The 57,671-nt window shown below is 37.7% G+C and carries 34 protein-coding genes (2 of these 34 cut by a window edge); 11 read left to right on the top strand and 23 right to left on the bottom strand.

Annotated elements, in window-relative coordinates:
- The 3 genes in view from tamL to ACSBFT_RS22530 are tightly spaced (at most 5 nt apart) and all read right to left on the bottom strand, a layout consistent with a single transcriptional unit that may run on beyond the window.
- Positions 1 to 1,754, bottom strand: partial view of a translocation and assembly module lipoprotein TamL gene (gene tamL / locus ACSBFT_RS22540; protein WP_489602534.1) — the 5' portion only. It extends 556 nt beyond the left edge of the window; only the first 1,754 of its 2,310 coding nucleotides appear in the window; it begins with the start codon at positions 1,752 to 1,754; the stop codon falls past the left edge of the window.
- Positions 1,755 to 6,656, bottom strand: a complete 4,902-nt coding sequence (locus ACSBFT_RS22535) for a translocation/assembly module TamB domain-containing protein (RefSeq protein WP_489602533.1) — start codon at positions 6,654 to 6,656, stop codon at positions 1,755 to 1,757.
- Between the two features lie 5 nt (positions 6,657 to 6,661).
- The gene (locus ACSBFT_RS22530) at positions 6,662 to 7,375 is read right to left on the bottom strand and encodes a hypothetical protein (protein ID WP_489602532.1); all 714 of its coding nucleotides are present in this window, start codon (positions 7,373 to 7,375) and stop codon (positions 6,662 to 6,664) included.
- 152 nt (positions 7,376 to 7,527) lie between these two features.
- On the opposite strand from ACSBFT_RS22530, the gene ACSBFT_RS22525 reads away from it, so the two are divergent.
- Positions 7,528 to 8,097 carry a uracil-DNA glycosylase family protein gene (locus ACSBFT_RS22525; RefSeq protein ID WP_489602531.1) on the top strand — a complete coding sequence of 190 codons (570 nt, stop codon included), beginning with the start codon at positions 7,528 to 7,530 and terminating at the stop codon, positions 8,095 to 8,097.
- Here the strand turns inward: ACSBFT_RS22525 and ACSBFT_RS22520 are convergent.
- From ACSBFT_RS22520 to ACSBFT_RS22505, 4 genes are all read right to left on the bottom strand, one after another.
- Complete coding sequence (locus tag ACSBFT_RS22520) at positions 8,094 to 8,933, bottom strand: VOC family protein (RefSeq protein WP_489602530.1); 840 nt, start codon at positions 8,931 to 8,933, stop codon at positions 8,094 to 8,096. The genes ACSBFT_RS22525 and ACSBFT_RS22520 overlap by 4 nt on opposite strands.
- Before the next feature lie 5 nt (positions 8,934 to 8,938).
- Complete coding sequence (locus tag ACSBFT_RS22515) at positions 8,939 to 9,358, bottom strand: SRPBCC domain-containing protein (RefSeq protein WP_489602529.1); 420 nt, start codon at positions 9,356 to 9,358, stop codon at positions 8,939 to 8,941.
- Positions 9,359 to 9,498: 140 nt separating this feature from the next.
- Positions 9,499 to 10,419, bottom strand: coding sequence for a mechanosensitive ion channel family protein (locus ACSBFT_RS22510; protein ID WP_489602528.1), 921 nt, complete (start codon positions 10,417 to 10,419; stop codon positions 9,499 to 9,501).
- Positions 10,420 to 10,566: 147 nt separating this feature from the next.
- On the bottom strand, positions 10,567 to 11,397 hold the full coding sequence (locus ACSBFT_RS22505) for a ceramidase domain-containing protein (protein ID WP_489602527.1): 831 nt from the start codon (positions 11,395 to 11,397) through the stop codon (positions 10,567 to 10,569).
- A gap of 127 nt (positions 11,398 to 11,524) precedes the next feature.
- Here ACSBFT_RS22505 and ACSBFT_RS22500 point away from each other — a divergent pair, with 127 nt between their 5' ends.
- Positions 11,525 to 13,144, top strand: a complete 1,620-nt coding sequence (locus ACSBFT_RS22500) for a sulfatase family protein (RefSeq protein ID WP_489602526.1) — start codon at positions 11,525 to 11,527, stop codon at positions 13,142 to 13,144.
- Positions 13,145 to 13,234: 90 nt separating this feature from the next.
- Here ACSBFT_RS22500 and ACSBFT_RS22495 read toward each other — a convergent pair whose 3' ends face one another.
- The 3 genes from ACSBFT_RS22495 to ACSBFT_RS22485 all read right to left on the bottom strand — a co-directional run bounded on the left by ACSBFT_RS22495 (position 13,235) and on the right by ACSBFT_RS22485 (position 14,667).
- Positions 13,235 to 13,603, bottom strand: coding sequence for a helix-turn-helix domain-containing protein (locus tag ACSBFT_RS22495; protein ID WP_489602525.1), 369 nt, complete (start codon positions 13,601 to 13,603; stop codon positions 13,235 to 13,237).
- 11 nt (positions 13,604 to 13,614) lie between these two features.
- Positions 13,615 to 13,911 carry a type II toxin-antitoxin system HigB family toxin gene (locus tag ACSBFT_RS22490; RefSeq protein ID WP_489602524.1) on the bottom strand — a complete coding sequence of 99 codons (297 nt, stop codon included), beginning with the start codon at positions 13,909 to 13,911 and terminating at the stop codon, positions 13,615 to 13,617.
- Between the two features lie 309 nt (positions 13,912 to 14,220).
- Positions 14,221 to 14,667, bottom strand: a complete 447-nt coding sequence (locus tag ACSBFT_RS22485) for a hypothetical protein (RefSeq protein ID WP_489602523.1) — start codon at positions 14,665 to 14,667, stop codon at positions 14,221 to 14,223.
- A 158-nt stretch (positions 14,668 to 14,825) separates the two neighbouring features.
- Between ACSBFT_RS22485 and ACSBFT_RS22480 the strand changes: the two genes are divergently transcribed.
- Genes ACSBFT_RS22480 through rfbC form a run of 5 tightly spaced genes read left to right on the top strand, consistent with a single transcriptional unit; the run spans position 14,826 to position 19,132 of the window.
- Complete coding sequence (locus ACSBFT_RS22480) at positions 14,826 to 15,809, top strand: glycosyltransferase family 2 protein (RefSeq protein WP_489602522.1); 984 nt, start codon at positions 14,826 to 14,828, stop codon at positions 15,807 to 15,809.
- Positions 15,806 to 16,579: a glucose-1-phosphate cytidylyltransferase gene (rfbF, locus tag ACSBFT_RS22475; RefSeq protein ID WP_489602521.1), complete on the top strand. Its 774-nt coding sequence runs from the start codon at positions 15,806 to 15,808 to the stop codon at positions 16,577 to 16,579. The genes ACSBFT_RS22480 and rfbF overlap by 4 nt, the downstream gene beginning before the upstream one ends.
- Positions 16,570 to 17,517: an NAD-dependent epimerase/dehydratase family protein gene (locus ACSBFT_RS22470; RefSeq protein ID WP_489602520.1), complete on the top strand. Its 948-nt coding sequence runs from the start codon at positions 16,570 to 16,572 to the stop codon at positions 17,515 to 17,517. The genes rfbF and ACSBFT_RS22470 overlap by 10 nt, the downstream gene beginning before the upstream one ends.
- Entirely contained in the window at positions 17,517 to 18,599 is a 1,083-nt protein-coding gene (gene rfbG, locus ACSBFT_RS22465) for a CDP-glucose 4,6-dehydratase (RefSeq protein WP_489602519.1), read from the top strand. The genes ACSBFT_RS22470 and rfbG overlap by 1 nt, the downstream gene beginning before the upstream one ends.
- Positions 18,596 to 19,132, top strand: coding sequence for a dTDP-4-dehydrorhamnose 3,5-epimerase (gene rfbC, locus ACSBFT_RS22460; RefSeq protein WP_489602518.1), 537 nt, complete (start codon positions 18,596 to 18,598; stop codon positions 19,130 to 19,132). Before rfbG ends, rfbC begins: the two co-directional genes overlap by 4 nt.
- On the opposite strand, the gene ACSBFT_RS22455 is transcribed toward rfbC, so the two are convergent.
- Genes ACSBFT_RS22455 through ACSBFT_RS22440 form a run of 4 tightly spaced genes read right to left on the bottom strand, consistent with a single transcriptional unit; the run spans position 19,116 to position 34,886 of the window.
- Positions 19,116 to 19,649: an NADPH-dependent FMN reductase gene (locus tag ACSBFT_RS22455; protein ID WP_489602517.1), complete on the bottom strand. Its 534-nt coding sequence runs from the start codon at positions 19,647 to 19,649 to the stop codon at positions 19,116 to 19,118. The two genes, rfbC and ACSBFT_RS22455, sit on opposite strands and share 17 nt — an antisense overlap.
- A gap of 8 nt (positions 19,650 to 19,657) precedes the next feature.
- Positions 19,658 to 19,879 (bottom strand): hypothetical protein, encoded by a 222-nt coding sequence (locus ACSBFT_RS22450; RefSeq protein WP_463048017.1) that lies wholly within the window; start codon positions 19,877 to 19,879, stop codon positions 19,658 to 19,660.
- Between the two features lies 1 nt (position 19,880).
- Positions 19,881 to 22,100: a SulP family inorganic anion transporter gene (locus ACSBFT_RS22445; protein WP_489602516.1), complete on the bottom strand. Its 2,220-nt coding sequence runs from the start codon at positions 22,098 to 22,100 to the stop codon at positions 19,881 to 19,883.
- Positions 22,101 to 22,148: 48 nt separating this feature from the next.
- Entirely contained in the window at positions 22,149 to 34,886 is a 12,738-nt protein-coding gene (locus tag ACSBFT_RS22440; protein ID WP_489602515.1) for a DUF8696 domain-containing protein, read from the bottom strand.
- An 892-nt stretch (positions 34,887 to 35,778) separates the two neighbouring features.
- On the opposite strand from ACSBFT_RS22440, the gene ACSBFT_RS22435 reads away from it, so the two are divergent.
- Both ACSBFT_RS22435 and ACSBFT_RS22430 read left to right on the top strand, forming a co-directional pair.
- Positions 35,779 to 36,963 carry a mechanosensitive ion channel gene (locus ACSBFT_RS22435; RefSeq protein WP_489602514.1) on the top strand — a complete coding sequence of 395 codons (1,185 nt, stop codon included), beginning with the start codon at positions 35,779 to 35,781 and terminating at the stop codon, positions 36,961 to 36,963.
- A gap of 256 nt (positions 36,964 to 37,219) precedes the next feature.
- Positions 37,220 to 37,738, top strand: a complete 519-nt coding sequence (locus ACSBFT_RS22430; protein WP_489602513.1) for a DUF4199 domain-containing protein — start codon at positions 37,220 to 37,222, stop codon at positions 37,736 to 37,738.
- On the opposite strand, the gene ACSBFT_RS22425 is transcribed toward ACSBFT_RS22430, so the two are convergent.
- From ACSBFT_RS22425 to ACSBFT_RS22385, 9 genes are all read right to left on the bottom strand, one after another.
- A complete protein-coding gene (locus tag ACSBFT_RS22425) occupies positions 37,735 to 39,867 on the bottom strand; it encodes a c-type cytochrome domain-containing protein (RefSeq protein WP_489602512.1) in 2,133 nt (710 codons plus the stop codon). The genes ACSBFT_RS22430 and ACSBFT_RS22425 overlap by 4 nt on opposite strands.
- A 20-nt stretch (positions 39,868 to 39,887) precedes the next feature.
- A complete protein-coding gene (locus ACSBFT_RS22420; RefSeq protein WP_489602511.1) occupies positions 39,888 to 41,342 on the bottom strand; it encodes a DUF1501 domain-containing protein in 1,455 nt (484 codons plus the stop codon).
- A 3-nt stretch (positions 41,343 to 41,345) separates the two neighbouring features.
- Entirely contained in the window at positions 41,346 to 43,658 is a 2,313-nt protein-coding gene (locus tag ACSBFT_RS22415; protein ID WP_489602510.1) for a PSD1 and planctomycete cytochrome C domain-containing protein, read from the bottom strand.
- A gap of 840 nt (positions 43,659 to 44,498) precedes the next feature.
- Positions 44,499 to 45,989 (bottom strand): sulfatase family protein, encoded by a 1,491-nt coding sequence (locus ACSBFT_RS22410; protein ID WP_489602509.1) that lies wholly within the window; start codon positions 45,987 to 45,989, stop codon positions 44,499 to 44,501.
- Positions 45,990 to 45,993: 4 nt separating this feature from the next.
- Positions 45,994 to 47,787: an arylsulfatase gene (locus tag ACSBFT_RS22405; protein WP_489602508.1), complete on the bottom strand. Its 1,794-nt coding sequence runs from the start codon at positions 47,785 to 47,787 to the stop codon at positions 45,994 to 45,996.
- 13 nt (positions 47,788 to 47,800) lie between these two features.
- Positions 47,801 to 49,258, bottom strand: a complete 1,458-nt coding sequence (locus ACSBFT_RS22400; RefSeq protein ID WP_489602507.1) for a RagB/SusD family nutrient uptake outer membrane protein — start codon at positions 49,256 to 49,258, stop codon at positions 47,801 to 47,803.
- Between the two features lie 36 nt (positions 49,259 to 49,294).
- On the bottom strand, positions 49,295 to 52,705 hold the full coding sequence (locus tag ACSBFT_RS22395; RefSeq protein WP_489602506.1) for a SusC/RagA family TonB-linked outer membrane protein: 3,411 nt from the start codon (positions 52,703 to 52,705) through the stop codon (positions 49,295 to 49,297).
- A gap of 193 nt (positions 52,706 to 52,898) precedes the next feature.
- Entirely contained in the window at positions 52,899 to 53,984 is a 1,086-nt protein-coding gene (locus ACSBFT_RS22390) for a FecR family protein (protein ID WP_489602505.1), read from the bottom strand.
- Positions 53,985 to 54,066: 82 nt separating this feature from the next.
- Entirely contained in the window at positions 54,067 to 54,675 is a 609-nt protein-coding gene (locus ACSBFT_RS22385) for an RNA polymerase sigma factor (RefSeq protein WP_463048718.1), read from the bottom strand.
- Positions 54,676 to 55,203: 528 nt separating this feature from the next.
- Here ACSBFT_RS22385 and ACSBFT_RS22380 point away from each other — a divergent pair.
- Positions 55,204 to 56,664, top strand: a complete 1,461-nt coding sequence (locus ACSBFT_RS22380; RefSeq protein ID WP_489602504.1) for an SGNH/GDSL hydrolase family protein — start codon at positions 55,204 to 55,206, stop codon at positions 56,662 to 56,664.
- Positions 56,665 to 56,679: 15 nt separating this feature from the next.
- Positions 56,680 to 57,671, top strand: partial view of a sialate O-acetylesterase gene (locus ACSBFT_RS22375; RefSeq protein WP_489602503.1) — the 5' portion only. Its footprint extends 508 nt past the window's final position; 992 of the gene's 1,500 nt are visible here — the first part of the coding sequence; it begins with the start codon at positions 56,680 to 56,682; its stop codon lies beyond the right edge, outside the window.

Below are 57,671 nucleotides of genomic sequence, written 5' to 3'. Positions count from 1 at the left end.
TTACCTTCAAAATCAAATTTGGCAAATTGCTCATAAGGTACGCCTAAAAGCTGTTGATATCCTCCATCACCCTCTTCTGGCTTTTTAGCAATTAAGGAAGCCACATTACCCGAAACATCAAATCCAAAACTAAAAGAAACCCTATTTCTGGAATTTTGAAGTAATGTAGGTGTATAACCGAGCTGATATTGCAAACCCAGCAAGAGTTTGTTTTCCAAAATCTGAAAATACCTTTCTAAATCACTGAGGTTTTGACTGATAAAGATTTGATTGATAAAATTATCTGAAAAATTACTGGCTTTAATTAAGCTAAAGTAAACGGGTGTAAGTGTATGCTCATATTCTGCATTTTTCCTCCAGAAATAAGAAAAGGCAGCATTAGAACTGGCCAATGTATAAAAGTCCTTCCTTCTGAGAATCTCGTAAGAGATATTAATATTGGTCTTAGGCACACCTGATGAGACCTTGGTTCTTTGCTTCACAAAAGGTATCAAGAAACGTGGAAATGTAAGGTCACCAGATAGACTTAATCTACGGTAATTATTACCGTATTCTATTTGACCAAACTGAAGGTCAATACCTCCATTCAGCTCAAACTTTAGAATTTCTGCTCCGTGAAAAACATTTCTATTTTGCCATGAAACATTAGCTTCAGAACCATAGAGACCATTACTTTTGGTTAAACCACTGAGCTGTCCTTTAATGGATTTCTTTTTTATGGGTGTCAAAAGATAATTAACATCTAAATACATGGAATCAGCAGCCCTATAGGGTTCATACCTGTTTCTTATGTACTGAAAATTCTTAAGATTCGATAGTCTGTTCAAACTGGCCTCCTGTTTTGACCGACTATAAAGCTCCCCTGGTCTGAAAATAATGGATTCGGTAAACACTTTAGGCTTATAAGACTTATCATCCTCAGCGATGGCAAGTCCGCTTCTTTCTAAGTTATTAAATGAGGTTTTGGTTTCATTTCCTCCTTGTTTAGAAGAGCTCAGCACATTAATTTCTCTGATGTAATATTTATCTAATGCAGCATTGCTGTATTCCGGGGAGAGTTTGGTTTTAATGTTTAATTTATTTGAGTTTAAGTTAGTATCAACCTCCAACACAAACTGACTAGGGCTCATGTAGAAATATCCCTTTTCCTGATAGAAATTACTAATTCGTTCTCTTTCAGCTATCAGTTCATTCAAATTATAAGGATTTCCAACTTTCAATACCGTACCTGCTCTAAGCCCAAGCGTATCTCTACCAAAAATCTGAAAATCTGCGGTATCTAAACCAACTTCTTGGATAAAGTACTGTGGTGCCAAATCCACTTGATACTTTATTTTGGTTTTATATTTTTTCGTGACCGATTCGCTGGTAGCCGTACTTTTAAAGTAACCGTTATTTTCTGCTACATTAACCAGATTTGCACGGTTTATTTTGGGATAGCCCTCCTCATAAAACACTGGCTTCTGACCTACTTTGTTTTGCAAGAAATTTCTAATTCCCTTGGGCTTTTTAGGCTCACCAATATTATAGTATAGCCAAACTTTATAAGGAAAACCCAAGACCATACTATTGGTTCTAGGAGCAAGAGCCTCTTCCATATCCGCCACTAGATTGGCCTGATTTTTCTTGGACGTTTCTCCCGCTACTTTTACCGATCCGCCGCCATAAATTGTTCTTCCTTCCGGTAGCTTTTTTGACAAACTGCATCCGCTCAGAAAAACTATCAGGGCAATATATAATCCTAAATTCCTCATTTACTCTTTTACCCCCTTTTTGAACAAATCCTTAACTTTTTCATACTCCGCTTGTAAAACAAAACTCACTCCAGTTTCTAAGACAAAACCTTCCAGAACGGTCTGAAACTGACTAGTTCTATACACTTTTACGGCATAACGCCCGTCCGCGGTTATGTTGTATCCAATTTCAATATTATCTAAAAGTTCCGCTGAATTCTGATCAATGCCTGAACTATTCTCAAGTTCAAAGTTTTTCCCTACCGATATCTTCACCCTATCGTTTAAGAAACTTTTTTTGAGTCCCACGCTAAGATCCGTTCGGTAAGAATTACTCCCACCTACACCGGTTTGTTCTGAGTTTAATCCGAAATTTAAACCTACAGAACCCAAAACGTCTCCTGCTAATACATTCAGCTGTTCTGTCAATAATTTACTCACGCTTTGACGGGCCGACTGATTCCCTAGTACGGAACCTATATCAAAATTACCATCAGAATAAAATTGATTGGTGGCCAACAGAAAGAAAACCTGCTGATTCATTTTATTGGCATCTTTCTTTAAGGAAGTAAAAACTTCAGTATTCTCTAGCACTGTTTTGGCCGTACTTTCTGCTTTATCAGACACTTTTATATCAAAAGTAATAAGTGGATTTTGAATAGTTCCATCTATTTTCAGAATCACGTCAATGGGTACCTTGCCCAAATCTTTTAAATTAAGGTCTCCCCTAGTATCTAATGAACTTACATCTGCTTTCACTTGATATACCGCTTGTAATTGAAGCGATGCTCTCATAGGATCGCCTGACCAAATGATGACACTACCCGGCTCTATCAGAAAGTTCCTTTTCAAGACCTCCACCATCGTAGTATTATAAGACCCTGAAGCAATTTCGTAAATACCAATGCAGAAAATCTCCCCTGTAGGGTAAATACCTACCGTTAAATTGGCAGATCCTTTTACCGTAAGTTTATCTCCAGTAAGCTCGTCAATAAGGATATTTAACTCTGCTTTTGGGTCTGTTTCTATGTCTAGAATAACTTCCGAATCTAATCCAGTTCCTTTTTCGAGCTTCGTGGTAGGTATGACTAAATTGCCACTCGCTAACTCTTCCTCTGTTTTGGGTGGCGATACAAAAGTCACCACACCATTTGACTCTGCTGTTTCTACCTCAGTCGGCATAATTACTGTAATATTACTTTGCTCATTCACCCTAATTTTTCCACTCAAATTTGGACTAGCTCCAATTCCTGAAACAATCAAATTGGCATTTATATTAGCCTTACCATAAAAAAGATCATTATCAGCTCTATCGGTATTGATCAGTAGGAAATTCTTAGTGTCTACCTTAAGGTCGTAAGATATTTTATCTGTATTTGACCAATCCAATTTTCCATTCACAGCCATCTTCTGATTCAAAGAATCTTTCACCACAAAATTCTCAAAATTGATTTCGTTTCCTTTGAAATAAATTTGTTGGTCTTCAATTTTCAAAGGAATTCCAAGATAATAGGGCGTAAAATTATAATTCACAAAAGACAACTTACCGTCAGCAAAAGGCTTGTCTGCATTACCTGTAATTTTCACTTTGCCTGTTACAAACCCCTTTGATTTTGTGAGCTCTCCTCCACTTAAACTTTGAATAAATTTGGCATCTACTTTGGTGATATTAGCCGTAAAATCTATAGGAACCTCATCTGTTAGGCCTATATTCCCTTTAAAATCTAATTTGCTTTCGGTGCCATCCAAACCTCCACTAAAAGTGGCATTTCTAGCATTAACTTCTTCTATATCTAGTTTTAAATCACCCCCCTTAATCCCTCCAACCTCAAAACCATTCACTGCTAATGCTCCAGTAACATTATAATCTTCCATATAATCTACCACCACTAAGTCTCCATTCAATTGCCCCTTTACTTCCTCAGATTTATATCCGGCAAAGTTGGCAAATGGATTAATGGCAATATCAACCACTTTTGCATTCAGTTGATTTTTAGTCGCATTTAAAGTTAGCCGCTCCTTATCTTTCGAGATGGTTAAACCATTGATCAGTATGCCTTCATCTCCATAATAGATGGCTGTTTTACTGATTTCATAGACCTGCTTATCCACCAAAAGTTCGTTAAGGTTAATTTTAAACAGTTCACCCTCCTTTTCTAATCGCAAACTTATCGCATGCTTTTTATTCTCCGAAAGACTATCCTTTGAGGCAAAATCAGCAATAAGAACACTATTGGACAATTCTATTTTCAGTTCATTTTTAGGCAAAATAAAGCTTCCAGAACGTAAACTTTTCAGTTTCGCTTCGCCTTCTAGTTTTTTCCCGTTACCGGTCATATCAAATTTAAAATCCTTCAGAAGAATCTCTCCATAAGTTAAATTGGAAAAGCTCATCTCGGCCTGAAGTTTCTCTTCATTCAATTTGGCACTTAGGTTTATACTTTTATCAAATGCCAATTCAGGCACAAATACTTGCCAAATAGGGTGATCTAAAACCTGTGCCGTCAACATAAAATCCTTTTTCCCTGTCAAGCTTTGTAAGCCTATAGAATCCTGCATAAAGTAACTATTGACCTCCGACATCAAAATATCAGGCAGTTCATAATAGTCAAACTGCCCCTCTAAATTCACTTTCAAAAACGGGGACTCTACTTTAGCTATATGCTTATCTTTTTCGTTCAGAAATGTTCCTGCCACATCTCCTACCGATAAGTTGCCAATGGCCAATTGCTTCACTTTGAAAGTTCCTACCAGCTCTTGAGGCAAAAGTGAAGACATATTTAAATCAAATACCCCTTCTATATCTTCCTCAAAATCTGAAAAACCAAGAGCCGCCAAATTCAGTTTAGTAATAGAAACATTACCCTCTACCGGGTATTTACCAGATCGTAAGTCTACCGTCATTTCAGTGTTCAACCTAGCATTAGGGTCTTCGGAAGAGCCTTTAAGCACTAATACGCTGTCTGCCATACTACCGTCAATTTCTACGTCTCGGTAAGTATACCCACCATAAACTAACTTATGGATTTCTCCTTTCGCTTCTATATCTTGAAATGTGGCATCGGATTTTAGAAAAATATCGGTAGAAAGTAGTCCTAAGTCAAGCTGTTCTTTAAAGAACTTATCTACAGCCAAGTCTTCCGTATGTAGATTTCCTTCATAAGAAATGAGGTTTTCATCACTCAAGTTCTTTACAATACCTTTTAGCTTCAAATCTCCAAGCGTACTCGTTAAATCGGTATCAATATTTAAAACCTTAGCATCTCCACGCACTTTCCCACGCAGCGAAAGTCGCTCTGGAATATTATAATCGGCCAACATGGTGGCGTCAGGAACCAGTAAATCCACCAAGCTAGCATGGATACTTATTTCTTTAATATTGAGGTCTGCCTTTAAAAAGTCAAGATTATCTAATCTAGCCAGATTCCCGGTAAGATTAATTTTAGTATCCTGCAAGCCTTCCATTTGGAGTGAGTTAATTTGTAGATTACTCATTCCTCCTTTTATATCTGCTTTAAACTTTATTTTCCGATTCTTTTCCTTTGCCAAAAACTTACTGGAATCCAAATTGGGCATTATCAATAGAATATCCTTAACAGCTAAAAAGCTGTTATCCAACTTTAAATCAAAATTGACTTTATTTAAATCGTTGCTCAGATCATCTATACTATTATAGCTAAGCTTTAAATCAGATTTTATCTCAGAATTTGGCGTTCGCAGGTCAAGATTTTCTACGCTAATTCCTTTATCTGAATAAACAATATTAGCCTTAAATTTCTCTAAGGCTAAGGAAGATTTATCTCTAAAATTAACATCTCTAAGATTGAGTTTGATTCCAGATTTATCATAGCTTAAATCCGAAATATCTACTTTGGTTTGTCTAAAATCTATGTGGTTATAATCAAAACCCTTGCTTAAACGAGGTGTAGTATTATCATCATAAACAATATGTGTATTAGCTACCAACAAATCTGCCAAGGTGATTTTCCAAGCTTGAGAAGCTTCTTCCGATGCAACCTCCGGTTCTATTGCAGCTTTAGATCTTAAAGCTACTTGGACCTTACTATCTTGTAAGCTTACACTTTTTATTTGAACCAAATTTTGGGTCAAATCTAATTTGTCGAACTCCAGATCGAAGTTTTTGAATATTACAGTATTATCTAAGCCGAGGTCATCGCCTATTAACTTCCAACCTACATTATTAATTCGTAAGCCATTCAAATCAATATCTAAAGGAGCAGATGCTTCTTCTATAGTACTGAGTGGCTCACCCTTAAATGTTTTTAAAACGGCATAACCGTCATTCAAATCAATATTATTGATGTGATAGATATCTGCATTAGGATCTATTTCATTGAAGCTCACTCTTACTTCATCCAACTTTCCCTTAAAGTTCACTCCTCCAAAATCGTCCTTATATGCTAAGGATAGACGATTGGCTTTTATCTGATTTAAGGAAAAAAATGGACCAGTACTCGGCTCTTCTTTATTGTAGTCCACCGCTTTTACCACTGTGGTGGTATCAGAAGAAAAAGCATCCATTAAGAATTGATAGTTGAAATCCTCATTAGGAGCATTTCGATAAACATTTACAGTAGCATCTTCTATTAAAACCTGATCTATATCTATAATGCCCCTTACCAAAGCCCACATGGAAATATCCACTCTAAATCTTTTGGTTCTTAGAAATGTGTTTTGCTGTGTGTCTTCCACATAAACATCCGCCACACTGATATAATCAGGAATTTCGTATCGGATGGCTCCAATACTAAAAGGAGTGTCTATTTTAGATTTTAGAAACTTATTAACCTCTGTGGTTACTAACTTTTGTCCGCCCTCTGTGCCAACGTACCAAAACAGCAAAAGCATCAGTGAAACACTGATGCCTATGAGCCATGCCAATACTTTTAAAGCTTTGGTCATAAAATTTATTTTACCTCGAATTCTTCGTCTGGAATATTATTAATTTTCAATTCTGTCTTAATATTCTTTGCCTTGCCAGCTTCAGTCATAATACTTTCTGAAGGAAACATGATGCCACCTACTTTATCATATTTGCTGTGTTGATAAATAAGCTTATCTCCGTTTGAGTAGGTCAAATCTTCCTGAACCAGTAAGTTTGTTTTGGTAGAAAAATAATAATTTCTCGTAAAACCACTTTTTGATAACTCTACCTGCACCGTGCTTTCGTTATTGATCGATTTGGGACCTATCACTCTAGCTCTATAACCTTTGGCCTTATAATTCATAAATGGCAAGAACTCATCAGACAATTCTAGTTCCAACTTAGACTTTTCGAAATCACTTAATTTTTGGGTTTGGAAAGAGTTTCCTCTATTAAGTCCGCCAGTAGGTATGTGCATATTCGCTGCCGTTCCGTTCAATTCATAAAGGAAGTTTCTAGAAAGTACTGTTCTAGTTCTTAATACCTTTTTGTCTTTTACAGAAACTGCCACATTAGATTCAAAGGGCACCTTGGAGTCGTCTCCCGTCTGATGAACCTCATATGATTCTATTTTACTATACAGTTCTTCGCCACCCGTGGCGTTTATGTATTTAGAGAAAAGAGAATCTACGTTTTGGGCAAAAGACCCGAGCGATATTAAAGTTAGCGTAAGTATAAAGAATGCCTGTTTTTTCATTGTTAAAAGGATTTATAAGTTCAAATTAAATATTTAAAGTTTTATCACATAACAGATTGAAACAAATCGTTCCTAATCTACCAATACTTTAAAAACGTTCTTTTGCTATAAAAAGATGCAAAGGAAGTGTTAATTACCTTATATATTTAAATATGCAAAAACTCCTCCAAGAAATATCAATTTGCCGAGTTTGCGAAAATCATTTATCTACTGGCTGTAGACCTGTTATTCAGGCTGGTAAAAGCTGCAAAATAGCCATTATAGGGCAGGCTCCAGGCAGAAAAGTACATGAAAGTGGAATTTCGTGGGACGACAAAAGCGGGGATAATTTAAGGAATTGGTTGGGTGTTTCTAAAGAAACATTCTACGACAAAGACATTTTCGCCCTTATACCTATGGGGTTTTGCTACCCCGGAACAGGCAAAAGTGGGGACTTACCACCTAGACCCGAATGTGCTCCTTTATGGCACGATAAACTCTGGGACTTTATGCCGGATATTAAGTTAACCTTACTTTTCGGGCAGTACGCCCAAAAGCACTATTTGGGAAACAGAACCAAGAAGACATTGACTGAAACTGTTAAAAACTTTGAGGCCTATTTGCCAGCATACCTGCCTCTTCCACATCCGTCACCGAGAAATAACATTTGGATGAAAAAGAATGAGTGGTTTGCAGCGGATTTATTACCCGCATTACGAGCTGAGGTAAGGGCGGTCTATTAAGCTTTTTCCAAAGCAGCGATGTCAAACTTTTTCATTTTCATAAAAGCCGCTTGAACTCTTGACGCTTTTTCTGGGTCAGTCATGAGTTCTGACAAAATAGACGGTACCACTTGCCAGCTCACGCCAAACTTATCTTTCAACCACCCACAGTTACCTTCTTGACCACCAGCTGTAAGGTGATTCCAATAATGGTCAATTTCATCTTGGGTATCGCATGTTAAAACAATCGAAATACCTTCTGAAAAAGTAAATTCCTGCTCCAAACCACTGTCCATTACAATAAATTTCTGCCCTGCTAAGCTAAACTGTGCATGATTAATTTTACCTGCATGCACTTTGTCAGATTCGTCGTATCTACTAATCAAGTGTGTTTCAGACTTAGGAAAAATTTCACTATAAAAACCTATTGCTTCTTCCGATCTGCCAAACTGTTCTTTTGTAAACATGAGTGCAGGCGTTATTTTTTGACCGAAATCAGCAACTTTACCAAGGGTGATTTGCCAAGAAAGCCCATATTTATCCTGAATCCAACCATATTTTTCACTCCATGGATAATTATTCAAAGGCATTAAGACTTTTCCTCCTTCTGATAATTTTTCCCAAATGTCCTCCGTTTCGGCTTCTGTTTCACAAATCGTAAATAAGGAGATACTGTGATTCATTTTGAAAAATGGCCCACCATTTAATGCTAAAAAGCGTTGGTTTGCTAATTTGAATACCACCATAACACCTGCATCCGCTATAATCTCGGAATTTGGAAAAAGGGAGCAGTAAAATTTTGCGGCTTCTTTTCCATTTTTGTCAAACCAAAAACATGGACTTATTTCGTGATTCATAATATTTAAACTAGGGTTTCGGTATATTTCTTAAAATTGTTCAGAATAGCCTGCCATCCCATTTTTTGCATTTCAGCAGAATGATCAAATTCTGGCTCACAAAACTGAAGGACTTTAACGCCTTGATCAGTTGACATAAACTCAACCTTCACTTTCCTTTCATCTTCTAAACCATAAGCCAATAACAGTTTCTCAGTAATGGATGTGTAAATACCTCCCAAATCAAAGCTAAAGCTCCCGTCTTTGGCAGCCATGATGTAGCTAAACTTACCACCGACTTTAAGATCATTTGATGCAGCAGGAGTATGCCAATCATCCGAAGGATTATTCCAATTCATGATATGGCTTGGTGTCATCCAGCTTTCCCAGACCCTGTCTATGGGAGTATGAACTACAGTTTCAATCAATATGCTGTCTTTATTCATTTCATACAGAATTATTTATCCTTTATAAAGGTAACCGTTTTCCTTCATTTCAAAAAAGCAATTCTTTTCCCAGCACGCTAAAGACATATTTAGCTTGAATATAAATCATCAGCTCGCCAATGCCGGCAAGCCATTAGTTTCTAAAGGCTTTCTTTTAATTCAATCCTAGTTCTTGGTAAACTTTCGGGATAGTTCTTTTGAATAAACGATATCATTTTTTCGCGAATAAAAACCCTCAAATCCCACGTTGTAGGTGAGTTTTTGGCACTTACCAAAATTCTAATTTCAACCGAAAACTCTTTGGCCTCGGTCACCTGAAGTACGTTTACATGACCATCCCATAATTCTGTACTTTTCAAAAGCTTCGTCAATTCCGTTCTGAGGGCGTCAAAGGGTACATTATAATCTGTATAAAGAAATATGGTGCCTGTGATGTCGGCAGAGTTTCTTGTCCAGTTTTGAAAAGGCTTATCTAAAAAGTAAGTAGATGGCAAAACCAACCTTCTCTTATCCCAAATTCTAACCACAACATAGGTGAGATTTATTTCTTCAATCCAGCCCCATTCCCCTTCTACAAAAACGGCATCTTCTATTCTAAATGGCTGTGTAATGGCCAATTGAATTCCCGCCAGAAGTGTTCCCATAATTTTTTGAGCAGACAAACCCAAAATAATACCTGCTACACCTGCAGAAGCAAACAGGCCTATACCTAACTCTCTAATTTTATCGAAAGAGAGAAATATGAGGCCAACCCCAAATAAAATAACAATAAAATTGGCTAGCTTTTCTAGTAGATTAAGCCGTGTAAACACTTTACGAGACTGCAGGTTATTCTCTTGCTCTATATCATATTGGCGAAGCAATAAAGCTTTTAGCCGAGCTACAAGCTCAATTATAAACCAAGTACCACCCACAATTATCAATATATAACTGTAGTCCTTTATAAAAGAGATGAATAGACTTTCATAACTTAAGAAAACATTCAATAGGGGGTTTAAAAATATCGCTATCAAAGTGAATGCCACACTGACATAAAAGCTATTTCTCGTTTTTGTCATCATCTTAAATTTATGGAATTGTACTAAAAACAGAAAACGGTTCTTGAGAATTTGAAGTTTCTAGTCAAAGAGCAATTCCCTAAATCCCCTCTAAAAACACAATCTCATCTTTATTAACTTATCAATACCGACGATTAGAATGACTATCCCTTAAAGCGATTTTTGAAACCTATAAAATGAATAAGTACAAAAACTGCTCACGGCTGTAAGCAAATGCCAGAAAGAATGCCCCTGCCAAATAGATAGCGGATCGCAGTCGATTTTCTGAACATCAGCAGTCCTAATTTGTATAGCCCAAACCAGCAAACCGACACTTAATATCATCAAAAATATCCTTTTCCTCGTATAACTTTTTACAATAGAGATAATTGTCAAAATCAAAGAACTGAACATTAATAAAGGAAGTAATTTACCGCTTGGCAATAAGAAATACAGTTGATAAAATGCCAGGACCACAATCAAAAGAATTACAATCCAATTTCTTTGATGTTTCGCTAATAAAGGTTTTCTAACAAACACATCGTAAGCCCCTACTGCAATTAAAATCACAGTAATACCATAAGTACCATTCATATCTACATATTGAGAGAGTTTGGTAAGTGATGCATGGAAAAAAGCTGAACCAAAACACAAATACATAAAAATGGCTCCTGTAAGCATACTTAAAGTTGGAAATGATATCAACTTATTTTTAAAACTTCCAATTACGTTTTTCTTATCAAATTCACCGATTTGCCAAATAATGAGCCCGAAAAAGAAATAGGAAAGATTGGAATAGGTATTCATGGATTGATGAAAGAAAGCAACTTTATTGTTCCATTCGCAATATTCGTATTCAACAGCCGAATTGCTTATAACCATACCATTCCAAACATCACCCGTTAAAAGGTATTGACCATCTTCCAAAGAAATAATAACATGGCAGTACCCAACAAGGCACGCCCAAGTATTCTTAAAACATCCATGCGTTTCATATAACATTGACTTTTATAAGCCAATAATGAAAACAAGATATGATTTATTTGTCTACTAAATACCACTACATAACACAAGGAATTTGTAAAACATGAGGCTTTTTCTGAAATTGGCCTCAATATCCAATTCCCTTATGCAAAAAAAACTCGCCTTAGTGCTCATTACTATTTTGGGACTAGCTTCATGCCAACCCGAAAAAGCTAAAAGACCCAACATCCTTTTTATCATGTCGGATGATCACGCCTATCAGGCTATCTCTGCTTATGATAACACCCTGATAGAAACACCAAACATTGACAGAATAGCCCATGAAGGCATGTTGTTTACCAATGCCTGTGTTACTAACTCTATCTGTGCTCCTTCTAGAGCCGTAATCCTTACAGGAAAACATAGCCATTTAAACGGGAAAATTGATAACAATTTCCCTTTTGATACCACTCAAATGACCTTCCCACAGTTGCTCCAGCAAAATGGTTATCAAACAGCCATGTTCGGGAAACTACACTTTGGAAACAACCCAAAAGGTTTTGATGAATTTCAAATTCTACCAGGCCAAGGCAGGTATTATAACCCAGAGTTTATTACTAAGAAAGAAGGTAAAAAGACCATCACGGGTTATGTAACAGACATCATTACGGACTTAACTATAAACTGGCTGAGCAAAGAAAGAGACCAAGAAAAACCTTTCTTTATGGCTTATCTTCATAAAGCCCCGCATAGAGAATGGCTACCAGCAGAAAGACATTACAAAGCGTTTACAAAGAAAACTTTTAAAGAACCTGCTACACTTTTCGACAATTATGAAGGCAGAGGCTCTGCTGCAAAAGAGGCAGAAATGAATCTATTGACGCACATGAACTGGGCTGGCGATTCCAAAATTTATCCTGATGTGATGGACGAATTAGGCATTCCAGAAACTGCTGGTTGGGACAAAGCTGCTTTCGAAAGAGAAGTGGGTGCCATGAATGCAGAGCAAAGAGCTGCTTGGGATAAAGTTTATGGACCTATGAACGAGGAGTTCAAAAAACAATACCCAAACATGACACAAACCGATAAAATGAAGTGGCGTTATCAGCGATACATGCAAGATTATCTGGGAAGTATCGCTTCTGTGGATGAGGGTGTAGGAAAAGTGTTGGACTATCTGGAAGAAAGCGGATTGGCAGAAAATACGATTGTGATTTATACTTCTGACCAAGGATTTTACTTAGGAGAGCATGGATGGTTCGATAAACGTTTTATATACAACGAGTCATTTAAAACGCCACTTTTAGTAAAATGGCCTAACGTTATTAAGCCAGGAACTACCAATACGCAGATGGTGCAGAACTTAGATTTTGCTCAAACCATTTTGGCTGCCGCTCAAATAGAGGCTCCATCTGACATGCAAGGCGAAAGCCTTGTTCCTCTTTTCGAAGGAGACACTAAAAACTTTAGGGAGGCTGTTTATTACCATTATTACGAATATCCAGCGATACATATGGTAAAACGCCATTATGGTATCGTGACAGAAGATTATAAATTGATTCACTTCTATGACGACGTGGACGAATGGGAACTTTACGACCGCAAGAAAGACCCACAAGAAATGAAAAGCGTCTATAATGACCCAGCATATGCCAAAACGCTAACCAAGCTAAAATCTGACCTTGCAGACCTAAGAGTGAAATACAAAGACTCCGAAGACCTAGACAAAAAATACATGCAAATGTATAAGGACAAAAACTTTAGGCCAACTGCAGTTGGGAAGTAAGGCTATTCCTTTTTACTATAGATGACTTACAAAGGAAGGGTTTTGCCCTTCCTTTATTTTGTATTATTCTTTCAGACTTAAGAAGAAACTTTACTTTAAAAGCTGATAGTTATTTACCAGAACGGAAGCCGAAATATTTAGAATCCTTTCAAACTCTCTAATCATATCAACAGTAAGTCTTTTCTTTTTATTCAGCACTTCTGAGACCCTTCCTTTTCCTCCAATTATACCCACTAAATCTTTTTGTTTAAGATTCAATTCTTCCATTCTTATTTTAATAGCTTCTATTGGGTCAGGAGCTTCTATTGGGTAATATTGATTCTCATAATTATCAATCAACATAGATAATATATCTGCTTCATCACCTTCCAATGTGTTGGGTATAGCGTCAAAAATTACCTCTAACCTCTCCAAGGCCTTTTCATAATCTTCGTCGTTTTTTATCGGTCTAATATTCATAATGTCATTTATTAAATAGTGTCCGCGTTTACTTTATCATATTCCGCATGAGTTCCAATAAATCGTATAAAAGCCCATTGCCGCTCAAAGTTGAATTTCACAATTAAACGATATGAGTTTCCCTTAATATTAAACACCACTCGGCTATCTTTTAATACACTTGCACTTACATAGGTTTGTTTAATGTCATTAGGCGAAGTCCAATTGGATTTTTTCGCCGTTTCAAACCATGTCTTTAAATATGGCTCCGAATCCGTATGCTTCTCCCAAAACTCTTTAAGTACTCTTTTAGCAATGATTCTTTTCATACCCTATATCTCAACACAAAGATAATAGAAGTTCTCAAAAAGAGAACTTCTATTATAAAAACTATTCAGACTTTTATTCTTTATTCAACAAGACTGTTCCTCACCATCAACTCTTACCCCTTCCTTATAAAAAGTAATTTCTAGAAGTTTTTGCCTACAATCTTCCAAAACGAAAATAGTAATATATGCCCCTAAACGATATTTTAATTCCTGACTAGTGTAAGCTTTTAATTTCAGTTCATCCAGCTCTTTGGCTCTCTTACTCGCATTGTTTGATTTTTTTTGACTTCAATAATTAAAACATTCCGCTCATTGGTTCCACGTTGATGAATGACAATATCTGGATATATATTTATATGGAATTAATATTTCTCCATATTCTTGTACTACACCTTTACCTGAGGCCACATGCCTTTTTACTTTTAAAAGTTCGTTTCTATGTATTTGAATTTCCTTTTTCCCTTTAAAGCAACCATCAACATTATCTATATTTAAATCATATTCACAATCCACGTGATAATCTGGAAATAAGACCTGTAAATATTCCGCAAGTTTATGTGTTATACTTCTTTCATGAGCAGCGTTTTTTAGTAGATAACCCTCCTTCTCATAAAGCATCTCTAAAGCAATATCTAATCTTCTTTTTATTTCATAGTCCATTAATATCATTACACTAGCTTTTTTGTTTAAGGAACTACACTCAATACATCTAATCGGTAGAGCTAAAACATAAGAAACAGACTGGATTCTGTTCACTCATTCAAACACTCTAAACCATTATAGTTTCGTATTTACATTTGATTATCAAAAGCCTCTTTCTTCGAACTACAACTCAAAACTATTTTTAATCCCGTATCTTCATGGCACAATTCTGGCTTTCTAATAAGCACGTGCATACTAATAAATAATTTTCGATGTTTTACTCTTTCATCATTCCGGTATATAACCGCCCGGATCATATTGAAAAACTCCTTAACTGCTTAGTCAGTCAAACCTATAAAAATTTCGAGGTTTTGGTGATTGAAAGTGGGTCTACCATTAAATCAGACGAGGTTGTGGCAACTTTCGCCGATAAACTCAACATCCGATACATTTTCAAAGGAAACGATGGCCAAGGATATTCTAGAAATCGTGGTATGCAAGAAGCCCTAGGTGAGTATTTCGTCATTTTGGATTCGGACATTGTAATGCCAAATAGCTACTTAGAGACCGTAAACGAGAGCTTGAAAGTAAACTATTTAGACACCTATGGTGGACCAGACGAACTTCACCCTGAGTCTACGGATTTTCAAAAGGCCGTTAATTTCTGTATGACATCACTTTTGACAACAGGCGGAACTAGAGGAAAAAAATCAAGCATTGGAAAATACTTCCCAAGAAGCTTCAATATGGGCGTTTCTAGAGAAGTTTATGAAACCACGAAAGGTTTCAGCATTCCATTCATGGGAGAAGATATAGAATGGAGTCAAAGGATTATTGCCGCAGGTTTTAAAACAGGGTTAATAGAAAACGCCTACGTCAATCACGAAAGAAAAGGCACATTGAAAGGTTATTTTAATCAGCTTCACTTTTTTGGCAGAGCCAGAATTAATATCAGCCAACTTATTCCTCATTCATTTAAATTGGCTCATCTTTTACCTGTGGTCTATTGTGCATATTTCTTTTTGTTGGTGTTCCTGTTTTTGACCAATATGCCTTACACTTTGCTCTTAGTGCTACCTTTTTTAGTTTATAACTTTTTTATTTTAATTTCTGCTACAGCAGAGCATAAGCGTTTAAAAATAGGTTTTACCGCAGTTTTATTAGCAAATACACTAATGTTGGCGTATTGTACTGGCATGTTGAAGGAATTTTACAAACTTTACGTTTTGAAGAAAAAACAGACTTACAAACTATGAAAGTACTCATATTAGCAGGTGGATTTGGCACAAGACTAAGCGAAGAGACGGTTGTAAAACCAAAGCCAATGGTAGAAATTGGTGGGCTACCTATTCTTTATCACATTATGAAAACTTACTCGGAGCACGGCTATAAAGAGTTTGTAATTCTGTTGGGTTATAAAGGGCACATCATAAAAGAGTATTTCACCAACTTTTTCATGCACCAAAGCAGCCTTACCATTGACCTAAAAACCAATGAAACCACGGTGCATAATAGTCAAACGGAAGATTGGAAAGTAACGCTGCTAGATACTGGCTATGATACCATGACAGGTGGCAGAATAAAACGAGCCAAGGATTTCATTGGCGATGAGCCTTTTTTATGCACATACGGAGACGGTGTGGGTGACATTGACATTAAAGCCCTAGTAAAAGCTCATCAAAAAGGTGGCAAATTATTGACCATTACCACAGTACAGCCAGTAGGAAGATATGGCATTGTGAATATTGAAGAGAATAACGACATCTCGGGTTTCATAGAAAAGCCTAAAGACGATAAAGTTTGGGTAAATGCAGGTTTCTTTGTTTGTGAGCCCGCTGTATTAGAATATATTGACAACGACCAACAAATGTTTGAGCTTGAGCCAATGGAACGCTTGGCTAGTATTGGTCAAATGAAAGCCTTCAAACACAAGGGATTTTGGCATGCTATGGACACCCTTCGTGATAATAAAAAACTGAATGAACTTTGGGCTGAAGGCAACGCACCTTGGAAAACATGGAAATAAATCAGAAGAAAATACTTATTACTGGCGGCCTCGGAAACTTAGGTTCTTGGCTTACGGAATATTTCTGCAATCAAGGATATAAGGTTACAGTATTGACTAAAAGACTCCGAAAGCTGGAGTTTGATGCCCCTTTCAAAACGCTGATTTGTGATATTTGTTCTCTTTCAGACTGTTTAGAAAAAATCACCGACAAATATCATACGGTTATTCATTGTGCGAGCATGAATGAGCACCATGATGACGCTTATCCTAAAGATGCCTTACTAGTAAACTCCTTGGGCACAAGAAATATCTTGGAAGCTTTGAAAAGTAATAAACCCGAGCATTTCATATACTTTTCTACCTTTCATGTTTATGGTAAGAATGCCGGTGAAATCACAGAAAGGACAAAAACCGTTCCTATGAACGATTATGGTATCACGCATCTTTTTGCGGAATTTTACGTCAAACAATATCACGCAAAATTTGGTATTCCGTATAGCATCATTCGCCTTTCTAACAGCTATGGCTGTCCAAAAGATTATGCTTCTTCCAAGTGGTATTTGATTTTGAATGACCTTAGCAAAATGGCTTTTGAGAAGAAGAAAATTGTTTTGAAAGGAAATGGATTAGCATCCAGAGATTTCATTTGGATGGGTGATGTATGCAAAATAATGGAACAATTAAGTCAAAACACACCTTCTAATGATACATTTAATTTAAGCAGTGAAAAGAGTTACTCTCTTTTAGATATAGCCGAGGCTGTTCAAGCCGCATATCAGAATCAATTTGGCGAACGTTTAGAAATTGAATTAAATACCAATGACCCCTATAAACCTGGCGAGCCTATGTATATCGACTCCTCAAAAATAAAAGGACTGGTAAATTATAAAGCAGAAGCTCATTTTGTGGAGGAAGCTGAAAAAATATATAAATTCTTAGAGCAAGAAAAAAAATAATGGCTAAAAAACTATTTGACAGATTTAAAGGGAAGAAGGTATTTATAACCGGAAATACGGGCTTTAAAGGTTCTTGGTTATCTATCTGGCTTCATGAATTAGGAGCTGAAGTTTTCGGCTATGCTTTAGAAGCCAAAACCGACATGGACAATTTTGTCAAATGCGAGTTAGAAAGTAAAATCAGTCAGACCTACGGTAATGTGGCAGATTTGACTAAAATTCAAGCAGATCTTAACCGTATTCAGCCAGATTATATCTTTCATTTGGCCGCTCAGGCTTTAGTAATCGACTCTTATAAAGACCCCATAGAAACCTACATGACCAACGTCATGGGAACTGTCAATTTGCTGCAAGCCGCTAGAAGCTGCAAAAACTTAAAATCAATAGTGCTCATCACCAGCGATAAATGTTATGAAAACAAAGAGGTGGTTTGGGGCTACAGAGAAAACGATGAATTAGGCGGCAAAGACCCATATTCCTCCTCAAAAGCTTGTGCAGAATTGGCCGCAAAATCATTTAGAGAATCTTTTTATAAAGATTCTCCTGTGGGCGTAGTAACCGTAAGGGCAGGTAATGTGATAGGAGGCGGAGATTGGTCTGAAAACAGGTTGATACCCGATATTTTTAAAAGTATTAGAATCAACCAAACGCTAGAAATAAGAAGCCCAAAAGCGACAAGGCCTTGGGAGCATGTTTTAGAACCGCTTTCTGGTTATATGCAGTTGGCTCTGCTTGCAGAAAACTCCAAGAAGTATGATGGTGGCTGGAATTTTGGTCCGAGTACTTATGTACATTTTAATGTTTTGGACGTAGCCAAAGAAATAGGAAAGACTACCGAATTGAATTTTGAAATAACAGCGACTGACGCTCAATTTCATGAAGCCAATTTCCTAAAACTAGACATTACTAAGGCCGCTAACTATCTTAACTGGCATCCACAGCTCGATTTTGAGGAAACTATCAGATTTACGGTAGAGGGTTATTTGGCTCAAGACGAATCTAATCTTTACGAGCACAGAGTATCTCAAATTAACGCATATACAAAAACCGCTAGCAAGCATAAAACAGGCTGGGCTTTATGATTTTCAAAGAAACAAAACTAAAAGGGGCGTTCATTTTAGAACCTCAAAAAAGAGAAGACAGTAGAGGTTTTTTTGCCCGAACTTTCTGTGTCAATGAATTTAAAGAGCATGGTTTAGAAACTGTTTTTGTGCAAGGTAATATGTCAAAAACCTTGGCGAAAAACACGCTAAGGGGTATGCACTATCAAACAGACGGTGCAGAAGAAGCTAAACTGGTGAGATGTACTGGAGGTGCTTTATTAGATATAATTATTGATTTAAGAGAAGGTTCTCCCACATTTGGACAGTATATTTCAGTAGAGCTTTCGGAAGATAATGCTTTTCAGGTTTATATCCCGAAAGGTTTTGCCCATGGTTTCTGTACACTCCAAGATAATACCGAAATTGCTTATTTAGTGTCGGAGTTTTATAGTCCCGGAAAAGAAGCTGGCATAAGATGGAATGACCCCTTCTTTGATATAAAATGGCCTTTTGAAAACCCAGATATGTCGGAGAAAGATGCTGAATACTCTGACTTTAAAGTGCTGCCTTAAACTTTTCTAGCTCAGCAAAAAGACTATCCTTTAATTCCGCATTTACGATTCCTTCGCCTTCTTTAAAATTCTCTTTAAAAGATGGTAAAGAAAACTTTGTCACCAAGTTCTTATTAGCGAAGCTATAGGCGTTAAAAGCTATATCCAAAACCCTTGTTCCTCCTCTGGCTCCCGGAGAAGTTGCCAATAAACACAGTGGTTTGTCATAGAAAAAGCTCTTTTCTATCCTAGACGCCCAGTCGTAAATGTTTTTATAAGCTGCAGAATAAGCAGCATTATGTTCGGCAAATGATATCAGAATGCCATCTGCACCTTTTAAATGCTCCTTAAACTTATAGGCTAGCGGATGAATACCATCTTCTTTTTCTCTATCCACACTAAAGATAGGCATCTCGAAATCATTCAAGTCCAAAATCTCCACCTCCACATTTTCGATGGCATTAGCGGCATATATAGCCAAAGTTCTATTGATTGACGACTTACTACTACTCGCCCCAAAAGCCAAAACTCTTTTCATTCCCTAACTTAATTTTCAGATGGTTCTCCAGCCTTAACCCCATCATAAACAGACTTAATAGAAGACATTTCCTTGATTAAAAATTTTTGTAAAGCTTCATTAAATACAGCCTTTTCTTCTTCTGGCAAGCTGGCATAATAGGCTTTAAGTTCCTCGTTTATTACTGCCTTTTCCGCGTCATTGGCTGCATTCATGGCTCGTACGTGATATTTCTTAAAATCGAATGACATATTATTTTTTTAGTTCTATCTCTAAAGATTTATTAATAATGGCTTCTAATCTAATACCAAAATCTACCAAGGCTTTCACCTCACCCACTCCACTGTGTCTTTCTTTGTCCATAATTAAAAGACCACCCTTTCCATTTGACTCAATGTGGTAATAACTATTACTCTCGAAGAAAAGAATAAGTTCATCGGTAAAAAATCTTCTGATACCTAAAAGTTTCTCTCCTCTTAAAGTAAATCTTCTGGCAAAGTCCCTGAAGGTCTTAAACTTAATCTCCTTGTAGCCTCCCAAATAATGCATCCTTTCATAAAAATCGCCTTTATCTAGCGTAAAAGCCGGAATACTATTTCTAGTATTGATGAATAACATGGTGGCATGAAGTTGTTCTTCTAAAATAAAAGCCCCCTCAGAGTACTCTACATCAAAGAGCTTGAAGACTTTGTCGGCATCATGAGCTTTATTATAAAGGTGATCCACTTGTCTGGTTCTGAAATAATTAAAATCTCTCAGAAAGTACATATGATAGTCGTTTTCTGAACTGAAATACCAACCTATACTTTCCGTAAATGCCGCAATCTCTTTTTGACGCTTGGTTTGTATATCTGGAGCATTAACAAATGGCACGAATTTCAAAGCTCTTCTTAAAGCGAAAGGATGGCTCGACTCTGCATTATGCAAATCCAATCCAATCACCTCAAATTCTCCACCGTTTTTGTCAAAGACTTGCTCATAATCCCACAGGTTTTCCATTACCGTGTGGTCAACAAAATTACACTCCAGTAAATCCACAACCACTCTTTCGCTTGTCTTTATAGCATCCAAAACATTCTTTAAACGATAAAAATTAAGAAACGTACTGAAGTGTTTTACCGTAATATGCTGTTTACCGTCCTCCTCTAAATATTTGCTGACATTGTTATTCTTGATATTGAAAAAGAATAGTTTTACACTTCGGGTTAAAAAAACGTGCACCAACAGTGTTGTAAAAATACCAATAGCTATCCCGACGGTGAGGCTAGTCATTAATGTAACTATCACGGTTACAGAAAAAATCAAAACCTGTTCTTTTCCTATTTCTGACATTCTTTTAAGCACTGTAGGCGAAGCCAACTTAAATCCTGTAAACACCAAAATGGCCGCTAAAGCTGGAAATGGTATATTCTCTAATTGATCCTTAAAAAGCCAAATAAACAATACTAAGAAAATTGCCTGAAAGAAATTTGAGCTTCTATTGGTAGCGTTATTGTTCACATTAACAGAACTCCTCGCAATTACTGTCACGACGTTTAAACCGCCAAGAAAACCAGAAACTACGGTAGCAATTCCTAATGCTTTTAAGTCCTTATTGACATTGGAACGCCTTCTTTGAGGATCCAATTTATCTACCGCCTTTATAGAAAGCAAAGACTCAATACTGGCTATTAAAGTGATGGTAAAAACAGCAAGTAAGAAATCCGGGCTTAATACCTTCCCAAAATCTGGTTTTGGAAAGCGGGAAAAAACATTATCTGGAATACTTACCAAATACTCATCAGAAATGGGATTATCCATTCCCAATTTATTGGCATAAAAATAAGCAATACCTACGGATAGAAATACAATCCACATAGGTGCAGGAATAAGCTGAAAATATTTATTTCTTATTTTGGGATAGAACACCATTATTAATAAAGAGCCTATACCTGCAATAGCCGCAGGATGCCTCTCGGGCATTTTAAAACTTTCTATAATGGCACTTGGAATGGAAATAAGTAAGGCCAAAGGAGAGCCAGACGCTTCTAAATTTCCAATCATAATATGGAACTGCTTAGCTAAAATTATTACGCCAATAGCCGCCAACATACCTTGAATAGCAGATGATGGGAAAAAGTTGGACAGTTTACCTAAGTTAACAAAAGCCAAAAGAGTAATGAGTCCTCCTGAAATGATAACAGCCGCTAATGTATAAAGGTAACCCTGATACATATCACCTTCACCCAGCACCGTAATAGCACCCAACACCGCCACTACAAGACCATTTCCTGGCCCAGTTATAGTAACATGAGAGCCCCCAAGAATTGAAACAATAACTCCTCCGACTACTGCTGCCACAACTCCAGAAATGGGTGGTGCTCCGGAGGCTAAAGCCAGCCCTAAGCCTAATGGAAGGGCTATTAGTGAAACTACTAGGCCTGAGAAAATATTATTGGCAAAGCCTTCACCAAAAACGCCTTTAAAAGTCATAAATATTATTTAACTAGTTTTGTTTATTACTGGGCTCTGAATTACATCCTATTTCGCCACAACCATTTTCCAAACACAGTAGTTTCCATCATCCCCAAGAATCTTCAAAGTATAAACCCCATCGCTCAATTCCGAATTTATACTTACTTTTTGAAGACTTTTTTGCGGAGTCCAATGCTCGGCAAACACTAATCCTCCTAAGTTGTCGTAAATCAAGACTTCTTCGAATTCCATGTTTTCTACGGATAAAAACATATCATCACCTGACCTTAGTGGATTAGGATAACTCGCACAAATGATCTTAGACTCTACCTCCGTAAAATCCAAATTTTCTAGTCCAAGTTCTTCTGGAACGTCTTCTGTTTCGCACCGCTCTACTTTGATCATAATTTCGGTCAAAGGACTTTTGCAGCCATTCTCATAAGTAGTTTCAAAAAGATAGGTTTCTTCTTTAGCCGTATTAAGAACAACTTTTAAGCTATCTCCAAGCGTTGATTTTAAACTGTCATGAGCGTACCATTCATAATTCGATATGCCCTCGATATTAAAGATAGAAATGGTATCTGCTGTACAATATACAAATTCATTATTCAAAAGAAAAACCGAATCTACAGGTAAAACTTCTAATAACAAACTATTCATTTCACTGATACAACCTGTTACGGAATCTTGATAGGCATAATAATATTCAAACTTACCGGCATTCTCTAAACTCGCTGGAGACACCAAAGAGCTATCCGCTAGATTTTCAAACCAAATGAATTTTAAAGAATCTTTAATCGGAAGCTCAATATGGGAGTGTTGACAAATTTCTTTGAATAACTTTTCTGGCTTGAGTGGTCTCTCATCAATTCGGAAATTAAACTCCTCTGTGCTTCTAGTACAAGTTCCACCATTTTCGGCCTCAAAAACCATCCTAATTCGATAATCTGAGTCCAAGAAAATACTATCTCTTAAATCATAAAAATTCAATATCCGTGTAGAATCAATACTTAAAACCGTATCTAAAGTTACCCAAGACCTTTCTGGCTGTACTTGGAGTTGATATTCTTTAACCTCTCCTTGAATATCCAAACTGTCAAGGTTTACTCGCCAATTATCATCCATACAATAGTACTGAGCATTAAGAACTCCTGTTATTTCATTGACTAATAAATACGCAGCGTTTGAAGTCGCTAAGCCTGTTGAATCACTCACTTTTACCCTAAACTGGGTCTTATGCGGATTCTCGGCAGAACCAATTTTTGATACCAAAAGAGAGCTGCCTGTCTCTCCATCCATTTCTCTAAACAAAGAATCTCCTGGCAATTTCCTTTCCCATAGATATACTAAACTTCCTATTCCCTTTGCATTGGCAGCGAATCTAACACTGTTCCCTTCGCAGTCTGCTCTATCTTCCAATGCCTTTTTAAAGCCAAGTGTGCCCCGAATAAATGAGATAATTAAAGTTCTATCACTTTCGCAACCAAAGTCACTCGACTGAGAAACATAGTGTTTATATTCGTCGATCTCCGTATAATAGGGATTTTGTGTTTCAAATTTCTTACCTGTTCTGGAAGTAAACCAGTGCAAGTTTTCTCCATTGGCGTCAAAAAGCAAGGTCTCCCCTTCGTCCACAAACTGTGGTGTGGTACTGGCAGGTGCCTCTGGTTTAGGGTGTATAATCACTGTGTATTTCGCTTTTGGACTTTCACAATCCTCTTTTGAAATCTCGGTAAACCACCATTCATAAGTTCCAGCTTCATCAGAGCTTGGTTTTGGGGCTTTTTTGAATCCTACAGCCTCCTTATTGGTGGCGATATACCATAGTTCGTCATTCGGCTTTCCATTAAAAGAAAGTGTCTTTGTGGTTTTTCCTTGACAGTACTCCTCCAATAAATCAGGTGGCCTATTGGGGTATGTGCCAACCTTAAGAAGTGTTTGGTCCGTATTTTCGGTACACTCAAATCCTCCTGTATTAAAGACTAGGCTACACCTATACTTTCTTGTATCATAAATCTGGATATTTTTGATGGTCATATTTGGACTCTTTGAACCAGTCGTTCTAAAATCATCAGAAATGTCAATCCACTTATCAATCACATCATCTCTAATTTGCCATTGAAATGACATAATATCGCCTGTAGTTTTTACATAATCGTACAAGCGAAATTCGAAATCAGTACCAACACAGGTTTCTATATTTGGCAAGGTTCCTTCAATTACATTTGCATAAAGGACCCGTTCATAAGTTTGAATATAACTCAGAGAATCGCTCATTCTACATCTATACTCAGATAAAACAGGGTTATCATTATCCCCTACCGCAGATACTCGCAGATTTGGAGTCAAAGTATACTTTATTCCTTCATCATCATCTTTCAAATCCGTAAACTGTGTTTCTCCCGGTCGTTTTCGTTGCCACTGATAAAATATTGTCCCTGCTCCTATTGCCTCGACAGAAAAGTAGACCGAATTCCCTTCACAATCATACTGATCCATGGGTTGATTCACAATAGTTAACGGGCTATAAACTGTAGCATTGACTTCAATTCTTGGGCTTTCACAGGTACTATTCGACTGACTTACATAATAAGTATAATCGCCAATTTCTGTTTCTATAGGAGCAGAAACCAAACTGGTATCAACCGTAGCCGAAGCATACCATTTCAAATTAGTTCCAGCAGCCGAAAACGTTAGCATATCGGGTTGAATCGCACTTATTGGCGTAGTGTTAACCGGCGGTTCATATCCTGGGATGGCATTAATATTTGACGTAGCGGTGTAATTACCACAAGCACTACTGCAGGTAGCGATATAAGACGCTGAAACTGTAACTTCAATGGTTCTTGTTAGCCCTTCTTCTCCGTCAGACCAAGTCAAAATGCCTCCACAACTAGATGCTCTAAGCAAAACAGAATTTCCGACACAAACTGTAGAATCTGATATATTCAATTCTACTTCAGAAGAAGGTAAAACCTGAATTTCTAGGGCATTTGAAGTGGCTTTATTACAATTGGTCAGTTCACAATCATAAATAGCTCTATAATAAACCGAGATTTTAGTTGCCTCAGTATTTTCTACACCTGAAATAACGTTGGTCAATGATGAACCAGGAATATCTTCCCAAAATGTAGATCCCGAAGCCGAGGACTTCAAATTCCGCTGCCAAATGACATTACATACCCCAGTACCACCTGAAACAATGCCGGTAAGTGTAAAACTTTGATTAGCACAAATGATGTTTTCTGAAGAGTTAACTTCTATAGAAGGATCCTCCACAATTTGAATGATTGAGATATTCGAATAAACCACAGCACCGCATTCGTCTATTACCTTTCTTCTGTAACAGGTTGTTTTTTGAATGGTTGAAGGGTTAAAAGTTAAGCCTGTCTCCCCAGAAATTGCACTCCAAGTTGGACTTACAGTGGAACAATTTTCTGACATTTCCCATGAAATGGTATGAGCACCTTTTCCTCCAAATGGGTCATTCTCATTTATAATAATAGAAGGATTAAAACCTGCACAGTTTACCCCATTATTAACACCAATACTTCCTGGAATTAACTCAGGATAACCTTGTACCTTAATGGTATTTGAAACTGGACTGATACATGAATTAGATGAACAAGTAGCCGAATAAGTCACCAGTGATGTAGGTTTTACTATAATTTCAGCGGTGGTTTCACCAGAACGCCACAGGATATCACCTGAGCAAGCTGTAACATTAAGTGTCACCGAATCACCATAACAAATCTCCGTTTTAGTAGCCGTAATGATTGGGGCAGAAATACCAGGACGTACCGTGATTTCCACCGAATCTTTGGCTATTGTAGAACAACCCGTTATAGAACACCTAGCCACCAAGTATCCTGAAACCGTTGGATTGAAAACACGCAAGGAATCTGAACTACCATCAAACCATTGTAAATTCCCTAAGCAACCTTTGGCTGAAACGTTGATACTTTCTCCTTCACAAATATCAAGCTTGTCCGAAGTTACATTGACCACAATACTGGGTGCAACCTGAATTTCAAAAGCCTCTGAAGTGGCTTTATTACAATTGGTCAGCTCACAATCATAAATAGCTCTGTAATAAACCGAGATGGTAGTTGCCTCGGTATTTTCTACACCTGAAATAACGTTGGTCAATGATAAACCAGGAATATCTTCCCAAAATGCAGATCCCGAAGCCGAAGACTTCAAATTCCGCTGCCAAATGACATTACATACCCCCGTGCCTCCAGAAACAATACCGGTAAGTGTAAAACTTTGATTAGCACAAATGATGTTTTCTGAAGAGCTTACTGTCACAGAAGGGTCATCAACAATTTGAATGATTGAGATATTCGAATAAACCACAGCACCGCATTCATCCACTATTTTTCTTCTATAACAAGTCGTTTTTTGAATGGTAGAAGGGTTAAAAGTTAAGCCTGTCTCCTCAGAAATTGCACTCCAAGTTGGACTTACACTGGAACAATTCTCTGACATTTCCCATGAAATGGTATGAGCACCTTTTCCTCCAAATGGGTCATTCTCGTTTATAATAATAGTAGGATTAAAACCTGCACAGTTTACGCCATTATTAACACCAATGCTTCCTGGGAATAATTCTGGATAACCTTGTACCTCAATGGTATTTGAAACTGGACTGGTACAAGAATTAGTGGTACAAGTAGCCGAATAAGTCACGAGTGAAGTCGGTTTTACTATAATTTTAGCGGTATTTTTACCAGTACTCCATCGGATATCACCTGAGCAAGCTGTAACATTAAGCGTCACCGAATCACCGTAACAGAACTCCGTTTTAGTTGCGGTAATGATAGGGGCAGAAATGCCTGGACGAACCATGATTTCTAAAGAATCTTTGGCCGTAACATCGCAGCCTTCTGTGGAACACGTAGCCGCTAAGTATCCTGTGAGCGTTGGATTGAAAACACGCAAGGAATCTGAACTACCATCAAACCATTGAAGGTTCCCGAAGCAGCCTTTGGCTGAAACGTTGATACTTTCTCCTTTACAAATATCATGCTTGTCCGAAGTTACATTGACCACAATACTGGGTGCTACCTGAATTTCTAGGGCATTTGAAGTGGCTTTATTACAATTGGTCAGCTCACAGTCATAAATAGCTCTATAATAAACCGTGATGGTAGCTACCTCTGTATTTTCTAAATCTGAAATGGTATTAGTCAAAGCTGTTCCTGGTATATCTTCCCAGAAAGAAGATCCCGAAGCCGAGGACTTCAAATTCCGCTGCCAAATGACATTACAAACACCAGTACCACCTGAAACAATGCCGGTAAGTGTAAAACCTTGATTAGCACAAATGCTAGTTTCTGAAGAGCTTACTTCTATAGAAGGATCCTCCACAATTTGGATGGTAGAGATATTCGAATAAACCACAGCACCGCATTCATCCAATATTTTTCTTCTATAACAAGTCGTTTTTTGAATGGTAGAAGGGTTAAAAGTTAAGCCTGTCTCCTCAGAAATTGCACTCCAAGTTGGACTTACACTGGAACAATTCTCTGACATTTCCCATGAAATGGCATGAGCACCTTTTCCTCCTAATGGGTCATTCTCGTTTATAATAATAGTAGGATTAAAACCTGCACAGTTTACGCCATTATTAACACCAATACTTCCTGGAATTAACTCAGGATAACCTTGTACCTCAATGGTATTTGAAACTGGACTGGTACAAGAATTAGCCGAACAAGTAGCCGAATAAGTCACGAGTGAAGTCGGTTTTACTATAATTTCAGCGGTATTTTCACCAGAACGCCACAGGATATCACCTGAGCAAGCTGTAACATTAAGTGTCACCGAATCACCATAACAGATCTCCATTTTAGTAGATGTAATGATTGGGGCAGAAATACCAGGACGTACCCTGATTTCCACCGAATCTTTGGCTATTGTAGAACAACCCGTTATAGAACACCTAGCCACCAAGTATCCTGAAACCGTTGGATTGAAAACACGCAAGGAATCTGAACTACCATCAAACCATTGTAAATTCCCTAAGCAACCTTTGGCTGAAACGTTGATACTTTCTCCTTCACAAATATCAAGCTTGTCCGAAGTTACATTGACCACAATACTGGGTGCAACCTGAATTTCAAAAGCCTCTGAAGTGGCTTTATTACAATTGGTCAGCTCACAATCATAAATAGCTCTGTAATAAACCGAGATGGTAGTTGCCTCGGTATTTTCTACACCTGAAATTACGTTGGTCAAAGCTGTTCCTGGTATATCCTCCCAGAAAGAAGAACCCGAAGCCGAGGACTTCAAATTCCGTTGCCAGTTCATATTACAAACACCAGTACCACCTGAAACAATGCCGGTAAGTGTAAAACTTTGATTGGAACAAATGCTGTTTTCTGAAGAGTTAACTTCTATAGAAGGATCCTCCACAATTTGGATGGTAGAGGTATTGGAATAAACCACAGCACCGCATTCGTCTATTACCTTTCTTCTGTAACAGGTTGTTTTTTGAATGGTTGAAGGGTTATAGGCTACGCTTGTGGCATTGGCTATGACCGTCCAAACGGGTTTCGCAGCGGAACAATTATCAGAAAACTCCCATGAAATGGTATGAGCACCTTTTCCTCCAAATGGGTCATTCTCGTTTATAATAATAGTAGGATTAAAACCTGCACAGTTTACGCCATTATTAACACCAATACTTCCTGGAATTAACTCAGGATAACCTTGTACCTCAATGGTATTTGAAACTGGACTGGTACAAGAATTAGCCGAACAAGTAGCCGAATAAGTCACGAGTGAAGTCGGTTTTACTATAATTTCAGCGGTATTTTCACCAGAACGCCACAGGATATCACCTGAGCAAGCTGTATCATTAAGTGTCACCGAATCACCATAACAGTTCTCCATTTTAGTAGCCGTAATGATAGGAGCAGAAATGCCAGGACCTACTGTGATTTCCACCGAATCTTTGGTCGTAACATCGCAGCCTTCTGTGGAACACCTAGCCACCAAGTATCCTGAAACCGCTGGATTGAAAACACGCAAGGAATCTGAACTACCATCAAACCATTGTAAATTCCCTAAGCAACCTTTGGCTGAAACGCTGATACTTTCTCCTTCACAAATATCAAGATTGTCCGAAGATACATTGACTACAATACTGGGTGCTACCTTAATTTCTAGGGTATTTGAAGTGGCTTTATTACAATTGGTCAGTTCACAGTCATAAATAGCTCTGTAATAAACCGAGATGTTAGTTGCCTCAGTATTTTCTACACCTGAAATAACGTTGGTCAATGATGAACCAGGAATATCTTCCCAAAATGTAGAACCCGAAGCCGAGGACTTCAAATTCCGCTGCCAAATGAAATTACATACCCCCGTGCCTCCAGAAACAATACCGGTAAGTGTAAAACTTTGATTGGAACAAATGCTAGTTTCTGAAGAATTTACTGTCACAGAAGGGTCATCAACAATTTGAATGATTGAGATATTCGAATAAACCACAGCACCGCATTCGTCTATTATCTTTCTTCGGTAACAGGTTGTTTTTTGAATGGTTGAAGGGTTAAAAGTTAAGCCTGTCTCCCCAGAAATTGCACTCCAAGTTGGACTTACAGTGGAACAATTTTCTGACATTTCCCATGAAATGGTATGAGCACCTTTTCCTCCAAATGGGTCATTCTCGTTTATAATAATAGTAGGATTAAAACCTGCACAGTTTACGCCATTATTAACACCAATGCTTCCTGGGAATAATTCTGGATAACCTTGTACCTCAATGGTATTTGAAACTGGACTGGTACAAGAATTAGCCGAACAAGTAGCCGAATAAGTCACGAGTGAAGTCGGTTTTACTATAATTTCAGCGGTGGTTTCACCAGAACGCCAAAGGATATCACCTGAGCAAGCTGTAACATTAAGTGTCACCGAATCACCATAACAGATCTCCGTTTTAGTAGCCGTAATGATTGGGGCAGAAATACCAGGACGTACCCTGATTTCTACCGAATCTTTGGCTATTGTAGAACAACCTGTTATAGAACATTTAGCTACTAAATATCCTGTGATTGCCGGACTGAAAACACGCAAGGAATCTGAACTACCTTCAAACCATTGTAAATTCCCTAAACAGCCTTTGGCTGAAACGTTGATACTCTCTCCTTCGCAAATATCATTCTTATCAGAAGCTACATTAACCGTGATATTGGGGGCTACTTGAATTTCTATGGCATCAGAAGTCGCCTTATTACAATTGGTCAAATCACAATCATAAATAGCTCTGTAATAAACCGAAACAATAGCGGCCTCGGTATTTTCTAGGTCTGAAAGGGTAATGGTCAAGGCTGAACTAGGAATGTCTTCCCAAAAAGAAGAACCGGAAGCGGACGACTTTAAATTTCGCTGCCAAATGACATTACATACCCCCGTGCCTCCTGAAATATTTGCGGTAAGTGTGAAACTTTGATTGGAACATATACTAGATTCAGAAGAGCTTACTGTTACAGATGGGTCATCAACAATTTGAATGATTGAGATATTCGAATAAACCACAGCATCGCATTCATCCACCGTCTTTCTTCTGTAGCAAGTCGTTTTTTGAATGGTAGAAGGGTTGTAAGCTACGCTTTCGGCATTGGGTATGACTGTCCAATCGGGTTCCGCAGCGGAACAATTATCAGAAAACTCCCATGTAATGGTATGTGCACCTTTTCCTCCCGAAGGACTTGTTTCATTTGAAATGGTAGACGGATTAAAACCTGCACAATTCACATCCGTGGACTGCGAAACTCTCCCAGCTATCAATTCTGGATAACCATGAATATCAATGGAATTAGAAACAGAACTGGTACATGAATTAGATGAACAGGTAGCTGAGTAAGTTACGGTGCCAATAGATTTCGCCATAATCTCAGTCGTATTTTCGCCAGAACTCCACAAGATTACACCTGTGCAGCCTGAAATGACCAACACTGCGGAATCTCCAAAACATACTTCTGTCTTATTAGCTGTGATAGAAGGGACTGCTATACCGGGCTTAATACTTATAGTAACACTATTAGTGGCCAAAACAGAGCAACCGTTTAAAGCACAATCTGCTGTATAATTGGTGGTTTCTGTTGGTGAAACAGAAATAGTTTCTCCTTCCTGTGTATCAGACCAAGTCACTATTCCGTTGCAGCCAGAGGCTGATAAAGTAGCAGCTTCTCCTTCGCACATTTCTGTGGTTCCTGCTAAGGTGGTTTCAGCCAATTCTGTCACATTTAGTGTCCCGCCATCTGAAGTTTCGAGACAAGTACCGCCTGTTTTTTCGAAAGTAATTTTCACACGATATTGATCGGAATCCTTAATGCCTGTAACTCCATTTATAACATAGTTTGGCAATGCACCAGACTGAACCTGAACAAAACTACCACCAGACACTTTTCGTTGCCATTCATAATTCTGGATGGTACCTACGGTAGCAGGTGGCACCCATGTAACAAGCTCACCGGCACACACATCTTGGTTGGTGAGATTTGCGGTGAAGTCATTTACGCTTAAGACCACTTCGTCAGAAACAGTACTACAATTAGAAGATGCGGCGGCTACTCTAAACAAAGTACCATGCGGATTAGCAATGTTCCCCACATTGGTCAATTTTAAATCAATATCCGTTTCGTCGGCAATCAATTCCCAATTACCTTCGGGTAATTTCTTTTCCCATGACATGATGTAAACGGCATCCGTTACACTTTCAAAAGTTATGGTATTGCCATCACAATTGGTTTGACTGACAGGCTGAGTGGTAAATTCTGGAGCTGCTCCGGAAGTCATAGAAATGGAAGTGGTGCCCATACATCCTTCCGAATCTTGCAAAGTTATTTGATACGATTTTGCGGTTAGATTATCGAAAACATGATGCGACTGAAGGCTTCCTGACTCCAATTTAAACTGATAAGGCAAATTACTAGTCTGTGGAACCAAAGCAACACTTCCGTCACCTGTACCGGGACAACTTTCTGGTGTTACGGTCTCTACCACCGATGGAGTATCATAAACGGCGATATTGACCACTGTTCTTTCCGTTTCACAAGTAGTTAAACCATCAGTTTGCTGAACAGCGGCATAATAAGTTCTAGCAGTCTGTACGTTTGACAAATTGAAAGAAGCGGTATTATTTATAATGACATTTCCTGTTGGCGAAGCATACCATTTATATTCTGTTCCGTTGGTATTGGTAACAGCATTAAAAGTGACATTACTGCCTTGGCACACCGTATAGGGCATAATGAGGTCCGTGGCACTTACACTAGGCCCTTGAATGGCAGATGTCAAAACAGAACCGATTGAGATGGTTTTTGTGATACCACAATAACCTGATGCGACTTTGACATAATAATCTCCTGCACCCGTTCCTATGTAAGAATCAATGGTTTCATCCCTAATATCCACAGTGTCTTTCCCCCATTGATACGTATAATTTCCATCTCCGTTTTGACCTGCTATGGTAAAAAGGACTACTCTATTTAATTCACCATGAGCACATACTGCCGAAGTACTAGTTGATAAATTAGCGGTTACCATATCTGTAATTTTCACTTTTATTTCAGTTCTTGGGCTTTCGCAAGAATTGGCGTCAACCTGTGAAACATAATAAGCAAAATCTCCTTCTGAAGTGACATCGGGTGTTGGTGGCGAAATGGAAGCAGTTCCACCAGTTTGGTTTGTTCCATACCAATTTAATTCATGACCTGTAGCCGCAACGGCTGTCAATGCACTTGGACTGCTGTTTAAACAATAGCCCGTATCCACCACAGTAGGTGCTAGAGGCAAAGCCAAAACTGTTAATGTAGCTTCCGCCGAAAGGTTATCGCCGCAGTCGCCTTGTACCAAGCAGGTTATTTTAGCACCATTCTCAGCAGCTGAAACATTCTCAAGACGCAAACTACTTGAATTGGTTCCTATATTCTCTCCATCCTTTTTCCATTGATAAGTTAAGGTACCCGAACCCGTAGCCGTCACAAAAAAATTAGCGTCAGAACCAACACAAATTTGCTCATTGGTAGGTTGCCCAGAAATTTTCGTTTGGGGTTTTACGGTTAAATCCGCCGCTGTAGAATTCACAAAACCACAAGTTGCCGATACTTTACAGTAATAAGAACCGCCGTCAGTCAAATCCGCATGGCTCAACTGGTAAGTATCACTCTCTGCTCCGCTAATAGCCGCTGACTCAAAAAACCATTGAAAAGACAAGATTCCTTCTCCAGCTCCAACTACAAAAAAAGTATGAGCATCTTCTTCACAAATTTCAGCCGTTACTGGTGCTTTACTAACATTACTGGGTTTCTGAATATAAAGGTTGATCGGAATTATCTCTGAAAGGCATTCAGTACTTGAATTTTCTAAAACAAGATTAAAAGTATAATTACCATTGGCTGCAGTAGAAGGTATTGTGATAGTCAAGGCTGTGCCCGTAATAGTAGCATCTGAAATAGATACAAAATCTGCCATTGTGCCCGATGATAATGTCAGAGAAAATTTGTCTACTCCTACGGATAAATTTGTGTAAGGAATCTCAAAAGTGTTAGTTCCTGGACATACCGGATCTATAGTACCCAAAGTCAAATTTGGTAAAGGGTTCACTTTAGCCAAGATAGAATCTGGACCAGATTTACAGTCATTATCATCTGTGAAACTCACATAATAATAATTGCTTAATGTTAAACTTGGTGTTTGATAGCTTTTTACGGTAGCAAGAACATCCCCGTATGGTGTGGCAGACCAGTTCCATGCCGACCTAATGTCTGTAACAGCCAGATTCATGATTCCTTCTCCACAGACAGAATCAGCAACGAATGCAGTTGGGCTATCAGGCTTTGCATTCACCGTATATCCAGTCCTTTCTCTGGTATAGGTACAAGTAGCGGCTACCAAAGAGCCATCTGGCTGCATAAGGTTATTTGTAAACTCGAGTTCCACTTCAACGCCGTCTAATCCAATTGGCATCTTATTAACATTAAAACTTGAAGCAGACTCCTCTTCGAAATCATTTCCTGTGAATTCATTAGTACCATCATTTGCTGTCCAGTGATACGCGTCTATGGTTCCTTCTATTCCACTTGCTTTTAAGGAAAAGTTTGCAAAACCGTCTTCACAAAATGTGGTAGAGGTTGTTGGCTGAATTGTCCCAGTATTATTGATAAACAATGAAGCTCCATTAGAGGTGTTTTTACATCCATTTCCATCTGTAACCACACATCTAAAAAAATCATCGTCTGATGTTTTTATATCATTTAATTTTAAGGCTAAAGTATTTACATCTCTATACTTACTACTAGCACTTAAATCTGAATAGCTTCCCAAAGACCCATCTTCACTTTTTTGCCATTGGTAAGAATGACTACTCCCGAAATCATCCACATAATAATAGATATCTTTTTCAAAACATTGAATTTGTGCCTGTGGCTCTATTATAAATACTGGTCTTTGGGCTGATACTTGAAAGTCATGAGAAGTGGTATTTCCAAAAGTATTAGTGAAAACTATTCTTAAAACTAAATCGTGCTGATAATTATCTAGACTTAGTGAAAATGGATTAACAGCCACCCCAGAGTATCCCGGAAAAGGTGCATATGAATTATTTTCTTCATCCTTTATCTGAAGTTCATAGCTATTGGCATTAGATACATTTGCTTTTATAATAGCAGAACTATTAAAACAAACAAAGCCCCCTTCTAAATAAGGTTCTGTAGTAATATTTGGAGGAGATTGACCAAATAATGAACCAGAAATTAATATAATTATTATAGACAAAAATAAGACTTTCATGTATATATAAATGTGGATTCATCTACAATATAACACATATCATCTTAAATATAAACCATTTAAAAGAAAAATCCAGCCTATCCCTATGGATGACCGGATTTTTACTATTAACCCTAACCTAAATGAAACAAACTCTTTCTTTTAATTTCTTCTATAGTAATTAAGCCCCTTTCTAGAAGGCCTTTTTAGTATAGAATACAATCTATTTACCACATACCCCAATAAGACTGGTACAGTAAGTAGCAATAAGATTTGAAGTAGTGTAAAAAACAACTCAGATGCACTCATAATTTTTGTCGTTTAGATTCAATAATCAAATTACGTAACTATAACGAAAAAAGACTACGGGATTATTACCCTTTATTTGACCGAAAAATAAAAAAAAGAGTCTGCTTTTGCATTTTACGTATAAATTATTGTACTTTACAGAAGTACAGTTTATATATAGTGTGAGTTAAGATTACTCATATTTAATGGTTTAAAATAATAACCCGACTTTTTTAAAGTCGGGTTATATTTCAAAAATTAATCTTTTAAGATTCACGATGCCAAAATTAATCCTGTTATAAAGTTAATTCTCCATTAGCTTGACTTTGAATTTTCAGTTGAGTACGCTACGAAACGCAAACTAGATAACTTAATTAGCTAAACCACTTTTGCTAGGTATTCTAAAAATGTCTAGTGAATTTATGAGGACTTTGGAGGTGAATAAAAAAAGAATTCGATTTGTTACTCCTGAAACCATAATGATCTTCTCTAAGCACCTCATACTAAACAAACTCATAATGAGTCAATTGTCACTTTAGTGGCCTCACTACGTCCAAAATTAAAGACTTCTTGCTGTTTCTTTAGTAAGACCTATTATTTTATAACACTTAAAAACATCTGACGCATGGAAAATCAACTACAAGGCTTTATGGATTCAAATTTCGGAGCACAGCTCTCCGGCATGATAGGCCCAGGACTTTTAAGAGCATTATCTGCTTTACTTATCTTTTTTATCACCTGGGTGGTTGCTAAATTTATTTCCCGACTTATTACCAAACTTGTTCAAAAAGCTCCTTTTGACCGACAAATGTTGGAAAAAGGAAACCCAAAACCATCACTTCTCATAGGTAAACTGGTGCATTACCTGCTTTTAATCATGGGTTCACTTATTGCTTTGGAAATTCTTGGCGTAAGTAATGTCTTGGAACCACTTAAAGACATGCTCTCCAAATTTATGCAGGCGGTTCCTAACATTATAGGTGCGGGTGTGATAGGCGTCATAGGCTACTACTTAGCTCAGTTTGTTTCCGAATTAGTTTCTATGGCAGGTGATGCCATAAATAAATATTCATCAAAATTAAATTTAGGTAATCTTGATTTAGGTAACATCTTAAAAAAGATTGTGTTTGTCATCATCTTCGTTCCCATATTAATGGTTGCTTTAGACTATCTTAAAATGGATATTATTACCGACCCTGCCAAGGTACTTTTCACCAACTTGCTTAGTGCTATACCTAGAATAATTTTGGCCGTAGTTATTATGGCTGTATTTTATTTTGTAGGAAAATATGTCGTACAACTTTTAGAAGGGATTCTCGAAAATATTGGCATCAACGAATATGCTTCAAAATATAAATTAACTTCAATTACTGGAGAGAAAAAACTTAGTTCTCTTATAGGAAATGTCGCGACTTTCATGATACTGCTTCTTGGAGCAACTACCGCAGCTGGGGAGTTGGAGTTTGAGGCTCTTACTAATATTTTAAATGACGTTTTAGTTCTCGCATCCAAAATTCTCTTTGGACTAGTTATCCTACTTCTTGGAAACTTCTTAGCCAACATGGCATATAAATTCATCCATAAATCAGAGGAGAACGTGCTGATAGCAAATATTGCTAAGTACGTCATACTAGCCTTATTTATTGCAATATCATTACGTCAAATGGGCATTGCCAATGAAATTGTTGAATTGGCATTCGGTCTGACGCTTGGAGCCATTGCTGTCGCATTTGCTCTTATGTTTGGCCTTGGTGGAAGGGAAGCAGCTGGCGAGCAGGTTCGTGAGTTTTTTAAAAAATTCAAAAAATAACTTCGCAGAATTTGCCAAGAGCCGCCACAGAAATGAGGTGGCTCCTTATTTTTATGTTTTATTTCTCATACCTACACCTGAATATTAGCTTCTATTTAAGCCAAAATAATGCTATAAAAAGTGATACTTTTTAAGGTGCGTCATAATTTCATGAATTATTGACATCTCCTACTTGCAGTAAAAGCCAGAAAATTCTTATCTTAGAATAGCCTCCTATTCAAAGAGGTATAGTTATTTCATCTCATTCCTTATCATCATGAACAAATCGGCATTAAAATTTGGGTTAATTTCTGGTGGAATTCAGGCCGCCTTAATGGCTATTTTTTCGCCAATAATGCTGTCTAAAGAATCTTCATTGGCTTCTTCACAAATGGTAGGTTATATCAGCATGGCAGTAGCTTTATCGCTTATCTTTTTTGGAATAAGAGAACACAAGATGAAAACACTAGGTGGCGAAATCACCTTTAAACAAGCTCTTCAAACTGGAGCTTTAATTGCCATCATAAGTGCATTGATTTACACTGTAGCTTGGATGGTAATATCAGGATTAAACCCAGAGCTTAACGAAAGGATAGCCGACATGTACAGAAACGATCTGAACAACAAAAAACTTTCTCCAGAAGAATTGTCAAAAGCTTTATTAGACATTGACAAATCAATGACTTATTACCAAAATCCTTTTTACAAGTTCGGAATCACCTTATTAGAAATATTACCTATGGGGCTTTTCATTGGTCTTTTAGCATCATGGATTCTCAGAACCAAAAAAGACTAGTACAAATAAATCTCATCAATAAATAGCCAAGCTTTCTGCCCTGACCCTCCATGCCATTTTGGTAGTTTTTGAATAGGTTTGCCTACTACCTTAATGTATTTGTAAGCTTTATCTAATTTAAAGTTGAGACCATCATAACTTACAGGCTCCCCTTTAATTAAAGTTTCAGGGCTCTTTTTATCTATCAATTTTAAATTGTTGCGACTATCGCCAGCCCAAACTTGAATTTCCTGCGGCGGCATGATATAGCTTCCTACACTTTTTAAATAGCTCACAGTTAAGCCTTTGATCTCATCCTCTGAGTTTGTTTTTAACAAAATCTCAGCATCACTTTCTTTATAGCCTAACCAGGCAAAATCTTTAAAGTTAGCCTTGTCGCCCTGTTTTTGGTCTATCACAGTATTGCTTCCTAAGCCTGGGTATTGGCTATTAGTTGGAGCCAGCAACCAAGCACTATCCGCTTTAAAATTACTCCTAAAAAAAGAAAATTCTCTGGTATCTGAGGCATACCAACCGTCTTTTGTTGCCAGCGTTTTAACCTTGGCAAAACCTTCTAGCGGAATTTCATCTTTATAAATATTACCACTAACTGAGTCCAATTTAATGTCGTCTGTAACATACCTGATTTGAACATTCGAAAGTCCATGTTTAAGCTGAACCTTTTCACCTGTTTTTAATATAACGGACTTGCTTAGTAATGTCGGTGGATTGATTTTAAGCATGTCATCATCCGTAGGCACAAAACCTTTTGACACAAATACTTTCCTATTAGATTTCTCAAAAGCATCTACATCCGCCACTTCTAAGCCTGTATTCCACACAAAAAGTTGCTCAAGGGCTGGAAACTTTGACAATTTTTCCAAACTTCCTTTTTCTAAAGCACAGCCACTTAAACTTAAACTAACTAAGTTTTTCAGCTTGGCTAAGACTTCTAGATTCTTGCCCGTAACATCTGAACTATTGAGTACCAATATTTCAAGATTCTCAAAGCCTGAAATCAGGTTTAAATCTTTATCAGAAACCGGCATTTTAGCCAAGTTCAACGCTACTAGTTGTTCTGAAACCTTTTTAAGATTTGACAGTGTAGCGGGGTCAAACCTTTCTGTTACATAAAAATTGGCTTTTAGAGCAGGAGAATTTAAGGCCAAAGCCTCCACGGTACAGAACGGTGTTTTCACATCAGCCAAAGTACTTTCAGAAGCAGCAGAAAATTCATATATTTTTTCTTCTTTATTTACTCCATACTGTTTCAACACCAACTGGCGAAGAGAATCTCCCTCCGATAATTCTGTTAAACTTAATTCCGCTTTAGCACCCTGATTTATCCAACGCTCCAAAATCGAAATCTCTAGAGCCGTTAGCTGAGGTTTGCCTTTAGGTGGCATATGTTTCTTATCTTCTAAAGGTAGCTTGGCATTTTTAATGATGTGGCTATTTAAAGCATCACCTGCCAACCAAAGAGGACCATCTTCACCACCTTTCATGATTTTTGAAAGCGAAGCCATATTAAGCTCGCCTTTCATCTTTTTGTCGTTATGACACGACAAACACTTGGCTTCTAGAATAGGATTGATAGCTTCTGCGAATACAGAACCATTAGGGTCAAAAGGCTTTTTGGTTTCTATTTGAAGCGGAGCAAAAACATAATTGGCTCCATGTGTAATTTCTCCGCCTAAATGCCCAGTAATTAAGACAATGATGGCAGCAACTACGGTCAAAGGCTTACTGTATCGCCAAGATTTCTCTAATGACATATACGCCACCCAGAGAATCAGACTGGATAAAATACCTAACCATTTATGCCACTTTAACTGCTCCGCAGAGTAACCAGCTTCTTGCCCTAAAAAAAAGCCAAAAAGGGCCGTAAAGGCGGCGGAAAAGGCAGAAACAAGAAAAAGGAATATAAGAAGATCGTCTAGCTTGGTTTCCTTGAAAAACTTAGCTCCTAGGTGTAAAAAAGCGGCCACAAAAAAAACGCCAATAGGAAAATGTAACAACAGTGGATGCACCCTTCCTAAAGAAGCAAAAATGAGTGGCAAATCTACCTTTGACTCAAAAATCAACAAAAAAACGAGCATCACATTGAGCACAATCAATATGGGCGAAGCAACTTTCTGAACTCTATTCATTTACCAAACACTCGTTTGTTTTACGATATAATATCATTAATAACCTTACCTGCTACATCTGTCAGTCGGTATCTTCTGCCTAGATGTTTATACGTTAATTGTTCGTGGTCTAAACCCATTTGATTTAACACTGTGGCATGAAAATCATTAACATGAACTGGGTCTTTTATAATGTTGTATCCCAACTCGTCTGTTTCGCCGTAAACCATTCCCGGCTTAATACCTCCACCTGCCATCCATATACTATAGGCTCTTGGGTGATGGTCTCTACCATAATTATCTTCTGTAAATCCTCCTTGACAATAGTTGGTTCTTCCGAACTCTCCTCCCCAAATCACCAAAGTTTCATCTAACATTCCTCGCTGTTTCAGGTCCGTTACCAGTGCAGCCGATGCTCTATCTACCTCTTCTGCTTGTAAGGCCATTTCATTGGGCAAGTTTCCGTGCTGGTCCCAGCCTTGATGATATAGCTGAACAAAACGTACTCCTGATTCTGAAAGCTTTCTTGCCAAAAGTGCATTAGCTGCATAGGTTCCTGGCACTAAACACTCTGGACCATACATTTTAATAGTGGCATCAGATTCTTTAGAAAGGTCCGTCAATTCAGGAACGGCTGTTTGCATACGATAAGCCATTTCATATTGCTGCACTTTGGCTTGCACTTCAGGGTCTCCATTTTTATCAAAACCCATGTGGTTTAGCTCTGCCAATTTGTCTAACATTTTTCTACGAGATGTCCTGCTCATGGCGTCTGGGTCGTTCAAATATAAAATTGGATCTTCGCCGCTGCTAAAAAGTACCCCTTGATGCGTAGAATCCAAAAAGCCATTAGACCAAAGTTTAGAATAAACCCCTTGACCATTTCCTCTTCCTCTAGATAGAAGTACCGTAAAAGCAGGTAAGTTTTGATTTTCACTTCCAAGTCCATAACTCATCCAAGCACCCATACTTGGCCTGTTCCCGATCTGAGAACCCGTCTGCATAAAGGTAAGAGCGGGATCATGATTTATAGCCTCCGTGTTCAAGGAACGAACAATACAAATATCATCGGCGATTTTGGCAATGTTTGGAAACAAATCACTTATCCAAGCTCCTGATTTTCCGTATTGTTTGAAATCATAGTAAGAACCCACTAAAGGAAACTTACTTTGACCAGAACTCATACCCGTTAATCTTTGCCCGTTTCGGATAGATTCTGGTAAATCCTGACCAGCCATTAAGTTGAGTTTTGGCTTATAATCAAAACTCTCTAACTGACTAGGAGCACCATTTTGAAAAAGGTAAATAATTCTTTTAGCTTTAGGGGCAAAATGCGGGATTCCGACAGGTAAACCCTCTGTGAGACCTTTACCACCTTTAAATAAATCTGGCATCAATAAAGAACCAAGAGCTATCCCTCCAATTCCCGCGGCGGCCTTTCCTAAGAAATGCCTCCGATTAACGTTCATCCTGTTATTTATAAAATCTTTATCCATAATCTATATTTTAGTGATGGCCTCCTCCATGTTATACATCAGCTGAATACAAGTCATTAAGGCCGCCTTTTCGACCGTTTTTACCCCAATATTATTCTTATACTCTCCCACCTTCAACGTCTCTTTAGCCTTGGCAGGATTTTCCTTAAAGAAGGCTAACTCTTCCTCAAAATAGTCTTCCAAAAGTTCTAGTTCTTTTTTCTCCCCATTCCTACAAAGAATCATTCTGAAAGCTATAGCCAATTGATCCTTTGCATTATCATCCACCAGTTTTTCGGATAACACTCTAGATGCTTCTAAAACCGTAGGATTGTTCAGCATTGCCAATGCCTGCAAAGGCGTATTGGTCGTAATTCTTTGAACCTCACACTGGTCCCTATTACTTGAGTCAAAAATCAACATAGACGGTGGCGGGACTGTCCTTTTGATGAAAACATACATTCCTCTTCTATACAAATCGTCTCCATGATCTTGTACATATTTGGCCAACACACCTCTTCCAGAAGTAGCCCCTTCCCATATACCATCTGGTTGATAAGCCTTAACACTTGGTCCGCCTATTTCTTCATTCAGTAATCCAGAACTTGCTAAAACCAAATCTTTCACTAACTCCGCCGAAACTCGCCCTCTACTGCTTCTGGATAAATAAATATTGGTAGGGTCAGTTTGAAGATGTTTTTTCTCCACTTTAGAAGACTGCTGATAAGTGGCCGACATCACTATTTGTTTCACCAACCTTTTAATGTCCCAACCATTCTCTTGGAAATCTACCGCCAACCAATCTAACAATTCTGGATGAGAAGGCAAGTCTCCTTGCATCCCAAAATCTCCCGTGGTTCTAACTATTCCCATACCAAAAAGCTGTTGCCAAATTCTATTGACATAAACCCTCGCCGTCAATGGATTCTCTTTGTCTATCAGCCATTTCGACAAACCAAATCTGTTTGGCGTAAATTTAGTGGTATCGAAATCCAAGATACTTTTAGGCAAGCCAAAAGGAACCTCTTCTCCATGAGCGTCATAACTCCCTCTTTCTAAAAGATAAGTTGGGCGTAATTTAGGCTGGTCTTCCATGACCATCACTTCTAACTTAACCGTATCTTTTTTATTGATAAACTTAAAAATATCTTTCACCTCTTTATTGGTAATTTCCATTTTGGGCGGATCTGCCAATGATGCCAATGTAATATCCCCAACCAATCCTTTCTCTGGAACCTGGTTAAAAAAAGCGAAAGAACTGTAATATTCCTTCTGTGAAATAGGGTCATATTTATGGTCGTGGCAGTGAGCACATTCAAAAGTCAAAGCCAAGAAGCTTTTGCCGAAAGTATTCACCCTGTCTGTCACATATTCTATTCTATATTCCTCATCAATCACCCCTCCTTCTTGGGTAATCTTATGATTTCTGTTAAAGCCTGTAGCCAAAATAGATTCTTTGGAAGGCTTGTCAATCAAATCTCCAGCTAGCTGCCACTGCAAAAATTTATCGTAAGAATAGTTTTCATTGAACGCATGAATCACCCAGTCTCTCCATGGCCACATCGTTCTCAGACCATCATCTTGGTATCCATGGGAATCGGCATACCTGGCTACATCCAGCCAAGGAAGAGCCATTCGTTCTCCATAATGTTTACTTTTCAATAGCTCATCCACTACTTTTTCGAAAGCACCTTCGGAATCATCTGCCAAGAAGTTTTCTTGTGCCTCAATGCTTGGTGGCAAACCTATCAAATCCAGATATACACGTTTCAATAATTGTTCTTTTGACGCCTCCTTACTGGGAGAAAGGCCTTTTTCTTTCATTTTGGCATAGACAAAATAATCCAGTTCATTATGAACCCAATCTTTATCTGCCTTAGGCAATTCAGATTTTTCAGGAACAATAAACGCCCAGTGAGGCTTGTACTCCGCCCCTTGCTCTATCCATTTTTTAATCAGCTTAATTTCAAATTCACTTAATTTCAAATTTGATTCCACTGGGGGCATCATTTCCGTGCTATCCTCAGCTATTATACGCTGATAAACAGCCGAAAGCTCGGGTTTTCCTGGCACCAAGGCATGTGCGTCTGGCGAATCTTTCAGAGCAGCGAAAGCACCTTCGGGCGTATCTAAACGCAAGTCGGCCTCACGGGTATTGGCATCCGGGCCATGGCACTTAAAGCATCTATCTGAAAGAATAGGTCTTATATGGAAATTAAAATCGACTCTATCAGGAATCGTAGTCTCTGCAGCTTCGGAAGAGTTACAGGACTCAAAAACGGCTATACTTATGCACAGGCCAAAGGCCAGTAAGGCAAATTTTATCTTTACGTTCATAAATCTGGTTGAATAAAGGCAATTAAGCCTAGATAACAAATATAGCTTTTTGAGTAATAAAAAGAAACTGTTAAAATCTTAACTAACCAACTTAGCCAGATAAAAAGACTTAATAAAAGCTATTTAACCTAAAAAACTAAAATGAAGATGATTAGATTATACCTCCAATTGCCAAGAAAGGTCAAATGTAGGGTTGGTAAGACAAGATTTGGAACATAAACCTTGCTATTCCGTTTTTCTTAGTTAAGTATGAGCTGTGAATGATTACGTATTTCCCATTTTATCTAAAAACCAGCACTATTCGCAATGGGATGGATAAGTAGATAGAAAAGTGAACAACAGCCTTCAACTTTTGGGTAAAAGATCTAAAATCACAACTTCCTTATCATCCCTTGTTGCAATACATAGCTTTGCTACAGGCCTATCACTACTTGGATAATCCACTTCGGTTATAGCTAATATGACGGAGTACAAAACCGAGACCATCACTAAATTGCACTTGGATAGCTTCAAGAATACGGTATTTTATGAAGCTCGTTTGAAGCTTTAATTCTATGCATTAAAAATAAGTCTAGTCTTTAAGTATTAACTCAAAAACCTCAGAGCCTAGAAAAAGGAAGACCCATAAGTAAAAGGAGGCTGTCTCTCTCTTTTGAAACAGCCCCTCTTACCTAGCTTGAAGCTTTAAATACAATCTGAAGTATAATTCAACATAAAGGCTTTTAGAATGTTTATGTTCAGTAGTAGGTAGCCCCTGGTCGGATTTTAGAAAAAGTAAAACAAAAAAGACCTCATTTAACTGTTTCTATTTCGGGGTTAATCTTTCGCAAAAAACTGAGTCTATTCTCCTTTTGGAGCAGGCCAGTTGTTAACCAGCTCGGCTCCAGTAGATTTTAATTGAGCTTCAAGTTTCTTTCTGAATACTTTTAGTTCATCACTATATTCCGAGCGTAAAGCTAGATTTATAAGCTCCTTTGGATCTCGATTTAGGTCATACAACTCCTCTATTTCATTCTCCCTCAAAGTTCGTATATATTTGAACTTGCCGTCTCGTAATGAAATCCACCAGTCTATCCCTTGATTAGGAAGGGTGTCTGTAATCCCGGTGGCTGTTTCTGCTCCAAACTTCATACTAAAGTTTTCTAAGACAACGGGGCGGTTCCAATCATTTTCTGGGTTTTTAATTAAAGGGATGAGGCTTTTCCCATTCATTTGCCAGGGCAATTTTATATTCGCTAGCTCAAAAAAAGTAGGAATTAAGTCAAGGCCTTGAACAGGAATACGACAAACTTTCCCTTCGGTTTCTTGAGGAAGTTTAATGATCAATGGTGTCCTAATATTGTCATCGTACGGTGCTACTTTAATGGTCATTCCATGATGCCCCATGGCCAAGCCTTGATCCGAAGTGAAAACAACCACTGTATTTTCTAAGGCACCTGTTCTTCTTAAGGTCTCCATAATTTCTCCTACTCCTTCGTCTATAGATAATGCGGCACTTTGGTATTTCTGCACAAGCTTAGGCAAAGGCAGTCCAAGACGATGAGAAATGGGAACACCTTCTGCATCAGGTGAAAGCATGGCATAATTTTGCATGTAGGTGGGTTTGGTAGGTCTTGGTGGAAAAACATCTTTAGGAATTTCAACTGGTTCTGCTTCATCATAAGCTCCTAAGTGTCTGTTGGCAGGAGTATGAGGAGCATGAATGCCATCATAACAAAGCCATAATACCCAAGGTTTATCGTGCGATTTTTCAATAAAATCCTTCGCATATTTCGTATAGTTATCTGTTGAATACCCTCCAACAGCCTGATAATCGCCCCCATCAAATCTTAATTTCTGGTCGCTGTAATAATCCCCAGCTTTCTTAGGCTCTGAATGATTCCAAACTATAGAATGATCCCAGACTGTGCCATGTCCATATTCGGCCCCTAAATGCCATTTCCCTATTAATGCTGTGGTATAACCATTCTCTCTAAAAACGCTAGGCCACATACGGAATTCATCAGGATTGTGCTGAATATCTGGGTATTTTGAAAAATCAATCCCGTTGATATTATGTAGCATCTTGCCTGTCATCATCATGGCTCTTGCGGGAGCACACCAAGGGCCTACATATGAATCTGTAAAGCGAATACCATTTGCTGCCAGCCTGTCAATATTAGGAGTACTAGCAAAGGCCTCAGCGTCTTCATAACAAGAGACAGTTCTGTGAGATTGGTCATCGGTAAAAATGAACAATATATTGGGTGCAGTTTTCCTTTTTTGTTTTGGAAAAAAAGAAAATGTTGCCAGACAAGTGACTAGCAACATTCCATTTACAAACCTATTCATTATACTATTTCTTTACTAATTCAACATCTACAAAGCTTGGCCCCATAGGTAAGCGAACTATTTTAAGAAAAGCATGAAGATTACCCACTCCTTCAGGTAAGCTTATACTGTCAAAAACGGCCTTATTTTGCCCTTTCCGTACAGGCATTTCAACATTCACTTCATTGTATTTAAAATGAGCTGTTCCGTCCTCCCTTAATTCAGGAAAATGCATAACCACACGATAGTTTTTAGCTTCAGAATGAACTCTCCAGTAACCTAAAGTGCCTATTTGACTACCTGAAAGTGCCCTTAATCCTCCCCAATCAAACTTCGATAAGTTTACATTAGGCTGGCTTTTAGTGCCAATATGAATTCTTTGTATTCCTTTTCCCTCTCTCTCTTCTGTTACTTTGTCAAAGAAATCCTCATATTTTCTCAGTAAATCTTCTACTATTTCTGGATATTTTTTTGCCAAATTGATTCGCTCACTTGGATCGTTCTCTACATCATAAAGTTCTAATCTCGCCAGAACATTCTTCAATTCTGCATCTTTTGGTTGATACAAAATATTGTGAGGGTCATCTTGAGGTGCTACTAACTTATACTTTTGAGTACGGACTGCAAAATGCATGTATTTGAAAGAAACTGGTCCGCCATGTAATTGAACAAAAAATGCATCTTCCTCATTATTATATGCTTTTCCTTGCCAAAGAGGTAATAAGGACTGCCCATCCAAGTCTAAATCTTTTGGAATTGGAATTTGACATGCCTCTAAAATAGTTGGCAAAATATCTATTACCCTTCCCATTGAATTCACTTTTGAATCGGTCTGTATTTTACCAGGCCAACTCACGAAAAAAGGCACCCTTATACCACTTTCATAAACACTTGTTTTTGTGCCACGAAGGTTAGCCACCCATCGGCCAGGATAAACGTCATTTTTGGTTCGTCTATCTCTAGGACCATTATCCGACATGAATATAACAATGGTGTTTTTTTCAATCCCTAATTCTTTGAGTTTAGCTAATACACGACCTACATTTGAATCTATGTTATCTATCATACCATAGGTTAAAGCATTATCTTCATGAAGACCTTTATCTCGATAAGGTTGTGCACGCCAATCAGGCACCTCTAGAGGGAAATGAGGTAAATTAGTAGCCAAATAAGCCAAAAAAGGCTTGCCTTTGGATTGACCTATAAAATCTAAAGCGGCGTCTGTAAAAATATCGTCACAATAGCCCTTCATTTTTTTCGAGACATTATTATGCTCCAGAATAGGATCAAAATAGCTATTCCCTTCTGGTCCAGCCGCTTGTCCTATCCCTCCGCCCTTATGAACCAAGGCTTCTTGGAAGCCTTGATCTGTAGGACGCATTGGATAATTATCTCCCAAATGCCATTTCCCAAAAATACCGGTACGATAACCATTACCACCTAATATTTCTGCAATTGTTTGTTCCGAAGTATTCATCAAATGTTCCACTTGAGTAACGCCAATGACCCCCGTACGAAATGGATAACGACCTGTCAACAATCCTGCTCTTGTAGGCGAACAACTGGGATAAGTAAAGAAATGTGTCATTTCCACTCCTTTCTGCCCAATGGACTCAATATTTGGTGTTTGTAAATCTCGATTTCCGTGAGAACCAATATCACCATATCCTTGATCATCAGACATCATAATAATGACATTTGGTCTTTCTTGGCCATAGATTTCATTATTCCATGCCAGAATACTTAACAAAATGATAGTTTGAAAAAACTTAAAATTAAAGCGACTCCATGAGTTATATCTATTCTGTATTGTTATCATAGTTTGTATTTTTTTAGTAACCAGCAACTTGCTGAATTTTTGGGTTAGCGTCAATTTCAACTTGGGGAATCGGGTAGCGTATCATGCTTTCTTTGGCATTGACTTTTCCACGTGCTTTTGCTTGAGAAACCCAAGTACCGTTACGTATCAAATCCTCTCTTCTTTTGGCTTCTGTGAAAAACTCCCAAGCCCTTTCTTTGGTATTTATATAATCTCGGAGTGCATCTTTTGTGGCGAAAGAGGCAAGTGTAATCGGAGTTGCATTAGCTCTATTCCTCACTTGATTGATGAGATCAATTGACCTTGCATTCGGGCCATTCATTTCATTTAATGCCTCTGCCAAGGAGATTAATATATCTGCATAGCGAACTATAGGAAAGTCATTGCCATGGCCTCCTTGGGTAGCAAGAGGATCCTGTATAAACTTAGCCGAAACTGATTTATTTATTGGTTTTTCCTTAGTGCCAAGTAATACGACAAATTGTCCATTAGTATCCCTATGTTCAGTAATAAACATTTTACGACGGTCATCCTTACTTTCAAAAGAGTTAATGAATGAATCATACGTTTGTGTATTTGCACCAAAATTTCCTCCTGGTGTATAAGCATACCGATCTGGTAACATGGTTACTGGAATGATATTATTCCTATTCACATTGACACAGGGATCCACAAATATGAACTCCTTATTTCTTTCCCTATCGACACTAAAAAGTGAAGTAATATCCGGCTCCAATTGATAATATTTCAAATTCATCAATTGCTCTGCAGCAGTGACAGACTTCTGCCAATTTTTAGTGTTTAAATAAAATTTAGTTAGTATTCCAAGAGCAGCACCCTTGTTAGCTCTTCCATAAGACTTTTCTTGTCCAGGATTTGGCAATTCAGGAACTACCGCCTCCAACTCATCTGAAATGAATTTAAGTAAAGCGGCTTCTTCACCTTGCCCATTCTTTAAGTTCTCGGGTGTGAGACTTTTAGTAAATAATGGCACATTTCCGTACCAGCCATAAAGATAATCATACGCCATAGCACGAATAAAACGGGCTTCTGCCGTAACCAGTTTTTTATAGGTTTCTGTGCTGTTAACGTTTTGAACTTCATCCAAGATTAGATTGGCATCTCTAATGGCCTGATACATCTTGTTCCAAGGTGGCTCACCCTGTAAGAAATCACTAGGTGTCCACACCCAATCCATATATTTTACGGCATTCCGATTAAGCGAACCACCTTGCTGCCATGTAATATCGGAGGGCCATTCAGACATATATATTTTGGTAACCATTTCCTGATTAGCAAACTGAAGACCACCGTAGGCCGAAAATAAAAGGGCGTCCATTCCCTTTTCCGTTACCAAAAGAGTTTCAGGGTTAAGCTGACTTGCAGGTACTTCTACCAATTGATCATGACAGCTACTGATGAACATAGAACCGATGCTTAGCATCAATATTTTTGCAAAATTATCTTTCATGTTTTTGTTATTTAGAGAATACGTAACACCATTCTTTTAGAAACCTACATTTAATCCCAAGCTGTAAGTTCTGGCCATTGGGTAAGCATTGTAGTCAACTACAATTCCACTTCGACCTAAAGAGCTCACTTCAGGATCAAAACCAAGATATTTGGTGAAAGTGTACAGGTTTTGTGCACTCAGATTAATGGATGCGGCTCTTATCCATTTTAGTTTTACTGTCGGGAGATTATAACTTAATTGCACACTTCTAATACGCAAGAAAGAATTATCCAGAATTATTAAACTGTTACCTTCTGGCACCCCATAAGTAGAAGGGTTTACAGACGACGGCCAAGTGTTAGAGGGGTTTGTAGGTGTCCAGCGATTCAAAATAGGTTCTGCAAGTCGATTGATAGGCGTATTTGCAGGATAAAGTGAAAGCATCAAATTATTATTTAAAACACTGGAACCTTGCTGACCTTGTAGGAAGACATCCAATTGAAAATCACCATAACTAAAGTTATTACTTAAACCATAAGTGAACTTCGGAAACGGTGAGCCTAGTACCGTGCGGTCATTATTATCAATAATACCATCCTTATTAATGTCGGCATAAATAGGATTCCCTGGCTTTGCTCCCGCAGCTGGCGTGGGAGTAGTTTTAATTTGTTCTTCATCCTGAAAAATTCCAATAACTTTATGTCCATAATAAGAATACAAAGCTTCACCTGGTCTTACCAAGGCAAATTGTGACGTAAAGGCTACTTCTCCTGCAATAATTTCTTCAATATCTCCTCCTAAGCTTAAAACCTCATTTTTGATTTTAGTGAAATTAAATCCAGATTTCCATTTTAGTTTTCCCGTGAGATTTTCAGTTTCCAGCATAAATTCAAGTCCTTTATTTCGGACGGAACCGACATTGGATAATACCGTTTGAAAACCTGTTGACACAGGAAGCGGAAGGTTTAAAAGTAGGTCTTTCGTGTTCTTGGCAAAATAATCAACAGAGCCTCTTATTCTATTGTTGACTATACCAAAGTCGATACCGAAGTTGGTTTGTTCCGTAGTTTCCCATTTCAAGTCAGGATTCGGAAGACGAGCAGGAGAGGCTGTAGCTGTGAGTTTATTATCTATTACCGCAACCCCACCTGTAAAAGTACCTAATGATGCAAAATTGTCAATCTCTTGATTTCCAGTCTGTCCCCAACTAGCCCTTACTTTTAGTTGATCAAAAAAACCAAGATCCGAAATAAAGTCTTCATTTTCAAGACGATACCCCAATGCCACCGAAGGAAAGAAACCAAACTTATTATTTGCACCAAAACGTGAAGAGCCATCGACTCTATAGGATGCAGTCAACAATAATTTATCTTTAAAATTATAGTTGATGCGACTTAGATATGACAACAAGGTGTTGTCTGATAAATTACTTCTGAGCACTGCCGTAGCTGGATCCCCAAGGCCTAAATTATTAGTGGTTGTTAAGTCAGAGGAGAAATTAGAAATATCTCCACTAAAAGTTCTATTGTCAAAACTTTGAAATGTATAGCCCACAAGCACACCTATTGTATGGCTTTCATGAAGTTTTTTATTATAGAACAAGGTACCTTCAAACAATGAACTATTTCTTTCAAGCGTAGCAATCGAAGCGTTTGATATTCCAAGAGTTCTTCGCAAAGTACTTGGAATGTAGGTGTCTCTTCTTTGATTTTGTCTATCAGCTCCGAAGTATACTTTTCCTGTTAAACCATCTATTATCTCATATTCAGCAAAAGTGTTGAGTAAAATCCTGTTTGTTACAGCATTGTTGTCAATTAAATTAGAGATGGCAACGGCATTATCAAGATTTGGTAAAGTACTTGATTCCGTATAATTCCCATTACTATCGTAAATCGGTTTTGTAGGTTCAAAGTCAATTGCAGAATTAATAACACCTGCGTTAGTTACAGTTCCTTGACCATATGAAACAAATTCATCCTTTACTAAACTTCCATTTGTGTTAATTCCAAATTTGAGCTTCTTTCCGATGGTCTGGTTCAGATTTAGACGGAAAATATATTTATTAATTCCTGAATTTTGAATAATCCCTTTTTGGTCAAAGTAGTTAAGGGAGGCATAGTATTGCGTATTGTTTTGAGTCCCTTTTACAGTCAATGCGTGGCTGTTGATTGGAGCTCGACGAAAGATTTCATTTTGCCAATCCGTATCTACTCCGGATGATCTAATTTCGGCTATTTGCTGCTCGGAATAAACAGGGTTTTGACCCTGTGCCACACTAATTTCATTAATCGCTTGGATGTATTCTTCACTATTCATCACGTCCAATTTGTTTGCCACAGTTTGGGTGGATGTATATAGATTATAGTCCACTTCAAGTCCACCACCCTTAGAGCCTTTTTTTGTGGTGATCAAAATAACACCGTTTGCACCTCTTGAACCATATATAGCTGTAGCTGATGCATCTTTTAGTATTTCAATCGACTCGATATCAGCTGGATTTAATGAATTTAAAGGGTTTCTAGGTGAGTTATTTTGTGCTATTTTCCCTCCTGGGGAAGAGCTTAAAAGCGGAGAGTTATCTATGGGAAATCCATCAATTACATATAGTGGGTCATTACCCGCAGTAATGGAACTACTTCCTCTAACCCGAACAGAAAAGCCTCCACCAGGTTCACCGTTAGATTGTGTAACTTGAACACCAGGGGCACGACCCACCAATAGTTGATCGGCTGAAACTATCGCACCTTTATTGAAATTCTTTTCACCAAGCGATACAACCGAACCCGTCAAATCACTTTTCTTCTGGGTACCATACCCAACAACCACTATTTCTTCAAGTGCTTTGAGATCTGATTTAAGTGAAATATCAATAATAGTCTTATTACCTACCACTATCTCCTGAGCTTCATAACCTACAAAACTAAAAATCAATGAAGCTGTATTGTCTGGAACTTGGATGGAATAGGAGCCATTAACATCAGAAGTGGTACCACGTGTTGTTCCCTTGACTATGATACTTACACCAGGTATGAGTTCTCCACTTTCGTCAGAAACCGTTCCTTTAACAGTGATATCAGCAGTTTTAATAGTTAGGTATTTAGGTATTATAATTTCTGGCCTCTCTATTTCCACAAACTTTCTTTCCAGACCCTTGCGTAAAACTATACGCTTGCTTACTTCCGAAAAATTGAGATTTAGTGGCTTAAGAATATGTGAGAGAACATTAATAAGAGGTTCATTTTCCGCTTTAATATTAACTTTCTCTTTCATTTCCTCCATTCTAGATCTATAAGAAAACTTCACATTTGTTTCGTTTTCAATATAAGTCAAGGCATTCTCGAGGCTGACATTAGAAAGTGACAGGGTCACTTTCGTGTCCAATAACTCTTGCCCATTAACAGGGGTGGCGAAAGAAAGGCTCACCATTGAGAGTAAAAGCACTATTTGTATTAGGGAAATCTTCAAGATCTTATACAGTAAGCCGTTATTAAATAAACATTTTTCCATACTTTTGAGTGTTAAGGTTATACTTCGTTATTAGGTATTTTCTTACATTTCCCGAAACCTTTGCAGAGGTTAATTCGGAAAACTTGGCGTCGAAAATGTAATTTCATTTCGACGCTTTTTTTGTTTTTTTTTTACATAGGCATTAATTGGTTTAATTACATCCTTCAGAAATAATATTAATTTGGTCGCCATTCATCTCAAAACGAGAGTTTCCACCTATACTTTCGCAAATAATTTTAAGCTTTTCAGGCAATGGTACATCGCTTAAAGAAGTGGTGAGGTAGCATGAGCGTAAAAGTTCAGGAGAAAAGTTCACCTCCACATCATATGCTTGTTCTATGGTCTTGAAAATTTGTTGTACAGGAATATCCTTGAAATCAAAACTCAAATGCTCTATACTACTTTTAGCTTCCAAAATGGATTTATCCAAAGTAATATCTTCTATTTTCTCAAATTCAAGCTTCTTTTTAAAAAAACGTGCAGCCTGATTTGGTAGTAAGGTTAAATCTTCTTTTACGTCATTTTCTATGGCATGAACCGAACTGACTTTCACTATACCTGTGCGAACAGACACTTCAACATTAGATTGCTCTATACGGGCTTTAACCCTGAAACTAGTACCGTAAACTTGGGTAACTACCTCATTAGAGTATACGTAAAAAGGTTTTTCCGGATCGTGACTGATTTCGAAAAAAGCATCCCCTGATAAGTATACCTTGCGATCTATATGACTAAACTTTTTAGGATAGCTAAGTTTACTTTTAGGCTGTAGCAATACAGAGCTGGCATCGGCGAGCGTAATTAATTGAGGTTTATCAGAATTATTTATTTGTTCTATGAGGCCATCCGAATTTTGTTCTACTAAATGATTCCCAACTTGCTCTAAAAGGTTTTGAATATGATGATACCCCAAGAAGATAGTGCCAAACAGAAATACTGCAGCGGCTGCTTTAAACCATGTTCTATGAAGCCATTTTTTTGAAACTTGAATCGTCTTTTTGCTCCGTATTTTTTCAAGAGTTTTCGCCAATTCTTCATTTAATACCGACTCGGACATTGATTTCTCCGAAAATTTCATTGCTAAGACCCAAACTCTAGCTTCTTCTACCAACTTTGCACGCCCAGCACTCTCAAGAGTCCACTGTTCCCAATAGTCATTATTCTCCCGAAACCTCACCCACCTCTTAAATGATTCGTCTTCCAGTAAATCCTCTATAGTATTATAACTATTCTTCATCCTCATGATCTTGTTTTCAATAACAGAGAGATGAGTTTCAAAATTTGGTACTCACTTAATGGTACTTTTTTTTGAAATACTTTTAATTTAAGTAGAAGCAGAGAGGTATAAGTAAAGGAAGCGATTCAGACCATTCTTTTCGAAGAAGTAAAATGGCTCTATGAATTAGGTTTTTGGCAGACTGGTAGTTCATGTCCAAAATTTTTGAAACCTCCTCTATACTCAAACCATGATGATACCGAAGGCAAAGTGCTTCCTTCTGACGTGGAGGGAGGGAATTTATGAGAACATTAAGTTTTTCTACCTTGTTATACATTTCATCATCTACAATTATTTGGTCCTCTATAGAAAAATCAAATAAAGATTTTACGCTATCAATATCTTTCTGATCACGTAAATGTTTTTCCTTTTTATATAAGTTGGCTATCCTTCTTCGAACACTTGAAATCAAATAAATCTTTGCACTAGCAAATTCATTTATAGAACTCCTATAAGTCCATAAATCCACAAATACATCTTGAACACAATCATTAACGAGGTATGGCGTATCTAATAACGTTTTACCATAACTTACCAAAGTAGGATAATACTTTTTAAACAACAATGAAAAGGCCTCTTCATCTCCCTCTCTAAGCTGAATCCAAAGCACTGAATCTTCCGTCTCGTTATTTTCTATTCGATAGGTTGCCATACTTTTATTGCATTATTCTGCGTAAAAGTAGTATTATATTTAATATAAATATTAAAACATTCTTTATTCTGTCAGGTGCTTTTCCATTGAAAACTATCCCTCTAAACGTCTTTAAACTTGATTCTTAGACATAAGTATAAAAAAATAAAATTTATTATTAGTTAAGCTAATACAATAAGTTGCCAATAGAATACCACCCTAGGTTGGCAAGCATTTCCCCAATAGTAAATACTTAAAATACGGACATATGCTCAAAAAGTAATATTTCAGATTTGAAGATGATGTTATGAAATAGAAACAGATTTATTATCAGCTCTTTAAAATATTAAACATAGCACAATCAAGGCCTTTTCAGCCAAACAAGCCTCAAAGTACTTATAACCTGTACAGTAAATATTAATCGACAAAATTACTTATTTGGTCTTTATTCTTCAAGCAAGCTACACAGGCTAATTACCTTTTACTGAGTATAATAAGCTAAATTTATACGTATAAATCTTATCGTTCACAATGAATAACAAATACATAATGACATTTCTCGCAACTGCTTTTATTACCGCTTCCATGTTAAGTTGTAATACCACTGATTTATTACCCGAAATTCCTGATTTATCATTCTCCATTATAGGCAGGGACACCATTCGGACAAATATTTTCTCTCCTCAGCTATTAGAAAATGCCAAAGACAATATAGGAATCTACAGCAATAGTATATCCTATGAAACAAAAGTTATCTTAGCCAGAGAAATAAAATTACCGGAGTCTAATTTACCGGAATCTGATCTAACTGAGTTAAGGAATTCAAAATACACAGATGGCGAACAAAACGAGTTTAAATATGTGGCAATAGGAAGCTCTTTAACGGCAGGAGTAAGAGATGGTGGTTATTTTAACGAAGGTATTCTAACTAGTTTTCCAGCAATTCTTGCCAACCACTTCAAGATTAAAAATTTCGATCAACCTCTTTTTTCTCCCTCCGATTATAATGGTTATGGTAGGAATGAAAGAGTAAGTTCAAACTGGACCGGTGGACCAGTTCTTAAATTTGCTAGAAGTAGCAATAATTTAGGGTTTATTGCCTCGGAAAAAACCATTGATAGTAAACCCCTGAATAGAGCCTTTGAGAGCTTCAATAATTTAGGAGTTCTAAGATCCGGTGCCTTTGGTCTTGATTTTCCAAGAGCTGCATCTAGTGTTAAAGAAACTTTTGAGACAAATAGATTTGATAACTGGGGTTTTGGAAAAGGCGAGAATGGGATTTTTGGTTTAACCCCGTTGGCTAATAAATATAGGGCACTAAATGGAGACTTTTTCACTTTAGAGTATATGTCCGAATTTTTAGATTTTGCTCTTGGGTCAGGCAACGTTCAGGTTGGACCTGGCATACACTCTCCTAGCACCCCTTCGGTTTTAAGTATTTTAACAAACTATTCCGAAAAAGGACTAAAGGGATGTGTTCTTAATACTCCAGATGTAACAAAATTTCAAGTTTTACATCAAATCAAGGACTTTACTTTTTACTGTTCAGTATTAAAGTCCATAGATCCTTCTTTCTCTTTAACTCCTGAACAATTTAAGAGAGAAGAATATTTAATACATCCTACTACGGGAAACGATTCTTTAGCTAGCCCCAAAATACACATAGCCCTTAAGAGCTCTTCACAAGTAAACATTTCTGAAAAAAAAGACATTCAGCGACTTATTGGAGAATTAAATGACAGAATGAAGGAATACGCAGAAAAAGCAGGATATCCTTTAGTAGATATTTATGGGCTTTACAACAAAATCCTAGAAGGTTCTTTTGTCTCACATGATGGCGTAAAAGTGGACCCCAGTCTCAACAATGGAAATTTCTTTTCTTCGGATGGAGCTTACCCGTCAGCTTTTGGTAATGCTATAATCTCCAATGAGATTATTAGAACCCTTAATAGACATTACAAAACAAATATTGATTTAATTTCCACTAAAGCTTATTTACAAATTAAGTAAACCGCAACAACGACTATGAAAAAAACAGTCAAATACATTTTTTTGATCACATTATACCTTTGCTCGCTCAACGAGGTTTTTGGTCAATCTATTAATATTACTTATCCCATCAATGGAAGCGTAATTCAGAGAAACTCTTCTGACGAAGCAAATATAAGCTTTGCGGGTAGCATTGGTTATGGCTATGATAATGCGACCCTCTACAATTACTTTCTGATTATTTCGGAGTTAGAGCTGCAATCGGGCGGTTTAAAGAGTGGAGTCAATTCAATTCTATTGCCCTTTACCCTTTCTGCTGTACCAGGAACAGATGTTTCAGTTTTTAATAAAAATGTTACCCTTCCAAAGGGTTGGTATGATATACTAGTTGGTATTACGCCAAAATCAGGTGTTAGTAATCCTGTTGGGTATAGTCAAAAGGGATTTAAGTTTGGAGTTGGAGATGTATTCGTTATAGCTGGGCAATCCAATGCACAGGGATTTCAAGAGGAATTTGATGCGGGTTTAATTAATTTTTATTCTAGCTATACAGATTCAAATATTCCTGATGGAGCTCGAGTTATTGGTCAAGCGGAGCTAAATCATACTAGAAATTATGGCAATGACCCAAATGATAAATTTGAAGTTTTAGAACGTACAAGTCTACCTTTTATTAAAGGGTATGAAAAATTAACTTTAAACAAACCATTATTCGCTTCAAATACGTTAGTAACCAGTAACAATTACCATATATTTGATAGACCAATATTTCCATATGGCGTTGCCTCTTGGTGTTGGGCTCCACTGGCCAAAAAGTATGTAGAAACCCATGGTGTACCAGTACAGTTCTATAACGTTGCAGACGCTGACAGATCGATTAACGATTGGCAAAAGAATGGTAGTTTAGGTCTTTATCAAAGATTATTGGATATACTGATAAATCAAGCAAATATTACTGGATTTAGAGGGATTCTATGGCATCAAGGCGAAAGAGACGCAAAACTTCTAACATCAAGTACAGAATACCA

Source organism: Arcticibacterium sp. SM2516 (genome assembly GCF_057914865.1).
This window is presented reverse-complemented; position numbering and strand designations above follow the sequence as displayed.

Excerpts from the sequence above, each read along its gene's own strand:
- ACSBFT_RS22535 (WP_489602533.1), bottom strand. The coding sequence starts at position 6,656 with ATGACCAAAGCTTTAAAAGTATTGGCATGGCTCATAGGCATCAGTGTT.
- ACSBFT_RS22530 (WP_489602532.1), bottom strand. The coding sequence starts at position 7,375 with ATGAAAAAACAGGCATTCTTTATACTTACGCTAACTTTAATATCGCTC.
- ACSBFT_RS22525 (WP_489602531.1), top strand. The coding sequence starts at position 7,528 with ATGCAAAAACTCCTCCAAGAAATATCAATTTGCCGAGTTTGCGAAAAT.
- ACSBFT_RS22520 (WP_489602530.1), bottom strand. The coding sequence starts at position 8,933 with ATGAATCACGAAATAAGTCCATGTTTTTGGTTTGACAAAAATGGAAAA.
- ACSBFT_RS22515 (WP_489602529.1), bottom strand. The coding sequence starts at position 9,358 with ATGAATAAAGACAGCATATTGATTGAAACTGTAGTTCATACTCCCATA.
- ACSBFT_RS22510 (WP_489602528.1), bottom strand. The coding sequence starts at position 10,419 with ATGATGACAAAAACGAGAAATAGCTTTTATGTCAGTGTGGCATTCACT.
- ACSBFT_RS22505 (WP_489602527.1), bottom strand. The coding sequence starts at position 11,397 with ATGTTATATGAAACGCATGGATGTTTTAAGAATACTTGGGCGTGCCTT.
- ACSBFT_RS22500 (WP_489602526.1), top strand. The coding sequence starts at position 11,525 with ATGCAAAAAAAACTCGCCTTAGTGCTCATTACTATTTTGGGACTAGCT.
- ACSBFT_RS22495 (WP_489602525.1), bottom strand. The coding sequence starts at position 13,603 with ATGAATATTAGACCGATAAAAAACGACGAAGATTATGAAAAGGCCTTG.
- ACSBFT_RS22490 (WP_489602524.1), bottom strand. The coding sequence starts at position 13,911 with ATGAAAAGAATCATTGCTAAAAGAGTACTTAAAGAGTTTTGGGAGAAG.
- ACSBFT_RS22480 (WP_489602522.1), top strand. The coding sequence starts at position 14,826 with ATGTTTTACTCTTTCATCATTCCGGTATATAACCGCCCGGATCATATT.
- rfbF (WP_489602521.1), top strand. The coding sequence starts at position 15,806 with ATGAAAGTACTCATATTAGCAGGTGGATTTGGCACAAGACTAAGCGAA.
- ACSBFT_RS22470 (WP_489602520.1), top strand. The coding sequence starts at position 16,570 with ATGGAAATAAATCAGAAGAAAATACTTATTACTGGCGGCCTCGGAAAC.
- rfbG (WP_489602519.1), top strand. The coding sequence starts at position 17,517 with ATGGCTAAAAAACTATTTGACAGATTTAAAGGGAAGAAGGTATTTATA.
- rfbC (WP_489602518.1), top strand. The coding sequence starts at position 18,596 with ATGATTTTCAAAGAAACAAAACTAAAAGGGGCGTTCATTTTAGAACCT.
- ACSBFT_RS22455 (WP_489602517.1), bottom strand. The coding sequence starts at position 19,649 with ATGAAAAGAGTTTTGGCTTTTGGGGCGAGTAGTAGTAAGTCGTCAATC.
- ACSBFT_RS22450 (WP_463048017.1), bottom strand. The coding sequence starts at position 19,879 with ATGTCATTCGATTTTAAGAAATATCACGTACGAGCCATGAATGCAGCC.
- ACSBFT_RS22445 (WP_489602516.1), bottom strand. The coding sequence starts at position 22,100 with ATGACTTTTAAAGGCGTTTTTGGTGAAGGCTTTGCCAATAATATTTTC.
- ACSBFT_RS22440 (WP_489602515.1), bottom strand. The coding sequence starts at position 34,886 with ATGAAAGTCTTATTTTTGTCTATAATAATTATATTAATTTCTGGTTCA.
- ACSBFT_RS22435 (WP_489602514.1), top strand. The coding sequence starts at position 35,779 with ATGGAAAATCAACTACAAGGCTTTATGGATTCAAATTTCGGAGCACAG.
- ACSBFT_RS22430 (WP_489602513.1), top strand. The coding sequence starts at position 37,220 with ATGAACAAATCGGCATTAAAATTTGGGTTAATTTCTGGTGGAATTCAG.
- ACSBFT_RS22425 (WP_489602512.1), bottom strand. The coding sequence starts at position 39,867 with ATGAATAGAGTTCAGAAAGTTGCTTCGCCCATATTGATTGTGCTCAAT.
- ACSBFT_RS22420 (WP_489602511.1), bottom strand. The coding sequence starts at position 41,342 with ATGGATAAAGATTTTATAAATAACAGGATGAACGTTAATCGGAGGCAT.
- ACSBFT_RS22415 (WP_489602510.1), bottom strand. The coding sequence starts at position 43,658 with ATGAACGTAAAGATAAAATTTGCCTTACTGGCCTTTGGCCTGTGCATA.
- ACSBFT_RS22410 (WP_489602509.1), bottom strand. The coding sequence starts at position 45,989 with ATGAATAGGTTTGTAAATGGAATGTTGCTAGTCACTTGTCTGGCAACA.
- ACSBFT_RS22405 (WP_489602508.1), bottom strand. The coding sequence starts at position 47,787 with ATGATAACAATACAGAATAGATATAACTCATGGAGTCGCTTTAATTTT.
- ACSBFT_RS22400 (WP_489602507.1), bottom strand. The coding sequence starts at position 49,258 with ATGAAAGATAATTTTGCAAAAATATTGATGCTAAGCATCGGTTCTATG.
- ACSBFT_RS22390 (WP_489602505.1), bottom strand. The coding sequence starts at position 53,984 with ATGAAGAATAGTTATAATACTATAGAGGATTTACTGGAAGACGAATCA.
- ACSBFT_RS22385 (WP_463048718.1), bottom strand. The coding sequence starts at position 54,675 with ATGGCAACCTATCGAATAGAAAATAACGAGACGGAAGATTCAGTGCTT.
- ACSBFT_RS22380 (WP_489602504.1), top strand. The coding sequence starts at position 55,204 with ATGACATTTCTCGCAACTGCTTTTATTACCGCTTCCATGTTAAGTTGT.